At 36.3% G+C, this 57671-nt stretch carries 52 protein-coding genes and 3 pseudogenes (1 of these 55 running past the window's edge); 38 read left to right on the top strand and 17 right to left on the bottom strand.

Going from position 1 to position 57671, the window contains the following annotated elements; translation table 11 throughout:
• A protein-coding gene (locus BWGOE10_RS24300) for an L-lactate dehydrogenase (protein WP_002112560.1) crosses the window boundary here: on the top strand, window positions 1-758 show its 3' portion. The gene continues 187 nt to the left of window position 1, outside the view; the window shows 758 of its 945 coding nt (coding positions 188-945); the start codon falls outside the window, past its left edge; the stop codon is at window positions 756-758.
• Between the two features lie 173 nt (window positions 759-931).
• On the opposite strand, the pseudogene BWGOE10_RS33570 reads toward BWGOE10_RS24300, so the two are convergent.
• Window positions 932-1153 (bottom strand): annotated as a pseudogene (locus tag BWGOE10_RS33570) (peptidase); the annotation flags it as partial.
• A 201-nt stretch (window positions 1154-1354) separates the two neighbouring features.
• On the opposite strand from BWGOE10_RS33570, the gene BWGOE10_RS24290 reads away from it, so the two are divergent.
• A complete protein-coding gene (locus tag BWGOE10_RS24290; protein ID WP_070145299.1) occupies window positions 1355-2467 on the top strand; it encodes an RNA-guided endonuclease TnpB family protein in 1113 nt (370 codons plus the stop codon).
• 138 nt (window positions 2468-2605) lie between these two features.
• On the opposite strand, the pseudogene BWGOE10_RS24285 reads toward BWGOE10_RS24290, so the two are convergent.
• A pseudogene (locus tag BWGOE10_RS24285) lies at window positions 2606-3010 on the bottom strand (TasA family protein); the annotation flags it as partial.
• 625 nt (window positions 3011-3635) lie between these two features.
• On the opposite strand from BWGOE10_RS24285, the gene glgB reads away from it, so the two are divergent.
• From glgB to glgP, 5 genes are all read left to right on the top strand, one after another.
• Complete coding sequence (gene glgB, locus BWGOE10_RS24280) at window positions 3636-5573, top strand: 1,4-alpha-glucan branching protein GlgB (protein ID WP_070145298.1); 1938 nt, start codon at window positions 3636-3638, stop codon at window positions 5571-5573.
• Window positions 5521-6651, top strand: coding sequence for a glucose-1-phosphate adenylyltransferase (glgC, locus tag BWGOE10_RS24275; RefSeq protein ID WP_070145297.1), 1131 nt, complete (start codon window positions 5521-5523; stop codon window positions 6649-6651). Before glgB ends, glgC begins: the two co-directional genes overlap by 53 nt.
• A gap of 18 nt (window positions 6652-6669) precedes the next feature.
• Entirely contained in the window at window positions 6670-7704 is a 1035-nt protein-coding gene (glgD, locus tag BWGOE10_RS24270) for a glucose-1-phosphate adenylyltransferase subunit GlgD (protein WP_070145296.1), read from the top strand.
• A 139-nt stretch (window positions 7705-7843) separates the two neighbouring features.
• Window positions 7844-9274, top strand: coding sequence for a glycogen synthase GlgA (gene glgA / locus BWGOE10_RS24265; protein WP_070145295.1), 1431 nt, complete (start codon window positions 7844-7846; stop codon window positions 9272-9274).
• A gap of 18 nt (window positions 9275-9292) precedes the next feature.
• Window positions 9293-11701: a glycogen phosphorylase gene (gene glgP / locus BWGOE10_RS24260; protein WP_070145294.1), complete on the top strand. Its 2409-nt coding sequence runs from the start codon at window positions 9293-9295 to the stop codon at window positions 11699-11701.
• A gap of 323 nt (window positions 11702-12024) precedes the next feature.
• Here the strand turns inward: glgP and BWGOE10_RS24255 are convergent, their stop codons facing one another.
• Window positions 12025-12747: a lipase family protein gene (locus BWGOE10_RS24255; protein WP_001260108.1), complete on the bottom strand. Its 723-nt coding sequence runs from the start codon at window positions 12745-12747 to the stop codon at window positions 12025-12027.
• 141 nt (window positions 12748-12888) lie between these two features.
• Between BWGOE10_RS24255 and BWGOE10_RS24250 the strand changes: the two genes are divergently transcribed.
• On the top strand, window positions 12889-13677 hold the full coding sequence (locus BWGOE10_RS24250; protein WP_070145293.1) for a MerR family transcriptional regulator: 789 nt from the start codon (window positions 12889-12891) through the stop codon (window positions 13675-13677).
• A gap of 24 nt (window positions 13678-13701) precedes the next feature.
• Here the strand turns inward: BWGOE10_RS24250 and BWGOE10_RS24245 are convergent, their stop codons facing one another.
• Window positions 13702-14484, bottom strand: a complete 783-nt coding sequence (locus BWGOE10_RS24245; protein WP_002160055.1) for a TIGR00266 family protein — start codon at window positions 14482-14484, stop codon at window positions 13702-13704.
• 321 nt (window positions 14485-14805) lie between these two features.
• Here BWGOE10_RS24245 and cspD point away from each other — a divergent pair, with 321 nt between their 5' ends.
• Window positions 14806-15006, top strand: a complete 201-nt coding sequence (cspD, locus tag BWGOE10_RS24240) for a cold-shock protein CspD (RefSeq protein ID WP_001193051.1) — start codon at window positions 14806-14808, stop codon at window positions 15004-15006.
• 43 nt (window positions 15007-15049) lie between these two features.
• Here cspD and BWGOE10_RS24235 read toward each other — a convergent pair whose 3' ends face one another.
• The gene (locus tag BWGOE10_RS24235; RefSeq protein WP_070145292.1) at window positions 15050-15781 is read right to left on the bottom strand and encodes a yteA family sporulation protein; all 732 of its coding nucleotides are present in this window, start codon (window positions 15779-15781) and stop codon (window positions 15050-15052) included.
• 284 nt (window positions 15782-16065) lie between these two features.
• Window positions 16066-17019: a 1,4-dihydroxy-2-naphthoate polyprenyltransferase gene (locus BWGOE10_RS24230; protein ID WP_070145291.1), complete on the bottom strand. Its 954-nt coding sequence runs from the start codon at window positions 17017-17019 to the stop codon at window positions 16066-16068.
• Window positions 17020-17212: 193 nt separating this feature from the next.
• On the opposite strand from BWGOE10_RS24230, the gene BWGOE10_RS24225 reads away from it, so the two are divergent.
• The 17 genes from BWGOE10_RS24225 to BWGOE10_RS24150 all read left to right on the top strand — a co-directional run bounded on the left by BWGOE10_RS24225 (window position 17213) and on the right by BWGOE10_RS24150 (window position 34545).
• Window positions 17213-18607 (top strand): isochorismate synthase MenF, encoded by a 1395-nt coding sequence (locus BWGOE10_RS24225; protein WP_070145290.1) that lies wholly within the window; start codon window positions 17213-17215, stop codon window positions 18605-18607.
• Window positions 18604-20358: a 2-succinyl-5-enolpyruvyl-6-hydroxy-3-cyclohexene-1-carboxylic-acid synthase gene (gene menD / locus BWGOE10_RS24220; protein ID WP_070145289.1), complete on the top strand. Its 1755-nt coding sequence runs from the start codon at window positions 18604-18606 to the stop codon at window positions 20356-20358. The genes BWGOE10_RS24225 and menD overlap by 4 nt, the downstream gene beginning before the upstream one ends.
• The gene (menH, locus tag BWGOE10_RS24215; protein WP_070145288.1) at window positions 20355-21167 is read left to right on the top strand and encodes a 2-succinyl-6-hydroxy-2,4-cyclohexadiene-1-carboxylate synthase; all 813 of its coding nucleotides are present in this window, start codon (window positions 20355-20357) and stop codon (window positions 21165-21167) included. Before menD ends, menH begins: the two co-directional genes overlap by 4 nt.
• 68 nt (window positions 21168-21235) lie before the next feature.
• Window positions 21236-22054 (top strand): 1,4-dihydroxy-2-naphthoyl-CoA synthase, encoded by an 819-nt coding sequence (menB, locus tag BWGOE10_RS24210; RefSeq protein ID WP_070145287.1) that lies wholly within the window; start codon window positions 21236-21238, stop codon window positions 22052-22054.
• Between the two features lie 121 nt (window positions 22055-22175).
• Window positions 22176-22301: a hypothetical protein gene (locus BWGOE10_RS33755; protein WP_257209039.1), complete on the top strand. Its 126-nt coding sequence runs from the start codon at window positions 22176-22178 to the stop codon at window positions 22299-22301.
• Window positions 22302-22378: 77 nt separating this feature from the next.
• A complete protein-coding gene (locus BWGOE10_RS24205) occupies window positions 22379-23824 on the top strand; it encodes an o-succinylbenzoate--CoA ligase (protein WP_070145286.1) in 1446 nt (481 codons plus the stop codon).
• On the top strand, window positions 23825-24931 hold the full coding sequence (gene menC / locus BWGOE10_RS24200; RefSeq protein ID WP_070145285.1) for an o-succinylbenzoate synthase: 1107 nt from the start codon (window positions 23825-23827) through the stop codon (window positions 24929-24931).
• Between the two features lie 184 nt (window positions 24932-25115).
• Complete coding sequence (locus BWGOE10_RS24195; protein ID WP_070145284.1) at window positions 25116-25814, top strand: response regulator transcription factor; 699 nt, start codon at window positions 25116-25118, stop codon at window positions 25812-25814.
• Window positions 25807-26913, top strand: a complete 1107-nt coding sequence (locus BWGOE10_RS24190) for a sensor histidine kinase (protein ID WP_070145283.1) — start codon at window positions 25807-25809, stop codon at window positions 26911-26913. The genes BWGOE10_RS24195 and BWGOE10_RS24190 overlap by 8 nt, the downstream gene beginning before the upstream one ends.
• 82 nt (window positions 26914-26995) lie before the next feature.
• Entirely contained in the window at window positions 26996-27856 is an 861-nt protein-coding gene (locus BWGOE10_RS24185) for a D-alanyl-D-alanine carboxypeptidase family protein (protein ID WP_070145282.1), read from the top strand.
• Between the two features lie 278 nt (window positions 27857-28134).
• Window positions 28135-29235 carry an amidohydrolase/deacetylase family metallohydrolase gene (locus BWGOE10_RS24180; RefSeq protein ID WP_070145281.1) on the top strand — a complete coding sequence of 367 codons (1101 nt, stop codon included), beginning with the start codon at window positions 28135-28137 and terminating at the stop codon, window positions 29233-29235.
• Window positions 29213-30316 carry a DgaE family pyridoxal phosphate-dependent ammonia lyase gene (locus tag BWGOE10_RS24175; protein ID WP_070145280.1) on the top strand — a complete coding sequence of 368 codons (1104 nt, stop codon included), beginning with the start codon at window positions 29213-29215 and terminating at the stop codon, window positions 30314-30316. The genes BWGOE10_RS24180 and BWGOE10_RS24175 overlap by 23 nt, the downstream gene beginning before the upstream one ends.
• 1 nt (window position 30317) lies before the next feature.
• Complete coding sequence (dagF, locus tag BWGOE10_RS24170; RefSeq protein ID WP_070145279.1) at window positions 30318-31073, top strand: 2-dehydro-3-deoxy-phosphogluconate aldolase; 756 nt, start codon at window positions 30318-30320, stop codon at window positions 31071-31073.
• Window positions 31066-32082 carry a sugar kinase gene (locus BWGOE10_RS24165; protein ID WP_070145278.1) on the top strand — a complete coding sequence of 339 codons (1017 nt, stop codon included), beginning with the start codon at window positions 31066-31068 and terminating at the stop codon, window positions 32080-32082. The genes dagF and BWGOE10_RS24165 overlap by 8 nt, the downstream gene beginning before the upstream one ends.
• The gene (locus BWGOE10_RS24160) at window positions 32082-32807 is read left to right on the top strand and encodes a GntR family transcriptional regulator (RefSeq protein ID WP_070145277.1); all 726 of its coding nucleotides are present in this window, start codon (window positions 32082-32084) and stop codon (window positions 32805-32807) included. The genes BWGOE10_RS24165 and BWGOE10_RS24160 overlap by 1 nt, the downstream gene beginning before the upstream one ends.
• Before the next feature lie 49 nt (window positions 32808-32856).
• Window positions 32857-34182, top strand: coding sequence for a gluconate permease GntP (gene gntP, locus BWGOE10_RS24155; protein ID WP_070145276.1), 1326 nt, complete (start codon window positions 32857-32859; stop codon window positions 34180-34182).
• 168 nt (window positions 34183-34350) lie between these two features.
• Window positions 34351-34545, top strand: coding sequence for a YjcZ family sporulation protein (locus BWGOE10_RS24150; RefSeq protein WP_070145275.1), 195 nt, complete (start codon window positions 34351-34353; stop codon window positions 34543-34545).
• A gap of 54 nt (window positions 34546-34599) precedes the next feature.
• Here the strand turns inward: BWGOE10_RS24150 and BWGOE10_RS24145 are convergent, their stop codons facing one another.
• The 6 genes from BWGOE10_RS24145 to BWGOE10_RS24120 all read right to left on the bottom strand — a co-directional run bounded on the left by BWGOE10_RS24145 (window position 34600) and on the right by BWGOE10_RS24120 (window position 43163).
• On the bottom strand, window positions 34600-36573 hold the full coding sequence (locus BWGOE10_RS24145) for an FtsX-like permease family protein (protein ID WP_070145274.1): 1974 nt from the start codon (window positions 36571-36573) through the stop codon (window positions 34600-34602).
• Complete coding sequence (locus BWGOE10_RS24140) at window positions 36570-37322, bottom strand: ABC transporter ATP-binding protein (RefSeq protein WP_070145273.1); 753 nt, start codon at window positions 37320-37322, stop codon at window positions 36570-36572. The genes BWGOE10_RS24145 and BWGOE10_RS24140 overlap by 4 nt, the downstream gene beginning before the upstream one ends.
• 20 nt (window positions 37323-37342) lie before the next feature.
• Window positions 37343-39298 carry an FtsX-like permease family protein gene (locus tag BWGOE10_RS24135; RefSeq protein ID WP_070145272.1) on the bottom strand — a complete coding sequence of 652 codons (1956 nt, stop codon included), beginning with the start codon at window positions 39296-39298 and terminating at the stop codon, window positions 37343-37345.
• A 79-nt stretch (window positions 39299-39377) separates the two neighbouring features.
• Window positions 39378-41348, bottom strand: a complete 1971-nt coding sequence (locus BWGOE10_RS24130; protein ID WP_070145271.1) for an FtsX-like permease family protein — start codon at window positions 41346-41348, stop codon at window positions 39378-39380.
• Window positions 41349-41442: 94 nt separating this feature from the next.
• Window positions 41443-42465 (bottom strand): sensor histidine kinase, encoded by a 1023-nt coding sequence (locus BWGOE10_RS24125; RefSeq protein WP_070145270.1) that lies wholly within the window; start codon window positions 42463-42465, stop codon window positions 41443-41445.
• Window positions 42466-42467: 2 nt separating this feature from the next.
• On the bottom strand, window positions 42468-43163 hold the full coding sequence (locus tag BWGOE10_RS24120; protein WP_000276732.1) for a response regulator transcription factor: 696 nt from the start codon (window positions 43161-43163) through the stop codon (window positions 42468-42470).
• 209 nt (window positions 43164-43372) lie between these two features.
• Here BWGOE10_RS24120 and BWGOE10_RS24115 point away from each other — a divergent pair, with 209 nt between their 5' ends.
• The 4 genes from BWGOE10_RS24115 (at window position 43373) to BWGOE10_RS24100 (ending at window position 46721) form a co-directional block, all read left to right on the top strand.
• Window positions 43373-43645 (top strand): autorepressor SdpR family transcription factor, encoded by a 273-nt coding sequence (locus BWGOE10_RS24115; protein ID WP_002089211.1) that lies wholly within the window; start codon window positions 43373-43375, stop codon window positions 43643-43645.
• A complete protein-coding gene (locus tag BWGOE10_RS24110) occupies window positions 43642-44277 on the top strand; it encodes an SdpI family protein (protein ID WP_070145269.1) in 636 nt (211 codons plus the stop codon). Before BWGOE10_RS24115 ends, BWGOE10_RS24110 begins: the two co-directional genes overlap by 4 nt.
• A gap of 163 nt (window positions 44278-44440) precedes the next feature.
• Window positions 44441-45157 carry an ABC transporter ATP-binding protein gene (locus BWGOE10_RS24105; protein WP_070145268.1) on the top strand — a complete coding sequence of 239 codons (717 nt, stop codon included), beginning with the start codon at window positions 44441-44443 and terminating at the stop codon, window positions 45155-45157.
• Complete coding sequence (locus tag BWGOE10_RS24100; protein ID WP_070145267.1) at window positions 45147-46721, top strand: permease; 1575 nt, start codon at window positions 45147-45149, stop codon at window positions 46719-46721. Before BWGOE10_RS24105 ends, BWGOE10_RS24100 begins: the two co-directional genes overlap by 11 nt.
• Before the next feature lie 219 nt (window positions 46722-46940).
• Here the strand turns inward: BWGOE10_RS24100 and BWGOE10_RS24095 are convergent, their stop codons facing one another.
• Window positions 46941-47813 carry an AraC family transcriptional regulator gene (locus tag BWGOE10_RS24095; protein WP_070145266.1) on the bottom strand — a complete coding sequence of 291 codons (873 nt, stop codon included), beginning with the start codon at window positions 47811-47813 and terminating at the stop codon, window positions 46941-46943.
• A gap of 331 nt (window positions 47814-48144) precedes the next feature.
• On the opposite strand from BWGOE10_RS24095, the gene BWGOE10_RS24090 reads away from it, so the two are divergent.
• The 4 genes from BWGOE10_RS24090 to BWGOE10_RS24075 all read left to right on the top strand — a co-directional run bounded on the left by BWGOE10_RS24090 (window position 48145) and on the right by BWGOE10_RS24075 (window position 52172).
• Complete coding sequence (locus BWGOE10_RS24090) at window positions 48145-48915, top strand: ABC transporter ATP-binding protein (protein WP_070145265.1); 771 nt, start codon at window positions 48145-48147, stop codon at window positions 48913-48915.
• On the top strand, window positions 48902-50851 hold the full coding sequence (locus tag BWGOE10_RS24085) for an ABC transporter permease (RefSeq protein WP_070145264.1): 1950 nt from the start codon (window positions 48902-48904) through the stop codon (window positions 50849-50851). Before BWGOE10_RS24090 ends, BWGOE10_RS24085 begins: the two co-directional genes overlap by 14 nt.
• 143 nt (window positions 50852-50994) lie before the next feature.
• Window positions 50995-51573 carry a class I SAM-dependent methyltransferase gene (locus tag BWGOE10_RS24080; protein ID WP_070145263.1) on the top strand — a complete coding sequence of 193 codons (579 nt, stop codon included), beginning with the start codon at window positions 50995-50997 and terminating at the stop codon, window positions 51571-51573.
• On the top strand, window positions 51573-52172 hold the full coding sequence (locus BWGOE10_RS24075) for a DedA family protein (protein ID WP_070145262.1): 600 nt from the start codon (window positions 51573-51575) through the stop codon (window positions 52170-52172). Before BWGOE10_RS24080 ends, BWGOE10_RS24075 begins: the two co-directional genes overlap by 1 nt.
• A gap of 71 nt (window positions 52173-52243) precedes the next feature.
• On the opposite strand, the gene BWGOE10_RS24070 is transcribed toward BWGOE10_RS24075, so the two are convergent.
• Window positions 52244-52627, bottom strand: a complete 384-nt coding sequence (locus tag BWGOE10_RS24070) for a hypothetical protein (protein WP_070145261.1) — start codon at window positions 52625-52627, stop codon at window positions 52244-52246.
• A gap of 73 nt (window positions 52628-52700) precedes the next feature.
• Window positions 52701-53159, bottom strand: a complete 459-nt coding sequence (locus BWGOE10_RS24065; protein WP_070145260.1) for a helix-turn-helix domain-containing protein — start codon at window positions 53157-53159, stop codon at window positions 52701-52703.
• 280 nt (window positions 53160-53439) lie between these two features.
• Between BWGOE10_RS24065 and BWGOE10_RS24060 the strand changes: the two genes are divergently transcribed.
• Complete coding sequence (locus BWGOE10_RS24060) at window positions 53440-54120, top strand: DUF7003 family protein (protein WP_070145304.1); 681 nt, start codon at window positions 53440-53442, stop codon at window positions 54118-54120.
• A gap of 79 nt (window positions 54121-54199) precedes the next feature.
• Here BWGOE10_RS24060 and BWGOE10_RS24055 read toward each other — a convergent pair whose 3' ends face one another.
• Together BWGOE10_RS24055 and hpt are read right to left on the bottom strand one after the other, a co-directional pair.
• Entirely contained in the window at window positions 54200-55102 is a 903-nt protein-coding gene (locus BWGOE10_RS24055) for a diacylglycerol/lipid kinase family protein (RefSeq protein ID WP_070145303.1), read from the bottom strand.
• 235 nt (window positions 55103-55337) lie between these two features.
• A complete protein-coding gene (gene hpt, locus BWGOE10_RS24050; protein WP_000687586.1) occupies window positions 55338-55865 on the bottom strand; it encodes a hypoxanthine phosphoribosyltransferase in 528 nt (175 codons plus the stop codon).
• Between the two features lie 161 nt (window positions 55866-56026).
• On the opposite strand from hpt, the gene BWGOE10_RS24045 reads away from it, so the two are divergent.
• The 3 genes and pseudogenes from BWGOE10_RS24045 to BWGOE10_RS33000 form a co-directional block, all read left to right on the top strand.
• The gene (locus BWGOE10_RS24045; protein ID WP_070145259.1) at window positions 56027-56242 is read left to right on the top strand and encodes a hypothetical protein; all 216 of its coding nucleotides are present in this window, start codon (window positions 56027-56029) and stop codon (window positions 56240-56242) included.
• A gap of 183 nt (window positions 56243-56425) precedes the next feature.
• Window positions 56426-56758 carry a hypothetical protein gene (locus BWGOE10_RS24040; RefSeq protein ID WP_070145258.1) on the top strand — a complete coding sequence of 111 codons (333 nt, stop codon included), beginning with the start codon at window positions 56426-56428 and terminating at the stop codon, window positions 56756-56758.
• A gap of 159 nt (window positions 56759-56917) precedes the next feature.
• Window positions 56918-57671, top strand: a pseudogene (locus BWGOE10_RS33000) (S-layer protein); the annotation flags it as partial.

Below are 57671 nucleotides of genomic sequence, written 5' to 3'. Positions count from 1 at the left end.
TTTGGAGCGGTAGCTATGCAGATTGTAAAGATGCAGATCTAGTTGTTATCACTGCTGGATTACCACAAAAGCCAGGCGAAACTCGTTTAGACTTAGTTGAGAAAAATACAAAGATCTTTAAACAAATCGTTCGCGGTATTATGGATAGCGGATTCGATGGAATCTTCTTAATCGCAACAAACCCAGTTGATATTTTAACTTACGTAACTTGGAAAGAATCTGGATTACCAAAAGAGCGCGTAATTGGTTCTGGTACAACTTTAGACTCTGCTCGTTTCCGTTACATGTTAGGTGACTACTTAGATGTAGATCCACGTAACGTTCATGCTTACATCGTTGGTGAGCACGGTGACACTGAACTTCCAGTATGGAGCCACGCTACTGTAGGTGTACAAAAACTAGAAACAATCTTAGCGAACAACGAACAGTATAACCAAGAAGATTTAGATAAAATCTTCGAAAATGTACGTGATGCAGCTTACCACATTATCGAGCGTAAAGGCGCAACTTACTATGGAATCGGTATGTCACTACTTCGTGTAACTAAAGCAATCTTAAGCAACGAGAACAGCGTATTAACTGTATCTGCATACCTTGAAGGTCAATATGGTGAGAAAGATGCTTACGTAGGTGTTCCAGCTGTTATTAACCGCGAAGGTGTACGTGAAATCGTAGAACTTGAATTAAACGAAGAAGAAAAAGCGAAATTCGCTCATTCTGTAAAAGTATTAAAAGAAACAATGGCACCAGTACTATAATAATTGCTAAATAATTCAGAGGCGGGAAACTGCTTCCTACCTCTGAATTTTTATATAATTTAATATAAATTCCTTTTCCGGTTTCCCTTGTATATCCCCAATATACCCCTTTTGCTGGATAAGGGTCGTTTATAGAAAAGAGCACTCTATTTTATATAGAGTGCTCTTTATTATTATTTTTTAGGCGCTAATCCTAATTTCTTTAAAATATCTGCAAGAGTACCACTCTTTGATTTTTCAACAGGTGTTTGTGATTTAGATGCATCTGGACCTTTTTTCAAGAAGTTCTTTTCAACGAAACGAATATCTTTTTCGTCGACAATACCATCTTTGTTAAGATCGCCGTCTTTTACAGATACTCCTTTTTTACCATAGTTGCTAGCGATAATTTCGGTTTGATTTAGTCCGAAAAATTTAGTTTTCCTATTTATTTTGCCGCTGATATAATCAGTCTTATAAGAGGGGAATTTTGATATAACCATGAAATTAAATAATATTAACTCAGTGTTCATGTTGTGTTATCACCTTTGGTGGTTCGCCGTAGATAAAGTAAAACAGTTTATGGGAAATCAAGGCGAAAAGTGAGATGAATTAATATGACAAAGCATAATAAAGCGTACAAATTTCGTCTGTATCCAACAGAAGAACAAGCAAATCTGATACGTAAAACTTTTGGGTGTGTACGCTTTGTATATAACAAAATGCTAGCTGAACGGAAAAAAGTATACGAAAAATACAAAGAGAACAAGGAAGAACTAAAGAAACAAAAATTCCCTACTCCTGCGAAATACAAGGTGAAGTATGAATGGTTGAAAGAAGTCGATTCATTAGCATTGGCTAACGCTCAATTAAACTTGCAAACTGCGTATAAGAATTTTTTTAGTGGTCAAAGTGATTTTCCTACATTCAAAAGTAAAAAGAGTAGAAAATCCTATACAACAAATCGAGTAAACGGAAATATTATGTTATTTCATGGTTATATCAAATTACCGAAATTGAAAATGGTGAAACTGAAGCAACATAGAGAGATCCCGCCAAACCATGTCATCAAATCATGTACGATTTCGATGACAACCTCTGGTAAATACTATATGTCCATCTTGACTGAATATGAAAAAGAGATTGTACAAAAAGAAGTAGAAAGTGTAGTTGGATTAGACTTTGCAATGGCTGAATTGTACGTGAGTAGCGAAGATGAGAAAGCCAATTATCCTCGCTTTTATCGTCAGATGTTAGACAGATTAGCAAAGGCACAACGAGTATTAGCAAGACGTGTGAAAGGCTCAGTGCGCTGGAATAAACAACGCATTTGTGTAGCGAAGTTGCATGAAAAGGTCGCCAATCAACGTAAAAATTTCCTTCATCACAAGTCTAAAGAATTAGCTACGAACTTTGACGTTGTAGCAATCGAAGACTTACATATGAAAGTAATGTCACGAGCACTTCGCTTTGGTAAGAGTGTAGCAGATAACGGTTGGAGGATGTTCACGACATTTTTAGCATATAAGCTACAAGAACAAGGAAAACAGCTTGTAAAAGTAGATAAGTGGTTTCCTTCTACAAAGATGTGTAGTAATTGTGGAAACAGAAAAGATATGCTACTATCTGAACGCACGTATGAGTGTTCTTGTGGACTAACAATAAGTCGCGACTATAACGCAGCTATTAATATCAAAAGAGAAGCCATACGCCTATTGGCGCTAGCATAAATAGCACAAAATAACCTTTGGAACAAGGGCGTTAGCTCGGCTGTCCTAGGACAAATTCGTTAGCTATCAAAAGTAGCGACTAACCGAGAAGCCCCCACTTCAAGTAAGCTCGTAAGAGATGCTAAGTGGTGGGTAGTTCACTTCTGATAGTTTTGTTTCCCACAAAATTTCATGATCATCATTAGGATTAGATGGCTTACCATCGTTAACTAGAAACTTTACGACGATATGGTCACCTAAATCTTCACCAGCATTATTTTGTTTTGCATCTGTAACTTCATAGGATGTTTCAAGAGCTACTTTTGCAATGTCCAATGAACCTTTATTTTCAAGTTTGAAGTTTCTTTCAATAAAATCACCTGGTTTTAAATCTTTCACATCAACGATGACACTTGGGTTAATAGAAAGGTCTAACGTACCAGCTTGAAATGAATTACTCGATGTTTCGGAGTCGCTGAAATAGGCGAATACACCACCAAATGTAAGTGATAAGCCTAGTGATGCAGTGACAACTCCCATTCCTACTTTTTGTTTCAATGACATAAGAAAGCCCCCTAGTTTGATTTTTATCCCGCTATTTGCGGGCAGTAAAACTCCCACCTCAAAATTCGGCTGGAGCAAAGAGTTTAGGTGGGAGATCAACTGCCCGTAAACGCCCGATTGGTGAAGGCTAATAATCAGTGGGGGATGAACAAAACCCCACTGATTAAAGTTTCACTTTATAGCAAACAGTCGCAACGAGTATGAAAAAAGTAAACATAGCATTTCAGTATGAATTGTAGTTGCAAAAGTTCGATGTTCGTTATTGAGAATAAGTGTATGCTTATGAATTTTACATTTCAATAAACTTTGTGACAAAAAATGTTGAGAAACATTATTTTATGACAGATTATTTTGTTTGAATTTTACGTGGAAAATAGTGTGAAAAACAGGGAGAAATCAATAAAGTAAATATTGAGCAATAATGAAAGGTGAAAATAGTAAGGGGAAATGAAGCGTTTGCAATGAATATTCGTCAAAATTCGATATTTTACACAGTAAATTTGAATATTTTAAGCCAAATTGAAGAAAAAAACGTATATTTTTAAAAAAATAACAAGGATATTTCAGTTTTTCGCAGAAATGATAAAGAGTAAAAAATTTCTGTCATCTTAGTGAGGTGAACATATTGGATGTAATAAATTGTGAAGAAGTGAAACGAGATGAGTTTCATACAGAAAAGTACTATGACAGTTATAACATCTTTGGGGCACATATTGTGACGGAAGATGGCATGCGAGGTGTACGATTCACAGTATGGGCTCCTCATGCGAAAGCAATGAGTGTTGTTGGAGATTTTAATGAATGGGATTATGAGCAACATAAGATGCTACAAGTGACAGAAGATGGGATTTGGTCCTTGTTTGTACCGCATATTGTAGAGAATGAGATATACAAGTATGCGATTGAAACGATGGACGGTGCCGTTATTTTAAAAGCAGATCCTTACGCAGTATATGCAGAAGTAAGACCAAATACGGCATCTGTAGTTTTTGATATAGAGGGATATGAATGGGATGATAAAAACTGGATTCGTAAGAGAAAGAAAAAATCGATTTATAAAGAAGCGATGACAGTTTATGAATTACATTTCGGTTCTTGGAAAAAGAAAGAAGATGGTGCTCTGTATTCTTACAGAGAAATGGCCGAGGAGCTCATTCCGTATGTGGTGGAACATCAATTTACACATATTGAAATTATGCCGCTTGTTGAGCATCCATATGATCGTTCTTGGGGATATCAAGGAACAGGATATTATGCAGCGACAAGTAGATTCGGCACGCCACATGATTTGATGTATTTTGTCGATGAATGTCATAAATATGGAATCGGTGTCATTTTAGATTGGGTGCCGGGGCATTTTTGTAAAGATGCTCACGGTTTATATTTGTTTGATGGGACACCGACTTATGAATATAAAGATATAGATGTACAAGAAAACCAGGTATGGGGAACTGTTAATTTTGATTTAGGAAAGAGGGAAGTACGTAATTTCTTAATTTCAAATGCGTTATTTTGGATGAGGTATTTCCATATTGATGGGTTCAGAGTAGATGCAGTTGCGAATATGCTGTATTGGAATAAAGAAGGAAAAGAGCAAAGTAATGAACACGCTGTTTCTTTCTTACGAGAGTTAAATGAAGCGGTGTTTGCAGAAGATGAAGATTTTCTTATGACAGCAGAAGATTCAACAGCTTGGCCACTTGTAACAGCTCCAACATACGAGGGTGGACTTGGATTCAATTACAAATGGAATATGGGCTGGATGAATGACGTGCTGAAATATATGGAATGTGCACCTGAGTACCGGAAATACATTCATGAGAAGATGACATTCTCTTTACTATATGCTCACTCTGAAAACTTCATATTGCCGCTTTCTCATGATGAAGTCGTTCATGGGAAAAAGTCGTTATTAAATAAAATGCCGGGAGATTACTGGGATAAGTTCGCCCAACTTCGTTTATTATATGGATATTTCTTTACTCATCCAGGTAAAAAATTACTCTTTATGGGTGGAGAATTTGGCCAATTTGATGAGTGGAAAGATCTTGAAGATTTAGATTGGAATTTACATGATTTTGAAATGCATCGTAATATGCATGATTACTTTAAAGAGCTCATAGCATTGTATAAGCGCTCAAAACCACTTTGGCAGTTAGATCACTCGCCTGAAGGATTTCAGTGGATTGATGCTAATAATAATGAGCAAAGTATTTTCTCGTTTATCCGCCAAGGGGATAAGCAGGAAGATGCGTTAGTTGTCGTATGTAATTTTACGAAAGCTACATATGAAAACTATAAAGTAGGTGTACCAGATTTCGAGTATTATAACGAGATTTTAAACAGTGACTCGGCGCAATATGGCGGATCGGGGCAAGTTAATAAGAAACGTCTCAAGACGATTCTAGAACCATATCATAATCAAGCGGCACATGTAGAAATTACAATTCCACCATTTGGCGTATCCATATTACGACCAGTGAAGACGAGAAAGGGGAGCAAAAAACAAGATGGCTCAAAAACAAAAGTGCGTAGCAATGTTACTAGCAGGGGGAAAAGGTAGTCGTTTAAGTGCATTAACAAAAAATTTAGCCAAGCCAGCTGTTCCATTTGGTGGTAAATATCGCATTATTGATTTTACGTTAAGTAACTGTGCAAACTCCGGTATTGAAACGGTGGGGATTTTAACACAATATCAACCGCTAGAACTTCATAATTATATTGGAATCGGAAATGCTTGGGATCTTGATCGTGTAAACGGTGGAGTCACTGTGTTACCTCCTTATGCGGAGTCTTCAGGTGTGAAGTGGTATACAGGTACGGCAAGTGCTATTTATCAAAATTTAAACTATTTAAGTCAGTACGAACCAGAATATGTCCTTATTTTATCAGGCGATCATATTTATAAAATGGATTACAGTAAAATGCTAGATTACCATGTTGAGAAAGAAGCAGATGTTTCAATTTCTGTTATTGAAGTGCCTTGGGATGAAGCAAGTCGCTTTGGCATCATGAATACAAATGAAGAGATGGAAGTTGTTGAATTTGAGGAGAAACCGCAATTTCCAAGAAGTAATCTTGCATCAATGGGAATTTATATTTTTAACTGGGCTATTTTAAAAGAATATTTAGAGATGGATGCAAGAAATCCTGAATCTAGTAATGACTTCGGAAAAGATGTACTTCCGCTTTTATTAGATGAAGGGAAGAAGTTGATGGCGTATCCGTTTGAAGGATATTGGAAAGATGTTGGAACGGTGAAAAGCTTATGGGAAGCGAATATGGATTTACTTCGTGATGAAACATCGTTGAACTTGAACGATCGTAATTGGCGCATTTATTCTGTGAACCCAAATGAGCCACCTCAATATATTGCAGAACAGGCAAAAGTAGAAGAATCACTTATTAATGAAGGATGCGTCATTGAAGGGGACGTGAAGCATTCTGTTTTATTCCAAGGAGTAACGGTAGAAGAAGGTAGTATGGTAATCGATTCTGTCGTTATGCCTGGGGCAAAGATTGGTAAAAACGTTGTGATTGAAAGAGCGATTGTTGGATCAGAAATGGTTATTGAAGATGGGACAATAATTCGCCCAGAAAAAAATGTTGACGATGTAGTACTAATTGCTGAAGGAAAATAGAAAAGGGGGATGAAATGAATGGGAGAAAAAATGTTAGGAATTATTAATGCAACGGGAAGTTTTCCTTCCTTAAAGAAAGTAACAGGGCATCGTTCATTAGCGGCGTTACCGTTTGGAGGCCGTTACCGACTCATTGATTTCATGCTTTCAAATATGGTGAATTCTAATATTCATAGCGTGGCAGTTTTTACAAGTCATAAAAATCGTTCTTTAATGGATCATGTCGGTTCAGGAAAACAGTGGGATTTAGATAGAAAGCGTGATGGCCTGTTTTTATTCCCACCGAATTGCCAGTGTGATCATGACGAATTTGGATCTTTTGCACATTTTAGAAGACATATTGATTATTTTCTAAGAAGCAGAGAAGAGTATGTTGTTATTACGAATAGCCATCTTGTAACAGCGTTAAACTTTCAAGCGGTGTTAGAGCGACATATACATACGTCTGCAGATATTACTGAAGTTTGTCATGAAGGGGTTTCGCTTCAAACATATGTGTTAAAGAAACAATTATTGCTAGACTTATTTGAGACATATAAAGATGTGGAGCAATACAGTTTATTTGATGTAGTGAGAGAAAAGAGCGGTAAATCACTGCATATTGCTACGTATGAACATACAGGATATGTAGCTATTATTGATTCGATTGAAAGTTACTATAAACATAGTATAGAAATTTTGCAGCCTTCTATTTGGAAGCAATTATTTAAGAAAGAAGCACCAATCTTTACGAAAGTAAAAGATGAGCCACCAACTCGTTATATGAAGGGTGCAGTAGTGAAAAATACGATGATTGCAAATGGCAGTATTATTGAAGGTGAAGTAGAAAATAGTGTTGTCTCCCGTTCTGTTAAAATTGGAAAAGGTTCAATTATTCGTAATAGCATTATTATGCAAAAGAGCCAAATTGGAGATAACTGTATAATAGATGGTGTTATTATCGATAAAGACGTAAAAATTGGTGACGGTGTCGTTTTAAAAGGAAACGCCGATGAGCCATACGTTGTAGAAAAAGGAAGCGTTCAAAACAGTACGATTAATAGTTATTCTTAAATAGCAGGTGCATAATTAGTGGGGGGATTTAGAAACCCCCCCACTAATTAAGGTTTTACTCTATATGAAAACTTGAAGGGAGGAAGCTGTAAGAAGAGCGATTTATGATGTATACGCTTTTCGTGCAGTGGAACAACAGGTGAATATTTTATTTGCAGTATCAGAATGTGTACCGTTTATTAAATCCGGAGGTCTAGCTGATGTAGCAGGAGCGCTCCCAAAAGAATTAAAAAAATTAGGAGTGAATGTTCGCATTATACTTCCAAACTACAGTCTTATCCCGAAAGAGCTAAGAGAAGGATGTACGCTTCATAAAGTAATTAACGTTCCTCTTGGATGGAGAAACCAATATTGCGGGATTTTAAAAGGTGAGCAGGATGGGATTACGTATTACTTAATAGATAATGAATATTATTTTAAGAGAGATTCTCTATATGGCCATTATGATGATGGGGAGCGTTTTTCTTATTTTTCAAAAGCAGTTTTAGAGTGTATCCCGCATCTTGATTTCGAAGTAGATGTTCTTCATAGTCATGATTGGCATACAGCTATGGTTAATTTCTTACTTCGTGAAAAGTATCAAGATAACCCGTTATATGAGCATATTAAAACGGTATATACGATTCATAATTTGCAGTTCCAAGGTGTATTTCCTCCTGAAGTGATGTACGACTTACTGGAGCTTGGTCATGAATATTTTCATAATGAACAGCTTGAGTTTTATGGAAACGTGAACTTTATGAAAGGCGGTATTATCGCATCTGACCAAATTACAGCGGTTAGCCCAACATATAAAGAAGAGATTCAATATGAGTTTTTCGGTGAGAAGTTAGATGGATTGCTACGAGAGCATAACGATAAGCTTAGTGGTATTGTAAATGGAATTGATACGATCGTATATAATCCAGAAACAGATCCATATATTACGGCTCAGTATAGTGCAGAGTCGCTAGATGAAAAGAATGAAAATAAACGCGCATTGCAGCGTTATTTTGGTTTACCAGAAAAAGAAGATACACCAGTTATTTCGATGGTAACACGATTAACGAAGCAAAAGGGGCTTGATCTAGTACGTACTGTATTCCGTGAAATAATGGAAGAAGATGTACAATGTATTATTTTAGGATCAGGCGATTCTGAATACGAGCAGTTCTTTGAATGGATGGCATACGAGTATCCAGAAAAGGTAAAAGTATATATCGGATTTAATGAAGCGTTAGCGCACCGAGTGTACGCGGGAAGCGATTTGTTTTTAATGCCATCGCTGTTTGAACCGTGTGGACTTGGACAACTTATTGCGCTAGCATATGGCACGATTCCAATTGTAAGAGAAACAGGCGGATTAAATGATACTGTACATTCTTACGATGAGGAAACTGGAATTGGGAATGGCTTTAGCTTTACGAATTTTAATGCGCATGACATGTTACATACGATTCTTCGTGCAATTGAGTTTTATCAAGATAAACCGGTATGGGATAAGCTTGTAAAACAAGCGATGACTGAAGATTATAGCTGGGGGAAATCAGCTCTTGCATACAAGGAATTGTATAAAAGTCTCATGGAATAACATTGAGGTGGTGAAAAAATGTTTACTCATGTTGAAAGCTTCAAATCCGCTTTTCTAGAAAAATTAGAAACGATGTATGGGAAAAGTTTCAAAGATTCTACAACTCGTGATCAGTATAATACGCTCGGTCATATGGTACGTGAGTATATGAATAGTCAATGGATTGCAACGAATGAAAGTTATCGTTCTGGAGATCAAAAACAAATGTATTATTTATCCATTGAGTTTTTACTTGGGCGTTTGCTTGGCAGTAACATATTAAATTTAGGTATCAGGGATGTATGTGAAAAAGGACTTTTTGAACTTGGAATTTCTTTGCACGAGTTAGAAGAGATTGAAGCAGATGCAGGACTTGGAAATGGTGGACTTGGACGTTTAGCAGCCTGTTTCCTCGACTCGCTTGCTTCTTTAAACTTACCAGGACATGGCTGTGGTATTCGTTATAAGCATGGTCTGTTTGATCAAAAAATTGTTGATGGATATCAAGTAGAATTTCCAGAACAGTGGCTTCTTCATGAAAACGTTTGGGAAGTAAGAAGGCATGACCAAGCCGTAGAAGTAAGTTATTTTGGAAACGTTGAACCACTAGAAATCGATGGACGTTTAGAGTTCAGGCATACAAATGCAGAAGTTATTATGGCGGTACCATACGACGTTCCAGTTGTAGGGTATGAAACAAGTACTGTAAATACGCTTCGGCTTTGGAATGCGGAGCCAGTTCCTTTCCCGCAAAATTGTAAGGATATTTTGAAATATAAGCGTGAAACAGAGGCCGTATCGGAGTTTTTATATCCAGATGATACGCATGATGAGGGGAAAATACTTCGTTTGAAACAACAGTATTTCCTCGTATCATCAAGTTTGCAAAATATCGTTCGTATGCATAGGGATAGACACGGTAGTCTTCGTCAGTTACATGAAAAAATCGCGATTCATATAAACGATACACATCCGGTTCTAGCAATTCCAGAACTTATGCGTATTTTATTAGACGAAGAAAAATTGACATGGGAAGAAGCTTGGCACATAACAACGCAGACGATTTCCTATACGAATCATACGACGTTATCAGAAGCGCTTGAGAAATGGCCAATTCGCATTTTCAAACCGTTATTACCGAGAATTTATATGATTATTGAAGAAATTAATGAACGTTTCTGTCATGAGCTTTGGGACCGTTATTCGTACGATTGGAAGCGTATTGAGGACATGGCCATTATTGCGCATGACCTTGTGAAAATGGCTCATTTAGCGATTGTTGGTAGCCATAGCGTTAACGGTGTGGCGAAAATTCATACAGAAATTTTAAAGCAGCGTGAAATGCGATTGTTCTATGAATTTTATCCAGATAAGTTTAATAATAAAACGAATGGAATTGCTCATAGGCGCTGGCTAATGAAGGCGAACCCGCAGCTGACGAATCTTATTTCGGAAGCGATTGGGGAAGAGTGGAAGAAAGAGCCGATTAAGCTGCAAGCGTTGCAAAACTTCATACATGATACTAGTTTTCAAGAAAAGCTTGCAGGGGTAAAACATGAGCGTAAGATTATTTTAGCGGAGCGCATTCATAATAAAATGGGGATTACGATTGATCCAAATTCTATTTTTGATGTGCAAGTGAAAAGGCTACATGCCTATAAACGACAGTTATTAAATGTTCTTCATATTTTGTACTTGTATAACCGTTTAAAAGAGGATACTAGTTTTTCATTTTACCCGCGTACTTTTATTTTTGGAGCGAAAGCATCACCTGGCTATTATTATGCGAAGAAAATTATTAAATTAATAAATGAGCTTGCAAGAAAAGTAAATACCGATCCGTACGTAAGTCAATTTATGAAAGTTATCTTTCTAGAAAACTACCGAGTTTCTTTAGCGGAAGATATATTCCCGGCGGCAGATGTAAGTGAACAAATTTCAACTGCGAGTAAAGAAGCATCGGGAACAGGTAACATGAAATTCATGATGAATGGTGCAATTACACTCGGAACGTTAGATGGAGCCAATATTGAAATAAAAGACCGGGTCGGTGATGATGCCTGCTTCATTTTCGGCTTAACAGCGGATGAGGTCCTTCATTACTACCAAAATGGTGGATATCGTGCAAGTGACTATTATCACCACAATATGCACATTAAAAAAGTAGTAGATCAGTTAACGAATGGTTTCTTTGCACAGTCGGGAGCTGAATTTGAAGCGATTTATGATTCTCTCGTTATTCAAAATGATGAATACTTCGTTCTTCGAGATTTTAGCCCATATGCTGAAAGACAAGAAGCTGTCGGAAGGGCCTATGAAAATAGGAAGAAATGGCTGGAAATGTCGATTTTGAACATTGCACAATCTGGGCATTTTGCAAGTGATCGAACAATTTTGCAGTACAGTAATGAAATTTGGGGTATTGGTAATACTGTTAAACTTTTTTAGATGAAAGCCCCTTTTGAAGGGGCTTTTATTTATTCACTTTTAAAGCAGAGATACGCTTGCTTAGAAAAATAAAACGAGCTTAAGGATATTAAGCTCGTTTTACTTATGTTGCTTAAGAAAGGTAAGGCATGAATGTATATATTATACCTGTTCCGCCATACTCCCCTGTCGCAAAGTATGAAAATGTAAAGAAACCTGTAAACGAAAAAATTATTATAAGAAAAAGTGCAAAGAAAAATTTTAGCATGTAAGGTCCCCTCATCCGAAAGTAATTTCATAGATTATTATAGTATACAAATATTTAATTTCCAATTGTTTACTGGCTAAAAATGAGAAGTCAGACATGTTTTGTAAGTTGTAATGGAATGATTATTTATAATGGATTTTGTATTTTTCGTAAATGTCATGTTGTGATGAACGTGTGCATATTCCCAATCACGATCATTAAAATTTATGTTTCGGGGAGGGAGAAGTGGAACGACATCGAATAAGTTGACAAAACGAAAGCTACTAGCTACTTGCAGTTTATAATAATTTCGAAAGGCAATATCTCCAACTTTTGGAGAGGCAAATGTATAAAGGCCGTACTGTGAGAAGGCAGTATTTATACGTGCATCTAGTATGTGTAATGTAGCGAGTGCCCCTCCTAAGCTATGACCTGTTGCAAGAAGTTTTTTATGGGCTGGTAATGATACGAGCATATCCATAATAGAATCTCGGCAAGATTCATAAATGGAAAGGAAACCGTTATGGACATTTCCACTATTTAAAGCGTATGGGTATGGTCTTTGGTTGACGAGTGAATCGATAATCCAGTCTGTATCTGTTTGTGTACCCCTAAAAGCTACAATAATTGTATCTTCAGATTCTAATATGAATCCAAACCATTCCATCGTTTGAATCGCTTTTCCTTGAAAGCCTTGTACATATTGGAATCCATCAGGTATTTCAAAAATCCCATTTTGTTTATATTGTTCATACGTTAGATCGCAGCAAGATGCTAACAATATGGCAGTATCTTTATCAAAGGATAAAGGAGTACGCATCAAGAAAGCCCTCCTTAAGAAAAGGTATAGTTCAATATATGCAGTGAGGGACTTGATTCATTCTTTTTGAAAAAAGGCTTGAACCTACAGTTACGTGAGGGAGTATGATTTTTGTAAACATATTGTTAGGAGGAGTGTAGGATGAGCAAAAAGGAAGGCTATTCAATTGGTGAGTTTTCAAAGAGAACAGGCACATCAATACGGACACTACAATATTACGATGAAATTGGATTGCTTAAACCTGAAAAAAATATGAGTTCAGGACACCGTGTATATAAAGATAGAGATATATTAGCACTCCAAAAAATAGTGAGTCTTAAAGTATTAGGATATAGTTTAGAAGAAATTCGTGTCATGCTCAATGTGAAAAGTTTGAATATAAGCTTAAAAGAAACATTACAAAATCAAAGAGTAGCTTTTGAAGAAAAGAAAAAACAAATTGAAGTTTCGATAACAGCAATTGAAAGAACGATAATATGTCTTGAAGAAGAAGAGCAGGTAGATAGTGACATATTAATGAGTCTAATTAACAGTATTCAAAAAGAAAACGAACAACGCTTATGGCTGGAAGAATATATACCGAAGGAAATGGTTGATGGATTATATAATAAGCCTGAAGAAGAGATGATAGAACTAGATAAAGAGTTTGTACGCTTATCAAAAGAAGTAAAAAGGCTATTTGGAAAACATGTTGATGATCCAGAAGTACAAAAGCTTGCCAATCAGCATATGAAGGCAACCCTTAAGTATGTCGGAGAAGAAACGATGTATTCTTTAAGTGAAGAAATAGAGGATATAGAAGAACAATATAATAAGATAATGCCCTCTCCTTATACAGTGGAGGAAGAGTTATGGCTTAATGAAGTGATGGAATATTATATGATTAAAAATGATCTATACAGTCCAAAAGAAACAGATAGTTCCCTATGAAGGGGACTATCTGTTTTTAGTGTTTTACTCTTTCCCATCCAAAAGGCGACCAAGTCCGCCTAAAACGCTGCCTTCACCGCTATTTTGAGCTGCTGGGCTTGTAAGGCGTGCTGCTAAGCGGCTAAGTGTTAAGGACTGAATCCAAACGGTTCCAGGACCTTCTAACGTTGCGAAGAATAAACCTTCGCCGCCAAATAGAGCTGTTTTTACTTTTCCAACGAATTGAACATCGTAGTTAACATCTTTTGTCATTGCAACGAGACAACCTGTATCAATGCGAAGTTTTTCACCAGGTTTCAATTCACGCTTATATACTGTTCCACCTGCGTGCATGAAAGCGAGTCCGTCACCTTCAAGTTTCTGCATGATGAAACCTTCACCACCGAAGAAACCAGTTCCTATTTTTTTAGTAAACTCAATTCCGATAGAAACACCTTTTGCGGCACAAAGAAATGCATCTTTTTGGCAGACTACTTTTCCTTGATATTCTGTTAAATCAACAGGAATAATTTTTCCCGGATAAGGAGCGGCGAATGATACGTGTCGTTTGCCATGACCTGTATTTGTAAATACAGTCATAAACATACTTTCACCTGTAACGAGACGTTTACCTGCGCCCATTAATTTACCGAATAGACCACTAGATGGTCCAGAACCATCACCGAAAATCGTTTCCATTTCGATATGATCTTCCATCATCATCATTGCGCCAGCCTCTGCGATAACGCTTTCTTCTGGATCCAATTCAATTTCAACAAACTGCATATCATCGCCATATAATTTATACTCGATTTCATGTGCTTGCATTTTTTCACCTCATCATATGTAGTAATTATATTGTACAGAAATTAAAGAAATTAGAATACTGTAGTTTTGTTAATTTTTGAATAAAAATAGAATAAAAATTTATGATTATACTAGGCTTATAAAAAACGATGGGACGAAAGTGTTCTCATTTGACGTTTTTGATATAGCATGATATAGTGAAAACACTATTGAGCTACATAATGTGGTACGGAAATAAAGCACGTTGTATTAAAGGCTGTAAGCTTGTTATACATTCATGTCCTTTATATCCACCTTTTCATGTGGATTCATAGTTTCATTTTTATTTAGGAGGTACATGACATGCAAACAGGTAAAGTTAAATGGTTTAACGGCGAAAAAGGTTTTGGCTTCATCGAAGTTGAAGGCGGAGAAGACGTATTCGTACATTTCTCAGCTATTCAAGGCGACGGCTTCAAAACTTTAGAAGAAGGTCAAGAAGTTTCTTTCGAAATCGTTGATGGAAACCGCGGACCACAAGCAGCTAACGTTACAAAAAACTAATTAGCTAGCGAAAAAAAGCATTCCGAATTTCGGAATGCTTTTTTTATGCTTTAGAACCAGACTCATCTGAAGATAATTCACCTTTAAAGGTGCGTTCTTCAAAGTCATCAAGCAATTGTTCATATTCTTCATGTTCTTCTGTTGCAAAAACTTGCGGGTTTTTCCCATACATATCAGTTCCAATAAAATTTTCGAAATCCTCTACATACCCAACATTTTCTTCACTATTTACGTACATTCCATTATAGTTTTTTGAATCCTGTCTTTCTAAATCGGATGGTGTTTCTGATGTTCCGTAATTTGCGACGTCTTGCCAAGCATCTTCAGCATCGTACTCTACAGAATGATCTTCGTCGTGCTTGTGAAAAGAAGGATTTAGCACTTCTTCTTCAACTGGGCGCGTCTTCATATCTAATTTATTTGTAGTGTGCTGAATACACGTTGTAGCAGTTGGCATTGCTTCTAATCTTTCAAATGGAATTTCCTCACCAGACACTTCGCAAATCCCGTACGTTCCAGCTTCAATTTTTTGCAGGGCATGTTTCGTATCTTCTAGCTGTTTATGCCAAAATTCGATGAGCCCGAAATCTTTCTCACGTTCGTACAATTCTGTTGCCATATCACCTGGATGGTTGTCATAGCTAGATAATTCTCCTACTGAATCACGTTGAGATGCACGGTCTTCATTTTCATGAGTTTGTATCGTTTGTTCAATTTCTTGCTGTTGTTTTTCTAAACTCGATTTAAATTGATTTATTTGTTGTGGAGTTAACATAGGTCGTCCACCTTCCTACAATTCAGTTTCTTTACATAGTATGAGCGTTGAGAGTAGGAATTATGAGATGAATTTCAGTCGGGAAGGCCGGTATATGAAAAAAGGAGCTGCGTAAGCAGCTCCTTTTTTCATATACCGCTATTTGCCGGGCAGTAAAACTCCCACCTTAAAATTTGGCTGGAGCAAAGAAGTTAGGTGGGAGACCAACGGCCCGTAAACGCCCGATTGGTGCGGGCTAATAATCAGTGGGGATGAACAAAATCCCCACTGATTAAAGTTTCACTTTATAGGAAGTATCCAAGCAATAATCCGATTCCCATTAGGAAACCAAAAATTGTATTTGTTTTGGCTGTTGAAATCATCGCAGGTACCATTTCCATTGGAATACTTTTGCCGATAAAGCCTTTCGTCGCTTTAAATGCTTTCGGTGCACTTAAGAATACGATAAGCATCCATGGTGATACGATGTTAACGATAATTAAAGCGATTGTCCAAATGTAGGAAACGATGAACATAGAAGCGAGCACACCAACTGCCCTTTCGCGTCCAACGAGAATTGCTAATGTTTTACGACCATTTTCTTTATCACCGTCTAAGTCGCGAATATTGTTAGCAAGTAAAATCGCACCAATTAAAATGGAGCTTGGAATAGATAATAAAATCACTTCTGATGTTACTGCTCCTGTTTGGATAAAGAATGAAATACCAATAATAATGACACCCATAAATAATCCTGCTGTTAGTTCTCCAAATGGTGTATACGCAATTGGAATTGGGCCACCTGTATAAAGGTAAGCAACGGCCATACAAACAAGACCGATCGCAGCAAGCCACCAGCTAGAGTTCATACAAATATAAACACCTAATAGTATTGCGATGCCGAAAAATCCGAATGCTAAGTTAAGCACTGTTTTTGGTTTAATGCCATCGCGGACGATAGCGCCGCCAATTCCAACGGAACCTTCATGATCGAGTCCTCTTTTATAATCAAAGTATTCATTAAACATGTTCGTTGCTGCTTGAATGAGAAGGCAAGCAAGAAGCATCATAAAGAAAAGAGGAAGATGTATTTGATTTATACCTCCGACCTGCATTGCAAAAGCTGTTCCGATGAAAACTGGAACGAAAGCTGCTGTTAATGTATGGGGACGTAATAAACTCCACCAAATGCGCCAGCCTGTTTGTTTACTTGGCTTTGGCGCCGTAGGAGAGGAATTCGTTTCGACGTTCATTTCCATGTTGAATCCTCCTTGGTCACATATTGTACACAATTAAGTGTAGAAAAAGCAGCATTTAGTGTCAACGTTTATTTTCTAGGAAGAGAAGGTGAATTTCTCAGAAATGCTAAACGTTGACAGGCCTTTCCTTTGAGGTGTATCTTAAAATCAAGCGTAATTATGACTATTTTTCGCCCATAGGGGGGAGACAATTGTGATTCAAACGAAACAAAAAGGCTTACAAGAAGTTCTTGTTACAGCTATTAAGCGTGCGACTGATGAAAAAACATTGGTTAGTTTTGTAAAACAAATAGATTGGGTGGATCCACTTCTGTTTTATGCAGCAGGAAAAAGGATCTCATTCGAAAATAGATGTTATTTTGCAGACCCAGCTCAGCATGTAATATTTGCTGGAATTGGCTCTGTTTTCACTATAGCAAATTCTTCTCACAAACGCTTTCAAAGTGCTCGTGATGAATGGCATCAATTGCAGGAAAAAGCGATTGTTCAAAAAGAAGGATATGAATTTGGAACAGGACCTCTTTTATTTGGCGGATTTTCATTTGACCAGGAAAAAGAGAAAACGGACCTTTGGAAGGAATTTAAAGATACAACATTTTTACTACCAGCATTTTTATTAACTGTAAAAAATGAAAAAACATGGTTAACCATTAATAAGTTTGTTTCAGCTGAAGATTGTACAGAAACTCTTTATAACGAAATTGTTTCTTTAGAAGAGAGAATTTTACAAGAAAGTAAATGTGCACTAGAAGGAGAAAAACTAACAGTTACTTCTAAAGTAGAAGTTGATCCGAAGGGCTGGATGAATGCGATTGGAAAAGTGCAAGATGAAATGAAGCAAGGGAACGTGCAGAAGGTTGTATTAGCGAGGGAGCTAAAATTAACGATGGATCAGCATATTGATTCCGCTCTTGTTTTAGAAGCGCTTCGCATTGGGCAACCGGATTGTTACGTATTTTCTTTTGATTATAAAGGAGCATGCTTCTTAGGAGCGACACCTGAGCGATTGATTCGAAAAGAAGGCGAGAAGTTTACATCGATGTGCCTTGCTGGTTCAATTGGTCATGGTAATTCTATAGAAGAAAGTAAACAAAATGGTGAGACGCTTCTTCATGATGAAAAGAATTTGGCTGAACACGGTTATGTAGTTAACATGATTCGAGGTGTACTGAAGGGGCGTTGCGAATCTGTTAATATTCCGGAGAGCCCAGGCTTATTAACGACGAAAAACTTAATCCATTTATATACACCAGTAGAAGCAAAAGGTGATGCGAGTCTTTTAGCGATGGTAGAGGAATTACATCCAACGCCAGCTCTAGGTGGTACTCCTCGTCTTGAGGCATTGAAATTGATTCGTGATGTGGAGCTTTTAGATAGAGGTTTGTACGGCGCACCAATTGGCTGGATAGATGATGAAGGAAACGGTGAATTTGCGGTTGCTTTGCGCTGCGGATTATTAAATGGCGAGAGAGCATCCTTATTTGCTGGTTGCGGTATTGTAATTGATTCAGTAGCGCAGCTTGAATATGAAGAAACAAGTTTGAAGTTTAGACCGATGCTTGGTGCTTTGGAGGAATTAATGAAATGAACAATCATATAGAAGCATTATCATATTATTTAGGCGCGTTCGTAGACGAACTGAAGCGTCTAAATGTATGTGATGTTGTCATTAGTCCAGGCTCACGGTCAACGCCGATCGCCTTACTAATGCAACAACATGAAGGAATGAAAACATATTTACATGTAGACGAAAGATCAGCAGGATTTTTTGCGCTCGGTATTGCGAAAGCAAAAAAACGTCCTGTTGCACTATTATGTACGTCAGGAACGGCAGCAGCGAACTATTATCCAGCTGTATGTGAAGCTTTTCATTCACGAGTGCCGCTTATCGTATTAACAGCGGATAGACCACATGAATTAAGAGATGTGGGTGCACCGCAGGCGATGAATCAATTTAATTTATACGGTACTTTCGTGAAGCAATTTATGGAGATGGCGCTTCCGGAGGCGAGCGAAACGATGTATCATTACGCTCGTATGACGACTCAGCGTGCGATAGCAAGCGCACTCTTAGCGCCGCAAGGACCTGTTCATCTCAATTTTCCGCTTCGCGAGCCACTAATCCCTGATTTCTTATTAGAAAACTTATGGGATAAAGGTCGTGGTGAATATACAGGAGTAGTTCAGCAAGGGAACGTGACGATGCCGAGTGAATATGTAAATTCTCTTGTAGGGCGCCTTTCAAATATGGAAAAGGGGCTTATTATTTGTGGAGACGACAGTCATCCAGAAATCGCAGCAGTTGTTACGAAAGTAGCTGAGAAAACAGGGTATCCAATTTTAGCAGATCCACTTTCTAACCTACGTAGTGGTAATCATGATAAAACGATGGTTATAGATTGTTACGATACATTTTTACGAAATGAACTGTTAAAAGAAACATGGAAACCAGAAGTTATTATTCGCTTTGGTGGCATGCCTGTCTCTAAATCATTAACGCAGTTCATAAAAAAACAAACGAAGGCTGTTCATATCGTTGTTGATGAATCCGGACAATGGAGAGATCCAGTTCTTGTTGCGACAGAAGTAGTATGCGCGGGTGATGTTGATTTTTGCAAGGCATTAACAGAGAACATGCCAGTTATGAAAAAGAATGATTGGTTCGGAATGTGGAAACATATAAACGAGAAAACGAGAGAAACACTCCGTGAGATGGAAACATATGAAACGGCATTTGAAGGAAAAGTAATTACGGATATTGTACGTGTATTACCAGAAGGGGCAACGTTATTTGCGAGTAATAGTATGCCAATTCGCGATACCGATTCATTTTTCTTCACATCGGATAAAAACATTCAAGTAATGGCGAACCGCGGTGTAAATGGTATTGATGGAATCATTTCAACAGCTTTAGGAGCGAGTATTATTTGTGACCCGCTCGTATTAGTAATCGGTGATTTATCATTTTATCACGATTTAAACGGATTATTAGCCGCAAAATTACATGAATTAAATATAACGATTGTTGTTGTAAATAATGATGGTGGAGGTATTTTCTCATTCTTACCACAATATGAGAAAAAGGAACATTTCGAATCATTATTTGGAACACCAATTGGGCTTGATTACGAGCATGTTGTCAAAATGTATGGTGGTTCATTTAGCCGAGTGAATGGATGGGAAAACCTCCGAGAAGAAGTACAAACTGGAACGAATACGAATGGATTACACGTTGTGGAAATTTGTACGAATCGCGAAGAAAACTTGAAATTACATCGTGAATTATGGGCGAAAACAATGGACGTTATTACTACATCTTTGCAAGGTGAATCAAAATGAAAGTAACATTGCAAGGTGTATCGTATGAATATGAAGTAGTCGGAAGCGGGGAACCACTTCTACTTCTTCATGGTTTTACGGGAAGTATGGAAACGTGGCGTTCCTTTATTCCTTCTTGGAGCGAGCAGTTTCAAGTCATTCTAGTAGACATTGTTGGACACGGGAAAACGGAAAGTCCTGAAGATGTGCCGCATTATGATATTCAAAATGTGGCGCTGCAAATGAAAGAACTACTGGATCATCTTCATATTGAAAATGCACATGTACTTGGCTATTCAATGGGTGGTAGACTTGCGATTACGATGGCATGCTTATATCCAGAATATGTGCATTCTATTCTTTTAGAAAACTGTACAGCTGGACTTGAGAGTGAGGAAGAGCGAAAAGAACGCAGGGAAAAAGATGAACGACTTGCCGATAAAATCGAGCAAGAAGGCATCCGAAGTTTTGTATCGATGTGGGAAAATATTCCGCTATTTGAAACACAAAAACGTTTAGCGCAAAAAGTAAAAGAAGCGGTGCGAAAAGAACGACTTGCTAATAATCCAAAAGGACTTGCAAATAGTCTTCGCGGCATGGGAACAGGGGCTCAGCCTTCATGGTGGAACGAATTGCAAAACTTAAAAATGCCTGTCCTTTTACTGAATGGAGAAGGCGATGAAAAGTTCTTTCGCCTATTAAAAAACATAGAAAAATGCATCCCTCGCGCGAATTTTGTCAAAATTGATGGTGCTGGCCATGCAATTCATGTGGAACAACCGGAAAAGTTTGATACAATAGTAAAGGGATTTCTAAAAACTATGCAGTGATGCTTTTTTCAGCAAGAAGGAAGTTGCACTTATAGCGGAGATCAGAAATATAAAAGGAGGTAATAGTAATGACTATTGAATGGGTAAAAGAAGGCAATTACGAAGATATTATTTATTCAACATACAATGGCATCGCAAAGATTTCGATTAACCGCCCTGAAGTACATAATGCATTCCGTCCTAAAACGGTAATGGAGTTAATCAATGCTTTTGCACACGCTCGTGATGATGCAAATATTGGCGTTATCATTTTAACAGGTGAAGGTGGACGTGCATTCTGTTCTGGCGGCGATCAAAAAGTTCGCGGTCATGGTGGCTATGTAGGTGACGACCAAATCCCACGTTTAAACGTATTAGACTTACAACGTCTAATTCGCGCAATCCCTAAACCAGTTATCGCAATGGTAGCAGGTTATGCAATCGGTGGTGGACACGTACTTCATATCGTATGTGACTTAACAATCGCTGCAGACAACGCTGTATTCGGACAAACAGGTCCTAAAGTAGGTAGCTTTGATGGTGGATACGGAGCTGGTTATTTAGCTCGTATGGTAGGCCATAAGAAAGCTCGTGAAATTTGGTACCTATGCCGTCAATACAACGCACAAGAAGCGCTTGATATGGGCTTAGTAAACACAGTTGTACCATTAGAAGAACTTGAAGCAGAAACAGTACAATGGTCACAAGAAATTTTAGCAAACAGCCCAATGGCACTTCGTTTCCTAAAAGCTGCATTCAACGCAGACACAGACGGTTTAGCTGGTATTCAACAACTAGCTGGAGATGCAACGTTATTGTACTACACAACTGACGAAGCAAAAGAAGGCCGCGATGCGTTCAAAGAAAAACGCAGTCCCGACTTCGGTCAATTCCCTCGTTTCCCGTGATCAAACCAAAAGCGGAAGCGGCTCGCTTAGAATGTGAGGGGGATGGAGCTTCTGACAAAGAGGCGCTTTTTGCCTCGTAGGAAGAAGTGAAGCCACCGAACATTCTAGCCGCTGTAGCTAGATGGAACCAAAAGCGGAAGCGGCTTGCTCAGAACAAGAGGGCGTTGGAACTCCTGACGAAGAGGCGCTTTTTGCCTCGCAGGAAGGCGTGAAACGACCGACTGTTCTAGCCGCTGTAGCTGGATGAGATCAAACCGGAAACAAAACAACTAAGAGACTTGATTTCATATCAAGTCTCTTTCTTTCATGAAAGGAGAATGGATGATGGAGACGATGCCGAATTGGTTAATGCAACGTGCATTTTTAACACCAGATCGCACTGCAATTGAAATAGAGGACGAAAAGGTTACTTTTATGCAGCTGCATGAAAAAGTAGTATCTGTTTGTGAACACCTTTCACATGTAGGAGTGAAGCGGGCGCAAAAGGTGGCTGTTCTGATGAAAAATGGTATGGAGATGATTACAGTTATTCACGCCTTATCTTATGTAGGTGCAGTAGCTGTGCTTTTAAATACACGTCTTTCAAGAGAAGAGCTACTTTGGCAAATGGATGATGCTGAAGTTGTTTGTTTAGTGACGGATCAAGAGTTTGAGGCTAAAGATGTTCCTGTATATTCATTCGCTGAAGTGATGAATGGACCGAAGGCGGAAGCATCTATACAAGAAGAATTCTCTTTAGAAGAAGCGATGACAATTATTTATACGTCTGGGACGACAGGGAAGCCGAAAGGTGTTATTTTAACGTACGGTAACCACTGGGCAAGCGCAGTCGGTTCTTCGCTTAATTTAGGGCTTCGTGATGATGATTGCTGGTTAGCTTGTATGCCGATGTTCCACGTTGGCGGGTTATCTCTTTTAATGAAAAATATTATGTACGGTATGCGTATTTTACTCGTTCCGAAATACGATGCTAATTTTATTCATGAAGCACTTCAAACGAGAGGCGTTACAATTATTTCTGTCGTTTCTAAAATGTTAACAGATCTTTTAGAGCGACTTGGAGAAGGGACATATCCCTCTTCTTTACGATGCATGTTACTAGGCGGAGGGCCAGCGCCGAAACCGTTATTAGAAACGTGTGTGGAAAAAGGAATTCCTGTGTATCAAACGTACGGTATGACAGAAACGTCTTCGCAAATTTGTACGTTATCAGCAGATTACATGTTAACGAAAGTAGGATCAGCTGGAAAACCACTATTCCAATGCCAGCTTCGTATTGAAAAAGACGGCGTAGTAGTGCCTCCACATGCTGAAGGAGAGATTGTTGTAAAAGGACCGAACGTAACAGGTGGCTATTTTAACCGTGAAGATGCGACGTGTGAGACGATTAGAAATGGATGGCTTCATACTGGTGACTTAGGTTATTTAGACGAGGAAGGTTTTTTATACGTATTAGATCGCCGCAGTGATTTAATTATTTCTGGCGGGGAAAATATATATCCAGCTCAAATTGAAGAAGTATTGCTCTCTCATCCGGCGGTAGTGGAAGCGGGTGTTGTCGGTATGAAGGACGAAAGTTGGGGACAAGTACCGGCTGCTTTTGTTGTAAAAAGTGGAGAGGTAACAGAAGAAGAAATTCTTCGCTTTTGCGAAGAGAAATTAGCGAAATATAAAGTGCCGAAGAAAGCGTGTTTCTTAGAGGAATTACCACGAAATGCTTCGAAGAAATTGTTAAGACGAGAGTTAAGACAATTAGTGGAGGAGATGTAGGTGGAGATAAAAAAAGCGACACTTTATATGACGGAAATGCCGCTCGTTATCCCATTTGCGGCAAGTTACGGGACTTATGAAAAGCGTGAGAGTATCGTCGTTGAATTAGAAGATACAGATGGATATGTTGGTTTTGGTGAAGTCGTTGCATTTTCCGAGCCTTGGTATACGGAAGAAACGGTGAAGACAGCGCTACATGTACTTCAGGATTTTTTATTACCAGATTTATTGAAAGCTGAAATCTCTCATCCGAATGAAGTACCGTCTTTGTTCAAACATATAAAGAGAAACCGAATGGCAAAGGCCGGAATTGAAGGTGCCGTTTGGGATTTATATGCGAAGCGTGAAAAGCAGTCATTAGCGACATTACTTGGTGGAACTAGGACTGAAATTGAAGTCGGAGTTGTGATTGGGATAAATACGATTCCTACTATGTTAAAACAAATAGAGAAGTACGCGGAAGAAGGGTACGAGCGCTTTAAAGTGAAAATAAAGCCAGAACATGATTACGAATTACTGAAAGAAATTCGTAAAGAGTTTCCGCACATTCCGTTAATGGCTGATGCCAATTCAGCGTACACATTAGCGGATACAGAGAAATTGAAACGACTAGATGAATTTCAATTGATGATGATTGAACAACCGTTAGCGGATTACGATTTTCTTGATCATGCACAGCTGCAAAAGAAAATTGAAACACCGATTTGTTTAGACGAAAGCATCCATAGTTTAGAAGATGCACGTGTGGCGATTACGCTCGGTAGTTGCCAAATCGTTAATATTAAACCAGGGCGAGTGGGTGGATTAGCAGAATCCATTCAAATCCATAATTATTGTATGGAGCATAATATCCCAGTTTGGTGCGGCGGTATGGTGGAAATGGGGATTTCACGAGCGCAAAACGTTGCTCTCGCTTCGTTGCCAAACTTTACGATTCCTGGAGATATATCAGCTTCTAATAGACATTGGGAGAAGGATATTATTTCACCAGAAGTGACGCTTAAAGATGGGAAAGTGATTGTACCGCAAAGCATTGATACTGAGTATGAAGTAGACCGCGGGAGACTAGAAGAAATCACGAAGCAGCGGATTGTTTTGGAGAGGTAGCTTTGTCGCTTAGTGTTAATAAGTTGATATTTTTTGTTGAAATATCGATATAATTAAAGTTGTGTTCGATATAATTATATTTAAGAAGGTTACTCCCGTGAGTAGCCTTTTCGTATTGTACAAATTGGATAGACTAGTTTACAATCGAGCGTATGAAAATGGAAAGAAAAAAAGGGGGAGTAAAATGAAGCACATTTCAATTTTAATAGCTGATGATGAGGCAGAAATTGCTGACTTAATTGAGATACATTTAGAAAAAGAGGGTTACCACGTCGTTAAAGCAGCTGATGGAGAAGAAGCCATGCATATTATTCAAACGCAGCCAATCGACTTAGTGGTTTTAGATATTATGATGCCGAAAATGGATGGGTATGAAGTGACGCGTCAAATTCGCGCGAAACATCATATGCCAATCATTTTCTTAAGTGCGAAAACATCTGATTTTGATAAAGTGACAGGTCTTGTACTAGGTGCAGATGATTATATGACGAAACCTTTTACGCCGATTGAATTAGTCGCACGTGTAAATGCACAACTACGCCGCTTTCTTACGTTAAATCAGCCGAAAGTAGCGGAGAGTAAATCTGCTTTAGAAATTGGCGGAGTTGTTATTGATCCTGAGCGCCGAATGGTAAATGTGTACGATGAGAAAATTGAATTAACCCCAAAAGAGTTTGATATTTTATATTTATTAGCGAGTCATCCGAAGAAAGTGTACAGTGTGGAAAATATTTTTCAGCAAGTATGGGCTGAAGGGTATTACGAAAGTGGAAATACAGTTATGGTACATATTCGTACACTGCGGAAAAAGCTTGGAGAAGATAAAAGAAAGAATAAGTTAATAAAAACGGTATGGGGAGTAGGCTATACTTTCAATGGCTAAAAAAATGAGAAGCTTTCGCTCAAAGATGGTTATGCTATTTGCGCTAAGTATGATATTTGCTGCTGGCATAACGTATTTACTTTATGAAGGATTACGGATTTATTATAAGCTAGTAGTTCGTTATGAGGATCCTTTAGCCCAATTTCGTTCAATGGTAAGAAAAATTGGGGATATTAATTTCTTTTTAATTATCTTCATCCCTCTATCCATTATGTTTTTCTTCTTCCTTACTAGACCATACTTAAAATATTTTGATGAGATTTCGAACGGGATTCATCATTTGGCGAACGGTGATTTTACAAATCAAGTTCGCGTTTCATCAAATGACGAGTTTGGATATATTGCTCGTGAAATAAATGTAGCGAGTGAGAAATTAAAAGAAGCAGTTGAACGAGGAGACTTTGCGGAAAGTAGTAAGGATCAGCTCATTGTTAACTTAGCTCATGATTTAAGAACTCCATTAACATCAGTGTTAGGATATTTAGATTTAATTCTTAAAGATGAGAATTTAACAAAAGAACAAATTAAACATTTTTCTACGATTGCTTTTACGAAATCGGAAAGGCTTGAAAGCTTAATTGATGAATTATTTGAAATAACGAGAATGAATTATGGCATGTTACAGCTTGATAAAAGAGCGATTGATATAAGTGAATTACTTATACAGTTAGATGAAGAATTATATCCGTTATTAGAAAAAAAGAATTTAGAAGCAAGATTGAATATGGATCCGCATTTACCTATTAACGGTGACGGGAAATTGTTAGCTCGAGTATTTGAAAATCTTTTAACGAATGCGATTCGCTATGGGTATGATGGGAAATTTGTTGATGTGAACGGATATATTGATCGTGAAGAGGTAGTTGTACAAATTATTAATTACGGAGATAGTATTCCAGAAGAAGATTTACCGTATCTTTTCGATATGTTTTATACAGGTGATAAAGCAAGATCAGAGCAGCAAGGTGGAACAGGTCTTGGATTATTTATCGCGAAAAATATTATCGAACAGCATAACGGGACAATCTCTGCTGAAAGTAATGTAATTAGAACGATATTTGAAGTGAGATTACCAAAAGAGGATAATCTGGAAATTTAATAAAAATTTTAACTTTACCCCACTTTTTATTTTAATAGTTTTTTCTATTCTATACGTAAGTTACGTTAAGGAGGAACTAGAAATGAAAAAGTGGGTATTTATTTCTCTTTTTATATTATGTACAGTCTGTGTAGGCTTTTATATATCATCATTATTTCAAAAGGAGATCGATGTTAAAATTGCAGAAAAAGATAATAAGGTAAAAGCTGCGAATACTGAAAAGGTAGAGGTTACAAAAGAACAAATTTATAAAGGGGATCTATTATTAGTTAATAGAGATTACCCGGTTCAAAAAGATAGTATTAGGTCCGATATTATAAATGTAAATCACAATAGTGAATTAGTAAGAGGCTATGTAATATTTGATAGAAATCTTCGTTTATCAAAGGACATTGTGAAAAAGTTTTTGAACGTTGTCGATGCAGCTGGAAAAGATGGAGTACAGCATTTCCTAATGAGTAGCGGTTACCGAGATTTTCAAGAACAAAGTAAATTATATAAAGAAATGGGATCTGATTATGCACTTCCAGCAGGATATAGTGAACATAATTTAGGATTATCACTCGACGTTGGTTCTACTCAAAAGAAAATGGAGAAAGCTCCTGAAGGAAAATGGATTGAAGAGAACGTATGGAAGCACGGATTTGTTTTACGTTATCCGAAAAATAAAAGTGATATTACGGGCATTCAATATGAGCCATGGCACATTCGTTATGTCGGCTTACCACATAGCGCAATTATGCAAAAGAAGAATTTGACTCTAGAAGAATATTTAGACTTTCTAAAAGAGAAGAAGGAAATTTCAACTGATGTTGAAGGGAAGAAATATACGGTTTCTTATTATAAAGTTTCAGAGCGTATGAACGTCAATGTTCCAGCGAATAAGCAGTATGAAATTTCGGGGAACAATATGGACGGGGTTATTTTGACGGTTCAGGAATAGAGAAAAAGGCTGGTCCGTTTTGGGGCAGTCTTTTAGCATATAAGAAAGGGATTGACGTTTTTGGTCGGTAAATCGATATTCTTTGTCGAATCGTTGATATATTTTCTTGTACTATCGAAATTTTAGGGAGTACGCTTTTATATAACTTTAAACATTATAACGTTATATTTACTTTTCGTTTTTTTCGTGATACTCTAAATATGTGAAAGAGATATAAAAAATGAAACTTTAATGTAAGCGTATTCTTATGGCTTCTTATAGAAAAGGGTGGAAATACAATGACAGAACGATTCGTACTACGTAATGTGAAACGTGTGAACGGGGAAGAGATTGACATTGTAATTGAAAATAATAAAATCGCACAGGTGACGAAAGCTGGTGCTGGCGAAGGTGGAAAGGTTCTTGATTACTCAGGTACTTACGTATCGAGTGGCTGGATTGATTTGCACGTTCACGCTTTTCCAGAGTTTGATCCGTATGGCGATGAGGTGGATGAAATTGGCGTTAAGCAAGGGGTAACGACAATTGTTGATGCGGGAAGCTGCGGAGCTGATCGCATCGCAGATTTAGTACAAAGTAGAAAGCAGGCAAAAACAAATTTATTTGCCTTTTTAAATATTTCTCGCATCGGTTTGAAACGAATTGATGAATTATCCAATATGGAATGGATAGATAAAGAGAAAGTAATAGAAGCAGTAGAAAAGTATAAAGATGTAATCGTTGGGTTAAAGGCGAGAATGAGTAAAAGTGTCGTTTGTGATAGCGGAATTGAACCGCTTCATGTTGCACGCTCTTTATCTCGTGAAACATCATTGCCGATTATGGTACATATCGGTTCAGCGCCTCCTCGCATAGAGGAAGTTGTGCCACTTTTAGAAAAAGATGATGTCATTACACATTACTTAAACGGGAAAGAAAATAACTTATTTGATGAAGAAGGCAAACCGCTACCTGTGTTGTTAGATGCAGTGAAACGCGGTGTTCATTTAGATGTTGGGCATGGTAATGCTAGTTTTTCTTTTAAAGTAGCAGAGGCAGCGAAGCGTTACAGTATTGCCTTTAATACAATTAGTACAGATATTTACCGGAAGAATCGTATACACGGTCCAGTTTACAGTATGGCTAACGTTCTTTCGAAATTCCTTTACTTAGGGTATCCGCTAGAAGAAGTAATTGATGCAGTTACGAAAAATGCGGCAGAGTGGCTGAAAAAACCAGAGCTTGGCCGTATTGAAGAAGGGGATATTGCAAACTTAACTTTATTTACGGTGAAAGATGAACCGATTACGTTAATTGATTCAGAAGGGGATCAGCGCGTTGCTGAAAGAAGAATTGATACGAGAGGGGTTGTAATCAATGGGTCATTCATTGAATGCTAAGTACGGATTAAAAAGAGTTATTAATGCGAGCGGTAGAATGAGTATTTTAGGTGTATCCGCTCCGACAGATACAGTGATGGATGCGATGAAGCATGGTGGACAAAATTATGTGGAAATTGCCGATTTAGTAGATAAAGCAGGAGACCATATTACAAGAATTCTAGATTCAGAGGCGGCAGTTGTTGTGAACTCAGCATCGAGTGGAATTGCGCTTTCTATCGCTGGTATCGTTACAGAAGGAAATCGCCGTAAAAGTGAAAGACTTCATCAAGAAGTAATCGCGAAAAACGAAGTGATTATGTTAAAAGGTCATAACGTTCAATACGGTGCTCCTGTTGAAACGATGATTTATTTAGGCGGCGGTAAGCTCGTTGAAGTAGGTTATGCAAATGAAGGGAAAGCAGAGCATATTGAAGATGCGATCTGCGAAAATACAGCTGCGATTCTGTATGTAAAATCACATCATGCAGTGCAAAAAAATATGATTTCTGTTGAAGAAGCGTGGGAAGTAGCACAGCGAAATAATGTACCACTTATCGTTGATGCAGCAGCCGAAGAAGACATTCAAAAATACGTGAAGTATTCAGACCTAGCCATTTATAGCGGTTCAAAGGCAATTGAAGGACCTACTTCCGGTATTGTCGGCGGTAAACGAAAATATATCGAATGGCTAAAAGTGCAATTACATTGCATCGGAAGAAGTATGAAAGTTGGGAAAGAGACGACTTTCGGCTTACTTCAAGCGCTTGATGAGTACGGAGTAAAAGAAGATAAGAGTGAGCAAGAAAAAGAGCTGTTGCAAGTACTTATGCCGCTGAAAGAGTTAAACGGTGTAAATGTAACAATCGTTCAAGATGAAGCAGGAAGAGCGATCTTTAGAGCACGTATTCATATTAACGAGAAAGAATTAAATAAGTCGGCAAAAGATGTTGTGACCGCGTTACGCGAAGGGGAAATCGCAATTTACACACGTGATTATGGAGTAAGACAAGGGTTCTTTGATATCGATCCACGTCCACTTCAAGGCAATGATATACATGTGATTGAAGAAAAAATGAGAGAAATTGTAGGGGGAAACTAAAATGACAAACATTCAAAAACGTTTTTATAAAGGCCGCGTAGCATTAAATGTATTAGCGAACAATACCCGAAATGCGAAAGACATTTTTGAAGCAGCAGAAGGTTATGTAGTAGTCGGCGTTTTATCAAAAGATTATCCAACAGTAGAAGAAGCAGTTACAGCGATGAAAGCATACGGAAAAGAAGTTGATGACGCTGTATCAATTGGACTTGGAGCTGGAGATAATCGCCAAGCGGCAGTTGTAGCTGAAATTGCGAAGCATTATCCTGGTAGTCATATTAATCAAGTGTTCCCTTCAGTTGGAGCGACACGTGCAAACCTTGGCGCAAAAGATAGCTGGATTAATAGTTTAGTATCGCCAACAGGAAAAGTAGGTTACGTGAATATTTCTACTGGCCCAATTAGTGCAGCTGGAGAAGAAAAAGCAATCGTTCCAATTAAAACAGCGATCGCACTTGTACGTGATATGGGTGGAAATTCATTAAAATACTTCCCAATGAAAGGCTTAGCTCATGAAGAAGAATATCGCGCAGTTGCGAAGGCTTGTGCGGAAGAAGGATTTGCATTAGAGCCAACAGGCGGAATTGATAAAGAGAACCTTGAAACAATTGTACGTATTGCGTTAGAGGCAAATGTAGAGCAAGTTATTCCGCATGTGTATTCTTCTATTATTGATAAAGAAACTGGCAATACGAAAGTAGAAGATGTTCGTGAATTACTAGCAGTAGTGAAGAAGTTAGTTGATCAATATGCGTAAGAAAATTGCAGCATTCGGTGAAGTAATGATGCGCCTGCAAGTACCAGGATATGAATTGTTGTCGCAAGCTAACACGCTAAATTATTCTTTTTCAGGTACAGGCGTGAACGTTGCAGCAGCGCTTTCACATCTAGGTCATGAAGGGTTTCTTGTTTCAACTTTACCAGAAAACTCGATTGGAGATGCTGCGGTATCGCATATTCAAAAATTAGGCATTCAGGCACCGTTTATTTCAAGAGGCGGTAAATATGTTGGCATGTACTTTTTAGAAAATGGATTTGGAGCACGCGCAAGCCGCGTTACATATTCGAATCGATTAGAAAGTAGTTTCAATACGGCATGTAAAGAGATGTATCAATTTGAAGAAATCGCAAAGGAAATTGATATCATCCATTTTTGCGGAATCACACTTGCAATGAATGATGCCGTGCGTCATCATATGAAATCTTTAGCGAAAGCAGTTAAAGAAAACAGGGGTACTGTCGTTTTTGATTGCAACTATCGTCCGTCGCTTTGGGGAGAAGATGGGTATGAACAGGCGAAACCGCATTATGAAGAAATGCTAGGCCTTGCCGATATTGTAATGATGAATGAAAAAGATGCGATGTTTGTTCTCGGAATGAAAACAGAAGAGACAGAGCGAGAAGCTCAGCTGATAGATCTCATTCCAAAAGTGGCTGAAACATATAATATCGCCACAATTGCTGGTACACATCGCTCTATTAACGGTGATAATACACACTTGCTTCGCGGATTCATATGTAAAGATGGTGCGTTCACTTTTGCAAAAACACTTACGTTTTCTGTATATGATAGAATAGGTGCTGGAGATGCTTATACGAGCGGAATTATTCATGGCGAGATAGAAGAGTTTGCACCAGAGAAAGCTGTTTCATTTGCGTCAGCAGCTGGAATGCTTGCACATACAATCGTCGGTGATACGCCAATGTCATCAGAGAAAGATATACTTCGGGCAATGACGGCATCAGTAGGTGATGTAGAAAGGTAGTGGGTGTAACGGTGAACGTAACGAGAAAAAGAGGACCATTATATTTACAAATTAAAAATATTATTCGTGATCGAATATTGCATGGTGTTTATGCCATCCATACGAATATTCCTTCTGAACCGCAATTAGAAGAAGAGTTCAAAGTTAGTAAAATTACAGTGCGAAACGCTATTAAAGAACTCGTTCAAGAAGGGTATTTAGAAAAGAAAAGTGGTAAAGGAACGAAAGTCATTCGTAATACTTCTGCGACAAAGCTTTCAAAGGGAAAGAAATTCACAGAAGTATTAGTGGAAGAAGGATATAAAGTACAAAAGAAATTGTTAAAGGCAGAAATAGTTCACAATGAAGAAGGAACAGTGCCGTTTCGATTATTCGGTAAAGAAAGTTTTCGTATTGAGCGTCTATATGCTTTAAATGATACTCCGTACATTCATTATACGCACTATTTCTCAGCACAAATGGCAAGTACAGATTTATCGGACTTTGATTTACAATCGCTGTACGATTTAGTAGAAGACCGAGGTATACATTTAGAAAACTTCAGAGATGAATTCGCAGTTGGATTTGCGCCTAATTTCGTTGCAGAAGCGTTAGGTGAAAAAGAGGGGACAGCGCTATTAAAACGTATGCGCTATTCTTTCGATGAAGTTGGCGAAGTAATTGAATATAGTGAAGGCTACTACAATACAGAAATGCAGCATTATGTAGTTAATTATGACGTATAAAAAAGAGGGGATATTCCCTCTTTTTTTATAAAAGTAAGGGGAATGAGAGATGAATATATACTTATTAATCGTCACGTTAATTGCGATCGCAATTGTTATTTTAGGGGTATCATGGTGGAAATGGCATGCATTTATTAGTTTAACAGTTGCTAGTCTATTTTTAGCTATTATGTCTGGACTGAACTTAACGAAAATAGTGACTGCCTATGAAACTGGTGTTGGTAGTGTACTAGGGCATTTAGTTGGTATTTTGGCTCTCGGAACAATTTTAGGGAAAATGATGTCCGATTCAGGGGCTGGCATGCAAGTAGCAGATTTCTTCATTCGATTCTTCGGGGTGAAAAAATTACCTTGGGCAATGTTATTCGCCGGATTTGTTATAGGGATTCCAGTTTTTTTTGAAGTGGGAATCGTCATTTTATTACCACTTGTTATTTCAATTCGAAAAACAACGAAACAAAATATATTGTTAATTGCGTTACCTGTTATTGCCGGATTATCGATTGTACATGGGCTAGTGCCTCCCCATCCAGGTGCGATGACAGCAATCGGAATTTATAATGCAAACTTAGGAAAAGTGCTTTTATATTCATTAATTATCGCGTTACCAACAGCTATTATCGCAGGACCGTTATTTGCAAAGTGGGTACATAAGAGAGTTATACCTGAAAATGAACCAGAGCTTGTTCGGGTTACAACTGTATCAACTGATTTACCGAGTCGTAAAGTTTCATTTTTTATTATTTTACTGCCAGTAGTTTTAATGATTTTATCAGTAGTCGCACCATATATTTCATTACCGGAAAAAATAACTGAATTTTTTGTATTTATCGGAAGTCCAGTAATCGCTTTACTTATTTCATGTTTCGCAGCGTTTTATTTACTAGGGATAAGACAAGGCATTAATAAAAAGATGATTAAAAAATTAACAGATGAAAGTTTACTACCTGTCGGTTCCATTATTTTAATAATCGGTGCAGGCGGTGGATTTAAACAAATATTAATTGAAAGCGGCGTTGGAACAGCCATCGCTCAAATGGCAGAACATATTTCATTATCACCAATCGTCTTAGCTTTCATGGTAGCTGGCTTAATTCGAATAGCGACCGGATCAGCAACAGTCGCTTTAACGACAGCAGCAGGAATTGTTTCACCGGTTATTCAGCACATGTCTGGTGTAAATTTAGAATTACTTGTTATAGCGACGGGTGCAGGGTCATTAATGTTTTCACATGTAAACGATGCAGGATTTTGGCTTGTAAAAGAGTATCTAGGGTTAACTGTGAAGGAAACGTTTAAAACGTGGACTGTACTTGAGACTTTATTATCATTTATTGCATTTGGTTTTGCTCTTTTATTGAATATGTTTATTTAGAAGATACCTTAACTGGTATCTTTTTTTGATGAAGCCCATTTCCAAAAACAAGCCCGTTTTTAGGAATGCCAAGCTTCCGATTTGCCCTGAAAACATAATATAAATGGAATCCCCTCATTTAGAGCAAGTTGAACTTGTTATGAATGATACTAAAGGAGGAATAGAGCAATGAGCGAAAAGTGTGAACACAGACATGATGATTGTAACCGCAGACATGGGTGCGGCGGCGGTTTTGCGCTTCTAATCGTATTGTTTATTTTATTAATCATTATCGGTGCTAGCTGCTTCGGCGGAGGCGGCGGTTCTTGTGGTTACGGCGGTTATGGTGGCTATGGCGGCGGCTATGGTGGATACTGCTGCTAATTATTTAAAAACTATTGAAAATAGCCTTGTGCATATTGCACAAGGCTATTTTATTCACGTTTTAATATGCTGTGATAATTTATTGATGTACAGAGAACGGATTAAGAAGAAGAAAATAATCTCGATAATCCCGAATAAAGTGAGTACGATAAATGTCTCTTTAAGTAACGAGAAAGAAAACATGCTTTGTAAAAACTTAATCGCAAATATTGTATGAATACCAGCGACGATATAAGGAACGAAAAATAAAATTCCTAATTGAATCGTTGCAGAACGAAACATTTCTGATTCTGTTAAACCGAGTTTTGTAATCGTAATATACTTTTGTCTTTCAGTTGTTAAGTCGTTATACATACGGAAGTATAACACACTAGCTGCACCAATAAAGAAAATAAAGCCGAGAAACGCCCAAATAAAGAAGTGAGCAATTGAATTTCCTTTACTGTAGTTTAGCTCATCAGTAGCTGTATGAATGTAAAAAGGAGTTTGAGCATTTTCTTCTTTATGTTTTTCAAAAAAATCACTTGCATCATTACTAATCGTACGTAAAATATTTTTCGTCGGAACAATCGCATTTTCCCAGTTCTCCACGAAATAATTATAAACTATGGTCGTTTCAATATGAGGAATCATATTATCAAATACATAATCTTGTATAACAATTAAATAGGGGAATGCGAAGGATGGTTCAATCCCTTTATTAATAAACCCTTTAATATGAAATTCTTTTTTATTAGATCCGAGTGTAATTGTGTCTTGTTTTGCAAATGGATTTGAGACAAGGTTTAAAAGCTCTGGTGAATGACGAGAAATAATATAAACTTGTGTAGAATCAAGAGTGATTTCCGGTCTCTTCAATTGTTTAGCAATTGCGTTATAATCACTCATCTTCATAAGCATAATGTCTTCTTTTGAAGCTGTATCTTTTAATACTGTAAACTTATATCTTCTGTACTGAAAATTACTATTTGTAAGCTCATTTTCAATTGTAGTAATATGCTTTTGTTCAAGGGAATTTTCACCTTCTGATGTATAAGTGAAGGGGACAGGATATCGCTCTAGTACCGATGCCTTCGTATTGTTATTAGCAGCGAATAATCCAATAATAATTGTAAATGCAAGTGCAGATAGCATAGAAACGATAAAGAGTACATTAATATTACTACGGGTACGAGAAACTAAATCTGAAATCCATAACATATTTATTTGTTTCAAATAAAACTTTCTGCGCTTCTTTAAAATAAAGATAAAAAGAAGAAATGTTTGTGAAAAGAAAAAATACGTCCCAATTATTACGAGCGGTAAAATAGATAACATAATTAAGAAGACAGATCCATTTTGTACATTTTTTTCTGTTACGTATCCTTGTGGATAAACGGCAATATAATAGCATAGCCCTAAACAAATTAAAGCGAATAAAGAGATGAGTATAGATGGCTTTTTTTCGGCTGTCACTTTTTTGTTACCTTTAATAAGCTGTGTTGTTTTACGAGTACGAATAAACATAGGTGTAAACGTAGAAACGATTAAAAATAAAATGATAAACGTTACGGTTGTAACGATAATTGCTTCTGTTGGCCAATATAAATAGAGGCCTTTCGCACTTGTTAATTTCGAAGTGACTAATAAGAAGAAATTAGAAAACACAAGGCCACCTTGAATGCCGATAAAGATAGATAATATCCCGATTATCATGTTTTCGGTAAATAAAAGTCTTTTTAATTGTCTCTGTGAGATACCAAGAATAGTGAGTATCCCAAATTGCTGCTTTCGCACATTTAAAAATGTTCCGACTGAATATAAGAGAAAGAAGAACGAGAACAAAACGATAATAAACTGTGCAGTACTAGCTAAGTTCATGAGAGGATCCCGTTCTTGAAATTTTTGTAAATTTTGCAAGCGTGGATGATACGCATATGCAGTAAATGAAAAGAAAACCATTATAGAAAAAGCACTACTTACAAAATAAGCAAAATATGCTTTAGAATTACGTGAGACATTTTTAAATGCAAATTGCCAAAACGTCATCCACGTCTTCCTCCTAATAATGCTAAAACATCTAATATTTCTTGATAAAATTTCTCACGATATAGTCCGCGGTGTAATTCATTGTAAAGCCCACCATCTTTAATGAAAATAACGCGGTTACAATAACTTGCTGCAAACGGATCGTGAGTAACCATTAAAATTGTTGCATCTTCTTCTTTGTTTAACTTCGTAAATAACTCCATTACGTCAATCGCTGACTTAGAATCCAAGTTTCCTGTCGGTTCATCAGCGAGTAAAAGAGACGGATGATGAATAACAGCGCGTGCTACTGCGGTACGCTGTGCTTGCCCTCCAGAAACTTCAAAAATACGTTTGTCCAAAATATGATCAATTCCAAGTTTCTTTGAAATGTTATCGAGTTTTTCGTCCATCTCTTTTAAAGGAACATTATCTAACGTTAAAGGCAGTACGATATTTTCACCGATTGTTAGTGTATCTAATAGGTTAAAGTTTTGGAAAACAAACCCTAACTCTTGGCGACGGAAAATAGCTAGTTTCTCTCTACGGAATGTGTGCGGTTGTTTTCCGTTAATAACGACATCACCAGAAGTAGGGGAATCAATTGTAGAAATAACGTTTAAAAACGTAGATTTACCGCTACCAGATGGCCCCATAATCGCAACAAATTCACCTTTATCTACGTGTAAATTTATATTTTTTAAAGCGGTATGAGGTACTTTTCCCTCATACACTTTTGAGACGTTTTTTATGTGTAATACTTCTTCCATAATAATCACCTTTCTATCCTCTAAAACTTAATGTGTTGTGATAATTTTTGCATATAGAAGGAACGAATTAAAAGGAAAAATAGAATTTCAACCGTTCCAAAAATCATAAGTACGACTGTAATCTCAGCGAAAAACGAGAGATGTAATATTTCTTGTAGCATCTTTGTCGCAAACATCGTATGGATCGATGCCATAATGTAAGGCACGAAGAAAAGAATCGCAAGCTGAATTGTCGCTGAACGTTTCATTTCAGTCTCAGTTAAGCCAATTTTCGTAATCGTTATATATTTTTCTTGCTCATTTGTTAAATCTGTATACATTCGGAAGTAAAGAACACTGCCAGCACCGATAAAGAAAATAACTCCTAGGAAAGTACCAATTAAGAAGAACGAAGCGACATTTAGTTTTGTCTTATATAGAGAATCGCTCGCTTCACTTGCATGGAACGGTGGATGCTCTGCTTGAATCGCTGCATTGTCGTTATGGATTTTTGTTATAAACGATGAACCGATATTATGTGCTTTCTCCCAATCTGTAACTTTGAAGTTATATACACTCATTTGTTTGGAAACGGTGGATAAGGCTTCTACATTTTCATCAGATAGTATGAGTAATTGGTATATTAAGCTGTTTGGGAATGGGCTATAACTTTTATATTCTTTCACTTGTAGTTGTAAATTGTTTTGAGTAAGTGTAAGAGTATTTTTCTTTTCTTTATTGTGAATCGTTCCAATAACTTGATCATCTAAGTCTTTCATAAGAATATAAGATTCATTCTTATTCACCGTGAGTTTTTCCCAATTTAACGCTTTAGCAAGTACATTATAGTCACTTTGTTTAATTGCGTAATAGAGCTGCGTGTTATCTTCAGCTGAAGATACTTCATATATATCTGTTTTAAATTTTGTATAAGTAAAGTGCTCTTCATTAAATTTCTGCTCTAACCAGTTTAAATGTTCATCAGCTAATGTATTTTCAGTATGTGATAAATAAGTAAACGGGAAAGGGTTTTGTCTAATCGCATCAAACTTTGTAAATTTCCCGAATCCATATAAGAATGTAATCATTGTAAAAGCGAGCGTCGATAGCATCGCTACTATAAAGAGCATATTAATATTCGTACGAATGCGCGATGCTAGGTCAGAGATCCAAAGCATATTAATTCGTTTCATATAAAACTTTCTTCGCATTTTTAAAATACGAATAAGTAAAAAACTAATTTGTGAAAAGAAAAAGTATGTTCCAGCTGCAATAAGCGATGGGATGACAAATATACTAGAGACGGCATATAAAAGCCCAATGATGTCACCTAGCGACATAAAATACAGCGGATTTGCGGCTAACGCATATCCAGATATTAAACATGTTGCACCAAATAGAGAGATGAGAACGGATGCTTTTCTTTCTTTTTGTTTTGTTCCTTCTTTTAAAAGACGTACGGCTTTTCTCGTACGAATGAGCATCGGTGTAAAAGATGATACGAGAATGAAGAGCCCAAGAAAGATGATGATAGTTAAAACGATAGCACTTGTGGGCCCATATAAATATAAACCAGGTACGTGTGTAATTTTGGCGGTAACTAATAAAAAGAACTGTGAAAAGACAACTCCAAGTTGAATACCAAAAAATATAGAAAGAACACCAATTAACATATTTTCTATAAATATGAGTCGTTTTAATTGTTTTTGAGATATGCCAAGTACTGTTAAAATCCCAAATTGTTTTTTACGAACCTTTAAAAATGTACCAATTGAATAGAGTAAAAAGAAAAATGAAAAGAACACAATGACAACTTCTGAAATTGTCATTAATATGTTCAGAGCATAATTCACGTCTGTCATATGCAATTTAGGATGAAATAAATAAACTGCAAATGAGAAAAAAATAGCAATGGAAAACGCACTGCTTACAAAATAGGCGAAATAAGCTCTGGCGTTTCTTGTTACATTTTTAAAGGCAAACTGCCAAAAAGTCATTCACCTAAACCTCCTAATAGAGTGAAGAGGAAAAGGATATAAGAGGTATCCTTTTCCTGTACTAATATATTTATAAAACTTAACCATTCGTATACTCTGATAACTTTTGCATGCAAAAGGAGCGAATGAATAAGAAAAAGATGAATTCAACTACTCCAAAAATAATAAGAACGGCTGAAATTTCTTTGAATAGTGATAAAGCAATTACGTCTTGAAGCATTTTTGTTGCGAACATTGTATGAATGGACGCCATAACGTACGGAACGAAAAATAAAATGCTAAGTTGAATGGTTGCAGATCTTTTCATCTCTGCATCTGTTACACCAATTTTTGAAATTGCTACATATTTTTCTTGTTCGTTCGTTAAATCTGTATACATTCTGAAGTAAAGAACGCTACCAGCTCCAATAAAGAAAATGACACCTAAGAATGTCCCGATTAGGAAGTATGCGGCACTTCCTGATGTGATTCTATATAATGAGCCTGCTGATTCATAGGAGCGTATAAGTGGTCCTTCGTATTGGAATTCCTGTCGATCTCTTTGTATTTTCTTCATAAAATCAGCAGCAATTTCATACGTCTTTTCCCAGTTTTGTACGTTATAATTGTACGCTGCTACATGCTTTGTTGTATTTGGTAAGTTGTTTACAACAGCGTCAGGTAAAATTAAAGTTTGATATGAAAAGTCAGAGGGAATGGCCCCTACTTGTTCATAGCCCTTTACTTGTAATATCGTATTTGTGCTAGAAAGTGTAATGGATTTTCTATTGAAGCTTGGCTCAAATTGGCTGAATAAGGTGAAATAAGCGCCACCGCTTAAGACATATGCTTCGTTATCGCTCATGAATAGTTGTTTCATTCGCAGGGAAGCTGCAAGTTTGTTATAGTCACTTTGTTTCATGGCATAGATGTCATTGTAAGTTGTTATACCTTCATCTTCTTTCAATGGTGTTTCATATAAATCAGCTTTGATCCTTTTATAAGAGAAATTTTCTTTTTGTAACTGCTGTTCAAGCCAAGTTAAATGCTCGTTAGCAAAAGGATTTGCGTCATATGAAAAATAAGAAAATGGAAAAGGTGAAGTTCTCGCAACATCTAGCTTTGTAAACTTTCCGACTCCATATAGGAACGTAATCATTGTGAAAGCAATTGTAGAAAGCATCGCTACAATAAAAAGCATATTGATATTCGTTCGAATACGACTTGCTAAATCCGAAATCCAAAGCATATTAATTCGTTTCATATAAAACTTTCTTCTTTTCTTTAAAATATAAATAAGTAAGAAACTAATTTGAGAAAAGAAAAAATAGGTCCCAATTGTAACAAGTGCTGGAATCACAAAAACACTTGACACCATATAGATAACGCCTACTTGCGTGTTTATTGAGAAGAAATATTTAGGGTTTGCAGCTAAAATATAACCACCTAATAAACAGATAGCACCAAATAGAGAGATAAATATGGATGGTTTTCTTTCCTTTTGTTTCCTACCATTCATTTTTAATAGGTTTACCGTCTTTTTCGTACGAATTAGCATGGGTGTAAATGAAGATACAGCGATAAAGAGACCAAGAAACACAATCGTTGTTAAAATGAAAGCATTCGTAGGGGGATATAAATATATCCCTGGTAGATGTGTAATTTTCGCTGTTACTAATAAGAAAAACTGCGAAAAGACAAGTCCAAACTGCATACCGAAAAAGATAGATAAAATACCAATTAACATATTTTCAGTGAAAACGAGTCGATGTAATTGTTTTTTTGATATACCTAAAATAGTTAAAATACCAAATTGCTTTTTACGAACTTTTAAAAACGATCCGATTGAATAGAGTAGAAAAAAGAACGAGAACAAAACAATAACAACTTCTGAAAAAATCATTAATCCTGAAATTTCAGAGATCATAGTGGGATTTTGTAATTTCGGATGAAACAAATAAACAGCGAACGAAAAGAAAACAGCAATGGAAAAGGCACTGCTTATAAAGTAAGCAAAATAAGCTCTTGAGTTGCGCGTTACATTTTTAAATGCAAATTGCCAAAATGTCATAATACGTGCCTCCCGTTAGCAGGGAAATATGTAGTTTTATTGCAAAAAATGTATGAGAGTGAGTTCTCATACATTTTGCTAGCATATGTTCTGATCATGCTTTAGTCACCTTCTCTACATTCTCTGCTTGATTATTCGCAGCATTGTGGAAGATGATTTTAATCGTCGTTCCTTTACCAACTTCAGAATCTAGTTTGACAGAGTGACCTAAATAATCACAAATTTTACTTACAATATAAAGCCCCATACCGGTAGATTCTCCGAATGTACGACCGTTTTTCCCAGTGTAAAATGGTTCAAATACTCTTCGAATATCTTCTTGCGGAATACCAACGCCTTCATCGCGAACTTCTAAAATAATGTCTTTTCCATTTCGATAAGCGGATAAGAACACTTTCTTTCCACGCTCACCAGAGTAACGGACTGCATTTGTCATTAACTGATAGATAATAAATTTTAGCCATTTCGCATCAGAAGCAACCTTTAGATCAGAATGTACTTCTAAAACAGGGAAGACGCCATTACGAATGAATAATTCTTTTAATCCATTAATATTTTTTGTTACCGTATCTTTTAATGAAATCGTCTCAACATGGAAATCTTCATGGAAGTTATTTAACCTAGCCATGTATAAAGCCATATCAAGTCCTTGGTTTAGACGCTCTAACTCTTTTTTGAATTTCGGAATTAAATGTTCATCTTCCATTTCCAGTACCATAAGCTGCATAACAGAAACAGGTGTCTTCATTTGGTGCACCCAATGGTTAATGAACAATTGATGTTCCTGTTGTTTTACTTCATACGATTGTAGTTCTTTTTGGAAGAGACGGTATTGCGTACGCACGAGTTCATTTACACCGTGAGGCATCGGAGCGGTTGCTCTTTCAATAAACGCATCCTCCATTTTTTCTGGCTGCTCACTTAATCTATGATACATTCTACGGTTACGAACGTAACGATAAGCAAGGAAACAAATAAATAAGTATAAGCTTAAAACGATGAAGTAAAATTTATTATTTTGAAATCCATCTACTGCATCATAGAGAACGAAAATGATACCGAAGTTTAATACGTACAGTAGAAAAAATGCAAAATGATCACGTAAAAATAACTTCATGCTTATTCACTCCAAGTTGCGTTAAAACGATACCCAAGTCCACGTACTGTTTCAATAGCATTTTCAATACCAAGCTCATTGAACTTTTTACGAAGACGCGTGATGTTTACGTTTAATGTATTTTCTTCAACGAAGCTCTCATCATCCCAAAGAGCAGCTAATAAATCTTCACGGCTCGCTGTACGAGGGAATTTAGATAATAACATTTCGGCTAAAATTGCTTCTTTCTTCGTTAAAAGAACTTGTTCAGATCCGAAGTGAATTTCTGGACGTTCAGGGAATAGTTTTAAACCTTCTACTTCAACGATACGTTCAGAAATATTTGGTGCATAGTCACCGTAAATACGGCGCAATTGACCTTTAATTTTAGCCATTACAACGTCGTAGTGGAACGGTTTCGTAATATAATCATCCGCACCGCTTTCAATCGCCATAATTTGTTCCATCTCACCAGCACGCGCTGAAATGAAAATAATTGGACAAGTAGATTCATGACGAATTTGACGGCACCAGTAGAATCCATCGAATTTCGGTAAGTTCACATCAAGTAAAACAAGATGTGGTTTCACTGCGTTAAACGATTCCATAATATCATCGAAATTCTCCGTAACAACAGCATCATAGCCATATTTTTGAATGTGAGATTGTAGTAATGATGAAATATTTGGATCGTCTTCAACGATTAAAATTTTATACATATGTATATTCCTCCTCAAAAAAACAATTGTAGCTATAGTGTACCATGTGTTTCACGTCTTTTCATTATGTTGAAATATAAGCTAGTAAACAGTATAGGTCAAAAGCGTGAAAAGTAAAAAGGGCTATGGATACGATTGACAATTTATAGTTTTTATTTTAACATTTAGATAAATATCTAAATGTCTAATTATCGAAGGGAAGAAAGACATTGAATCAAGCATTCAAAGCATTAGCAGACCCAACAAGGCGAAAAATTTTAGATTTATTAAAAGAAGGCGATTTAACAGCTGGCGAAATTGCTGAACAGTTCAATATGACAAAGCCAAGTATTTCTCATCACCTAAATGCGCTCAAAAATGCTGAACTTATCCAGGATGAAAAAAGAGGACAATTCGTTATGTACTCTTTAAACACAACTGTATTTCAAGATTTATTGACTTGGGTGTTTACGTTTACGAATAAGGGGGAAGAGGGGAAATGAAAAAACATCTTTTTGCAATTATATTAGTTCTTATAACTTGTATCGCATGGGCGTTTGCTTGGCCACATTTGCCGGATACAATCGCGACACATTGGAGTGGTGGTAAGGTAGATGGCTATTCTTCTAAACTTTACGGAATGATTTCTATGGTTGGAATTATGATTGCGTTATATGTATTTCTAAATGTGATACCAAAGATTGATCCAAGGAAAGCAAATTACGAGAAATTTTCTAAAGCTTTTATGATGATGAATAACGGGATACTCCTGCTACTATTTGTAGGAAATATAGATATTATTACAAGTGGACTAGGATATAATTTATTCATTAATCGAGTTCCAGAATTATTAGTTGGTGTTTTATTTTTAGTGATGGGTAATTATTTACCACAGTGTAAGCCTAACTTTTTCGTTGGGATGCGTAATCCTTGGACGTTAAGTAATGAAGAAGTATGGCGGAAAACACATCGATTTAGTGGAAAAGTATTTGTAGCTTTAGGACTCATTATGATTATAAGTGTTTTCGCTCCAGCTGATTGGAGATCTTATATGATGCTTGGGATTATAGTATTTGCTGTCCTCATAACGAATTTATATTCTTACGTTTTATATAAAAAAGAAATGCAATTGTGAGCAATAAGCGATTGAACTATACTATTCAAATTTTATATTTATAGTTTCTATGTGTTAAGAGATTTTAATACTCAGTGGGGATAACGAAAAAGCTCACTGAGTAAATTTTTTGTTCTTTGATCTGAAAATTCAGTTAACAAATAGATGGTTTGGGGGAAATCACATGTTAGAAATTATAAATTTTAGCAAGACATACAAAGGTGGCAAGAAAGCAGTAGATCATTTAAATATTACTGTTCAAGCAGGAGATATCTTTGGATTTATCGGGCATAACGGTGCGGGGAAAAGTACAACGATTAAGTCATTAGTAGGAGTTATAGATTTTGAAGAGGGTGAAATTTTTGTTGATGGCCACTCAGTAAAAAAAGATCCGATTGCATGTAAGAGAGTAATGGCGTATATTCCCGATAATCCAGATTTATATGAGCAATTAACAGGAATTCAATATTTGAACTTTGTTGCTGACGTGTTTAAAGTGTCTGCGAAGGATCGGGAAGAACAGATAAAGAAGTATGGGGATGCCTTTGAGATTACACCTTACTTAGGAGACTTAATTTCTTCTTATTCACACGGTATGAAACAAAAAGTAGCGATTATATCAGCGGTTTTGCATAAACCGAAATTATTAGTTTTAGATGAACCCTTCGTTGGTCTTGATCCAAAGGCTGCTGTAGTATTGAAAGGTATTATGAAGGAGCTTTGTGAAAAAGGAAGTGCGATTTTCTTTTCTACGCACGTTTTAGATGTGGCGGAGAAGTTATGTAATAAAATAGCGATGATTAATGGAGGGAAATTAGCACTTTCAGGAGAAGTGAATTCTTTAATAAAGGAAGGCTCATTGGAAGAGCTCTTTATGAAGGAGCTTGCTAATGAATATTAGTAGTCTAGATCTTTTAAAAATCCGCTTGATAACACAGCTTGGTTTAAATACTTTTAAATACGAAAAAGATAAAAAGAAGAAGCAGAATAAGATTTTACTTTCAGCATCTATTGCCTTAGTTGGTGTCATGTTAATGTTATATTGCGGAACCTCGGCATATGGATTGGTGAAACTAGGAATGAGCGAAATTATTCCAGTTTATGCACTAGTTATTAGCAGTGTATTAACGTTGTTTTTCACTATATTTAAGGCAAATGGAGAAATTTTTGCTTTTAAGGACTACGACTTTTTAATGTCATTACCGATTCGTGTAAGTACTGTTATTACAAGTAGATTTTTGTATTTATACTTGCTGAATACGATCTTTTCAATCATAATCATGCTACCAATGGGAGTTGTGTATTGCATACATGAGAATCCATCAGTTTCTTTTTACCTTATGTGGTTCATCAGTATGTTTATAGCATCATTAATTCCAACAACAATAGCAGCGATTTTTGGAGCTGTGATTACGGCAATCGCTTCTAAATTTAAAAATGCGAATAAAATAACTACGATTTTAAGTTTTATAGTAATTATTACATTCGGTTTCTTTATGCTAAAAAACGGAAATGCTCAATATAGCCTTAATGATATGAACGGAATTGGTGCAATTGTTTCGGAGCAATTAACTAAAGTGTATCCATTAGCTAACATGTTTCAAAAAGCAATTGTTAATGCTGATATTATAGCTTTCATCCTATTCGTTGGGATATCAGTTATTTGGTACTATCTTTTTGTAAAAATACTTTCGTTAAAATATAAGCAAATAAACACAGGGATTTCCACTTATCATATGCTTTCAAATTATGAGATTAATAGTATGAGAAAAGAAAGCGTATTGGTCGCATTGTATAAAAAAGAACTGAAACGTTTCTTCTCTTCTACAGTGTATGTCATAAATAGTGGAATGGGAGTCGTGATGGCGATAGCTTTCTCGCTGGCTATAGTTGTAGTAGGACCAAGTCAATTAATAGCGTACCCTGGAATTGAGCCCCTGTTGCAAAAGATTGCTCCATTTGCTATTGCAGCAGCGATTTCGATGACGTGTACAACATGTGTGTCATTGTCTTTAGAAGGAAAAAATGTATGGATTATTAAGTCATTGCCTATAGCGCCAAAGATGATTTATGACAGTAAAATTCTTATGAATCTTTCATTGAGCATACCTGCATCACTTATTAGTGCTGTATTACTGATAATAGGGTTAAAACTAGATGTTTGGAGTTCTCTTTTCATCGTAATAACACCGATAACATATTCATTATTTTCGGCAGTATGGGGGATTTTTATTAATAATCGATTTGGTTATTATGATTGGGTATCAGAAACTCAAGTAGTAAAACAAAGTATAGGGGCGTTTGTTGGTATGTTTGGTGGCTTAATTGTGGCTGTTATACCTGCCTTGTTAATTGGTACCGCTACTATCTCGAACTACAAAGTATTTACTTTTGTAGTTGTTATAGTGCTTACGATAATTACTATTTTCTTGTATAAGAACGAGTCGAGAAGAAGTATAAAGTGAAACTTTAATCAGTGGGGGTTTTGTTCATCCACCACTGATTATTAGCCCTCACCAATCGGGCGTTTACGGGCAGTTGATCTCCCACCTAACTTCTTTGCTCCACCTGAATTTTGAGGTGGGAGTTTTACTGCCCACAAATAGCGGGATAAAATAAGAAGCTGCTTTTCCTTTAAAGAGGAAGAGCAGCTTTTTTATTTTGAAAAAGTTTAGACCCTTATATTACTTTTTCAAAACAGGTACCCATATCTCGCTTCTGAAATTCGGCGAGGATACATCTTTACTTTCATTCCACAATATTTCCGGACCTTCCGCTAGTTCATAGTTTGAAGAAGGGAACCATTCGGAATAAATACGTCCCCACACATTTTGTAATGCATCAGGAAATGGACCGACAGCTTCAAATATAGCCCATGTTGAAGCAGCAGCTTCAAGTTGTTTGAAGTGCTCTGGACAATCTTTCGTTGTGGCTACTCCAATATAGTGATCGAGTTCGCCTTTTTCTTCCATTCTTCCTTCAGAAAAGTTAGTAGATGCACTAATGATTCCATTTGGTTCCACATTTGAAAGCATCTTTAATGTTTGAATGGACTGTGGGGTTAAACTTTTCCACATAGAAGCAATTTCTTCATTTACACCATTGAAAACAATTGGTACTCGTTTTGTAATACCTATAATTCGAAATGAGTCTTTTTCTTCAATTCGATAGTTCATTGCATTTCCTCCTTGAATGGATAGTTGGAAGGTCATTGGTGAATAAGCTTTCAAAGAACGACTACTATTTCGGGCCTCTGAAGGTGTTATACCGTGCAAATTTTGAAATGCACGTGTAAAAGAATCTGGTGAGTTGTAGCCATATTTTATAGCGACATCAATGACTTTTGTATCGCTATTTTTTAGTTCAAAGGCAGCAAGAGTAAGGCGTCTACAGCGAATATATTCTGATAGTGATATGCCAGCTAAAAAAGAAAACATTCTTTTGAAATGATATTCGGAGCAGAAAGCTATTTTTGCGACTTCTTTAAAATCAATTTCGTGTGTAAGGTTGTCTTCAATATACTGCATTGCCGCATTCATATTTTTAAGTGAATCCATTATATGACCTCCTCTATAAATAGAATATCAGGAACAAAATAGCTCCATCCGACATTTCATGCACAACTTTGTAGGGGACATTTTTAACCTTACAGGAACATTACATTTTTAACCTTACAAAAATGTAATGTTCCTGTAAGGAGAATGAATGGATGGCATGATATCCCAATGTTATAGTAACAAAGTACTTTAGTACATTAGGTTAAATTTTGATGTCTTTACTTATGCGCCTTACATAACTGTCATGTTTGTGTAAGAAACATCGATAGTGGCAAGAGTAGAGAGTGTATATAGTTGAAAATAGAGAATAGAAGAAATGAGGGATGTCGAGATGAAAACAGTGTTAGAAGCAAAAAATATTGAAAAAGTATATGATACAGGTGGGAATAAATTTGCAGCTTTAAAAGGTATTAACTTACAAGTAAAAGAAGGTGAGTTCGTTGGAATTATGGGACCTTCTGGTTCTGGTAAGACGACTCTTTTAAACGTTCTTTCTACAATTGATAATGCGACGAACGGTGAAATTTTAATTGATGGAAAAGATATCGTGAAGATGAACGATGATAAGCTAGCGTTATTCCGCCGCGATCATTTAGGGTTCATTTTCCAAGATTATAACTTATTAGATACGTTAACGGTGAAAGAGAATATCGCGTTACCTCTTGCATTATCGAAGGTGAAGGCAAATGAAATTGATCGCCGTGTTCTTGAAATCTCCAAGAAATTTGGTATTGATCATATTTTAAGTCAGTTCCCATATCAAGTGTCTGGTGGACAGAAGCAGCGCTGTGCGGCATCGCGTGCTATCGTTACAAATCCTAGTATGATTTTTGGAGACGAGCCGACAGGAGCACTTGATTCAAAATCGGCAACAGACTTACTAGAAAGTATGAAGTCGTTAAATGAATATGATAATTCTACAATTTTAATGGTAACGCATGATGCGTTTGCAGCGAGTTATTGTAAACGAGTTATTTTCATTAAAGATGGTGAGTTATATAAAGAATTGCACCGCGGTGAATTAACACGTAAACAGTTCTTCCAAAAAGTCGTTGACGTAATGTCTTCCATTTCTGGAGGTATGGCTGATGACCTTATCTAGCATTGCCCTCCGCAACATACAGCGGAACTTTAAAGACTACTTTGTATATTTTGCATCTATGATATTTAGCATCGTCATTTATTTTACATTTAAGGCGTTGCAGTATAATTCACAAATGGAAAAAGCTGCGGAAGGTTCAAAAAAAATTAGCGGTGCGTTTCAAGTTTCAAGTGTCATGCTAATCATCTTCGTAGCGGTGTTCATTATATATTCGAACGGTTTCTTTACAAGGAAGCGTAAAAAAGAAGTTGGACTGTATTCCTTACTCGGTATTCGTAAAAAACAAATCGGTAAAATGCTCTTTTATGAAAATATGTTAATGGGATTAATGTCTTTAATTATCGGGATTGCGATCGGTAGTGTCCTTTCAAAACTATTCCTTGAGTTATTAGTAAGTATGATGGGATTAAATTTAAATGTTCATTTTGAAGTACCGATGGCTGCAATTGTTGATACAGCAATTATTTTCTTTGTGATTATATTGTATACATCACTTCAAGGATATCGTTTAATTTATCGTTTCAAGTTAATTGAGCTTTTCCGTGCAGAACGTGAAGGGGAAGCAATGCCAAAAGGATCTGTAATTATGGCGTTAATTTCAATTTTCTTAATTGGTTCAGGTTATTTCTTAGCATTAATGTTTATGAAGGCAGTTAAGTATGCAGACTTTATGGCAGTTGCACTTTATATTTTACTTGCGACAGTATTAGGTACGTACTTACTATTTATGTTCTTTACAGTATTCGTATTAAAACGTTCAAGAAATAATAAATCATCGTTTTATAACGGTATGAATATGGTAACGACGTCACAGCTACTATATCGTATTAAAGGGAATGCAAAGTCACTTGCGACAATTTCTATTTTAAGTGCGGTAACATTAACCGCAGTTGGTACGTCAGTTACGATGTATTACAACACATTTACACAATCAAAAGCATTTACACCATACAGCTATTCTTATGAGAAAAAAGATGCAGAACTAGATAAGAAAGTAAATACGATTCTTGCGGAAGAGAAGCAGGATCACCCTGTTAAAGATCAATTTGAAATTGAAACGGTTCCTGTCAAAGGGAAGTTCGAAGGGGACAAAGTTGATTTCATTCTTAACATGAACTATACGATTTCAGAGAAATATCAGTTTATGTCTCAGTCTGAATTTAATAAACTTGCTAAAAAAATCGATGCAGAAACAGTGAATGTAGCTACTGGCGAAGCATTTATATATGATAGTTCTTATATGGAAGGACATGAGTTTAGTCCTCAATATAAAGGCAATAAAGCGGTATTCCAAATTGGAAATGAAACGAAGACATTAACAATCCAAGGTGCAAACGATAATGCAATTACAAACTTAGGTGAACTAGTTGTTGTCGTTTCAGATGAAATGTATGAACAAGCGAAGCAAGCATTTGGAACACGTGTTGTAAAAAATATTGATGTAAAAGATGAAAGAAACAGTAAAGTGTTAACAGAAAAACTAACAAAAGTGATGCCAGCTGGTGAATCAGAAATGGTACCACCATTTAGAGACTTCTACACTGGTTTCCATATGGGGCTTGAAGGAACGGGACTAATGATGTTCATCGGAATGTTCTTAGGACTTGTATTCTTACTAGCAACAGGTTCTATCATTTACTTTAAACAATTAACAGAAGCAAATGCGGATCGTGAGCGTTATGTTGTACTTCACAAAGTAGGGGTCACAAAACAAGAAATGAAAAAAGCTATTGCAAAACAAGTAAGCTTTATCTTTGCGATTCCGTTAGTAATCGGAATCCTGCACAGCTTGTTTGCATTAAAAGGTCTAGGGAACATACTACCATTTGAAATTATGATTCCGCTCCTAATTAGTATCGGGGTATACGGTGTCATTTATATCGGATATTACTTCTTAACAGTTCGTTCTTATTATAAGATTGTGAGCGCGAAGTAATAAATGAGCAGCTATCGCTATAAGCGGTAGCTGTTTTTTTATTCTTCATAAAATCTTAAGAAATCTCCTCAATTTTTATTAAGAAACGATAGTTATACTTAGAAACAAGTTAAAAACTATTGAACGAATGGGGAGAGGTTTACATGCAGCTCATAACATTCTTATATGAATTTATTAAACATCCGAAACATACTGGGGCAATTGCGCCAAGTTCAAAAATATTAGCAAAGAAAATGGTAGATGTAATTGATTTTCATAGAGCGAAATGCATCGTAGAGTTGGGGCCTGGTACAGGGGTTTTCACGAAAGAAATTATGAAGAGAAAGAAGAAGGAAACAATATTTCTTCTTATTGAAATTAATGAAGTGTTTTGCAAAGAGTTAAAGAGAAAGTTTAAAAATGAGCAGAACGTCATTGTTGTACACGGTTCAGCTGAAAATATAAAGAAGTATATGGAAGAGTTACAGATAGAATGCATTGATTACGTCTTATCGGGATTACCTTTTACTTCTTTACCAGAAGAAGTTTCAAAGTGCATTTTAAACAATGTAATGGAAGCGATACATGAGAATGGTGAATTTATTACATTTCAATATTCACTTGTGAAAAAAGGATTTATACAGCATTTCTTTCCGGAAATTACACTAGAAAAAGTGTGGCTCAATTTCCCGCCAGCTTACGTCTTTAGCTGTAAAAAAGAGCTAAGGAGAGCGTATGCATAATGGAATTACATGAATTATTATCATATATTGAGCAGTACGGTTATTGGGCATTATTTTTCTGCTTATGGTTAGGCATTATCGGCATGCCGATTCCAGATGAAATGATTGTAATGAGCGGTGGTTTTGTATCTTCACTAGGCGTATTAAGTGTTATTCCTGCGTTTTTATTAACATATTTAGGTGTTGTATCCGGGCTATCCTTAGGTTATATATTAGGGAAAATATTTGGTATAAAAGTACTTGATAAGCTAATGAAAAAGAAAAAGGCGAAATATCTTTTGAAATCTCAACAAATGGTAGAGAAATATGGTCATTATGCTTTAGTTACAAGTTACTTCATACCAGTTGTAAGACATATCGTACCGTATTTAGTTGGGATGAATAACATGTCATTTAAGACGTATGCTTTATATTCCTATACGACAGGATTTGTTTGGACACTCGTTTATTTTGTGCTCGGTTCTTTATTTGGACAACACATTGAAAGTATTGTAGCAGTTGCGATAAAGTATGGCGTGTATTTTGGCGGGATCGTTTTTGTTGTTGCGAGTGGTGCTTATTTGTATAAGCAAAGAAGAAGTACGGTGATGAGTAAATAAATAGAATAAAGGTTTATGCTTATTGAGAGTAGTATAAAAGGGAGAGTTATTTTGTAGAATAACTCTCCCTTTTACTGTAATAGCTTCTCATTACTTACATTAGGTGTTGTTTGAAATACAATTATATAAATTGTTAATATGATTGTATTGATTAGATTAGCTAATATAGTCATAAAATCACTTGATGGAATTAGGAGAACAAAGATTGAAAGTATGGCCGAAACAAGTGGAATGAACTTTTGTAGCGTAGTTAACTTTCCATCTTTATGAAGCTTCGAAGATTTAAAGAAGCAAAGTAAGAAAATAAAGGATGTAAATAATAATCCTAAATATCCCCAACCATCTTCAATATACCAAGGTAAAAAGCTCATTCGTGATGTGAAAATAAATAAATTTAATACTAACGTGCTAATGATTAACGTATTTAAAATCGTGATATTTGTCTGTTTTTTCATTTGAATTATACTCCGAAATTTATTTTATCCCGTATTAACGGGCAGTAAAACCCCCACTGATTAAAGTTTTACTTTATTGAGATATTTTTGCCATTTCCATAAATCGCTTTTCAATTTCATCCAATTCGAATGAATGGCATATTCTGCGGTCTTCTGTATCTAAAATTCTATAATGTTGAGATAAAATGTTTTGTTGTATTTGATAACCGTTTAATTCTTTTATTTGTCGCCACCACACTTTTCCTCCTAACGTCCTCGGGAAGTTCGTATTGTAATGTGTAAAAGCGATTGTTTTTATAATTTCATTCACATCATCCCCGAATGTCATCTGGACTGTATCGCTCTGTTCGAAGAGTGTTACGACACACACTGCACCTGACCATGTTAGCGTGCGTCTTCTTTTTTCAATTTCCACTAATGTTTTCTTCGATAAACCAATAATTTCTGACATTTTATCTTGTGATAAATCATTTTCAACACGGATGAGTTTTAATTTTGAATTAACGAGTTCAATAAATTCTTTTTTATCCATAATGCAGCTCCTTTTTTCTTGTAGTGTAAAATTACACTAAAGGTGTGATTTTGTCAATTGTAGTGTAAAGAGTTCCTTTTTTGTTTTTTGAGCTTACTAATTAATATTTCACTTTTGTTTTAAGAAAATGTTAAGAAACCGTACGAGTTTTTATTAAGAAATACGCTCTATACTTAGAAACATCTTAAAGAAAACAGAATGAAAGGCAAGTATGTCTATGTTATACTCTAGTAAAATTGAAAAAATTATTTTTGTTTATATAGAGGTGAAGATGATACATATGCAAAAAGATATTTTGAAGCTATTAGATAGAAAGCAAAGTAACTATGAATTTCCTACCTTTGATAATGAATATATGGATATTTCGCAAGTGAAATTCTCTCTTTTCTTTAAAGATACTAAGGATTGGTTAATGGTGTTTCAAATTGTCGGTGTAGGTTCATTAGGTGTATTTAATGATATTCAAGTATATGGCGATAGAATGAATCATTCAATTGGTGATGACGGTATTTTGCAAGTAAATGATGGAGATTATGAATTATTTGATGATGAAGGTGATTTTATACCGGATATTTATAAGGGCAGTTTAAGAATTCGTGATCATCATTTTGAATATCAATTTACAGAAGAAGATTATGTGAATAATGGAATAGAAGTGAAAACGAAAGAGTCTTATCCAACATATTTCATGCGTATGCTTGCTACTAATGACGAAGCTAGAAAGTTATTATGGTGGGATAAAGAAGAAATTTTAGAAGAGTTCGGTTTAAAAGGTGATTGGGAAGTAGCTTATGAAACGGAAGAGTGGCAACATGTTGAAGAAGAGAAAGTAAGTGAAAATGAATTCTTCCAATCAGTAGCTGCAGCGATAGAGAAGCAAGATTCAAGTGTTATTGTAGATAAGGATGCTAATACGCACTGGAAAAATTGGGTGGAGTTTGATTACGAAAACTTATATTAAAAATTAAAGAGTAGATCAAAATGCCTTGCTAATAAAAAAGACGAGCCAAAGTGTTGAAACTTTAGCTCGTCTTTTTGCATTACACAACCGCAGGATTATAAATCATCGTAAAGTGCCCTTGTAATAATTCAATATGACACGGTGTATGTAGAGAGCTTTCACCATCTGTATCTACTTCTTTTTCTTCTTCTGTTTCAATATGAATGGATTTAGCTTTGACGTGGAAGATGTCATTTTCATTTGAGTCTTCAAATAGTTTCTTTCCGATATAATCTTTAAAGGCTTGAATGCCTGTTGATTTGACTACGAAAATATCAAGTGTTCCGTCATCACATTTCACGTTCGGAATAAAGGACGGGATACCGCCAAGATATTCACCGTTTCCAACCATAACAAGGACAGCTTCGTCTTCATATACTTGTCCGTCGTAAGTAATTTTTACTGGGAATGTTTCAGCGTTTTTAACAGTTCGAATGGTACTTAAGTAGTAACCGATTTTACCAAGCTTTGCTTTCTCTTCTGCATCAATATTGTTTGATACTTCAGAGACGAGTCCAATACCCCAGAAGTTTAAGAAGTGTTGTCCATTTGCTTTTGCGACATCAATTGGTTTTACATGTCCTTTTGTAATGAGTTTTGCTGCTTCTGCAATATTTTGCGGAACACCAAGTGTGCGAGAGAAGTCGTTGCAAGTTCCGCCTGGAATGATTGCAAGTGTAGGTCTAGTTTCAAGAGGGGCTAAGCCATTTGTGCATTCAAATACAGTTCCATCACCACCGAAGACGATAATTAAATCTACTTTACTAGCAAACTTCTGACAATATTTTGTTGCATCACCTTGCTTTTTCGTATGAAGGATATGTAGGTCAGGAAAAGCTGCGGCAAGAGGTGGTACGATTTTCGTTAAATTTGTATGTAAGTCGCCTTGACCGGCTTTCGGATTTACGATGAGGAGTACTTTTTCAAATTTTGTCTTTGTCATTTTTATTCTCTCCCTTTGTCTTTTACGAATTGTGATAGAAAATAAACTTCCATCAATAATTGATGGAAGTTTACCCCGCATTAACGGGCAGTAAGACTCCCACCTCAAATTTCGAAGAATACGAGGAAGTTAGGTGGGAGATCAACTGCCCGTAAAAGCCCGATTGGTTCAACTAATAATCAGTGGGGGATAGACAAAACCCCCACTGATTAAAGTTTCACTTTATTTTTTTATATTATTCCGTTACAACTGAAGCGATAAATGGTAAGTTACGATATTTTTCTGCGCAGTCGATACCGTAGCCAACGATAAATTCGTCTGGAATTTGGAAGCCAACATATTCAGCTTTTAAGTCCACTTTACGGCGTTCAGGTTTATCAAGTAACGTACAGAATTTCAATGCTTTTGGTTTATGCATAAAGAAGTGATCTTTTAAGAAGTGAAGTGTTAAACCAGAATCGATAATGTCTTCTACGACAATTACGTTTTTTCCAGTAATGTTTACATCGATATCTTTTAATAGTTTTACTTTTCCAGTTGTTTCTGTTTGATTTCCGTAGCTAGATGCAGAGATAAAGTCGATAGTTACTTCGTTTTTAATATGACGAATTAAATCAGCAGCGAATACGAAAGATCCTTTTAATACAGCGATTACAACGATTTCTTCTCCTTCAAAATCACGTTCGATTTGAAGCGCTAGTTCTTTTACTTTTTCTTGTAATTGTTCTTCAGAAATTAAAGTGTCTTTTATTTCAATTTTCATTTGAATCCTCCTACAGTGTAAAACTTGTGAACATTTCGACTGTAAAGGATAGAAAGAAAAAAGTCAAAGAAGATATTAGGTTTTTACAGAAATCCCCACAAAATAGTCAGATGATATGATATACTGATTACATTAAGAAAGCGCTTCCATGAAGGGTGATTATGATGAAAAGGAAAGAGTATACAAGTGCAACATTTATAAAAGCATTACTTTTAACAATTGTTCTTGGTAGTTTGGCTTACATAATTGATGTACCAGCGATTCGGATTTCACTAATTGGAATGACTTTAGTATTAGGCGCAATTTCCCACGGTATGATGTCACAGCTACAAGAAGCTGGAGTCGATCATATGAAAGATCATATAGATGAGAAATGAGAAACCTTCACGTATAGAGAGTGAAGGTTTTTTGTTTCTTACAAAAATGTAAGGTAGTTGTAAGGCAAATCGATAGTTGCATAGTAGTGTTTTGGATAAACTATAAGTGTAAGGTAAAAGGCAAGCATATTTTAGGTAAATTAAGTTTTAGGCACTCTATATGTGAAAAAGGAGTAGGAGGGCATGGAGAAACGTTGGACGACCTTTTCTTTTTTAGCAACTAGCAACACCGTAATGCTAGCTGGCGAAATGGATTTTTTGCACTTGTTTGATCGAGAAGACGATCATTCTTCTTCTAAACTTACAATGAAATGGAATAAATGGAGCGAAAGTTGTAAATTGGAAGAAGAGGCCCCTAACGAAGAGCAAAAGATTATTTTGACAAATCCTATTAAAGCGTGGGTTGTTCAACGTCGTAAGTGTAACGTCAAAAATCACTTAAAGAAAACTGAGCCGAGACAATTAGTTATCACTCCGGCCCTTTCTACTTCTCAATCACGCGAAAGTAACAAATAAATATCGAGACACATCAAAAAAAGCATTGTATTATACGATGCTTTTTTTATTTTTACGAAAAGTCCCTTAGCGTAGAAAAGATTTGCTATGATTATGGAGGAATCTTACATTTTACATATGGTAGGAAATAGAATTGAAGTGAAATTAGAAAAGGTGTGTATGATGAAAAAATATAGTGTAATTGCAGTAGCCAGTTTATTGACAACAAATCTATTAGCGTTTCCTTCTAGTTCGCTAGCGGAAATTGAAAATAATACAAGAAATAATATAGAAGCTTTACAGAGTATACATAGTGATAGACAGAGTGAATTGCAAAAACAATTTGATGCTATAAAAGAGCAACAAATGGAATTAGAAAAAAGAAAAGATATTTTGAAACAGCAGGAAGAGTTATTTGATAAAGTTGACGAATTAAAACAGAAAAAAGAAGAATTACTAAAACAAGATAGTGAAGATAAAGAAAGATTAGAAGAAGTTCAGCAAAAATTAGATGAATTAAAGAAACAACAAGAAGAACTTGAAAAGAAGAATCCGTTAGAAGTACAAGAAAAGAATAACCAAGAAGGGACAAACTTGAATGAATTAGAGGAACAAAAAAGGAAGAAAGAGCTTGAAGAGAAGAGTCGATTAGAAGAAAACGAAAAGAATAATCAAGAAGAAACAAATCCTGAATTAAAAGAGAAACAAAAGAGAGAGGAATTAAAGAAACAGCAAGACGAATTACGAATAAATCAGCAACAATTGGAGCAGGAACAAATAGAGTTAAAGCAGAAAGAAGAGCGAGAAAAACAAGAACTTGAATTAAAGCAAAAAGAAGAACAAGAAAAACAAGAACTTGAATTAAAGCAAAAAGAAGAACAAGAAAAACAAGAACTTGAATTAAAGCAAAAAGAAGAACAAGAAAAACAAGAAC

Source organism: Bacillus mycoides (assembly GCF_001757995.1).
GTDB lineage: Bacteria > Bacillota > Bacilli > Bacillales > Bacillaceae_G > Bacillus_A > Bacillus_A mycoides_B.
The sequence above is the reverse complement of the archived record's forward strand: the minus strand, read 5'-3'. Positions and strand labels throughout refer to the sequence as shown.

Bases quoted from the DNA above. Each gene is read 5' to 3' on its own strand.
- BWGOE10_RS24290 (WP_070145299.1), top strand. From the start codon at position 1,355: ATGACAAAGCATAATAAAGCGTACAAATTTCGTCTGTATCCAACAGAA.
- glgC (WP_070145297.1), top strand. From the start codon at position 5,521: ATGGCTCAAAAACAAAAGTGCGTAGCAATGTTACTAGCAGGGGGAAAA.
- glgD (WP_070145296.1), top strand. From the start codon at position 6,670: ATGGGAGAAAAAATGTTAGGAATTATTAATGCAACGGGAAGTTTTCCT.
- glgP (WP_070145294.1), top strand. From the start codon at position 9,293: ATGTTTACTCATGTTGAAAGCTTCAAATCCGCTTTTCTAGAAAAATTA.
- BWGOE10_RS24255 (WP_001260108.1), bottom strand. From the start codon at position 12,747: ATGCGTACTCCTTTATCCTTTGATAAAGATACTGCCATATTGTTAGCA.
- BWGOE10_RS24250 (WP_070145293.1), top strand. From the start codon at position 12,889: ATGAGCAAAAAGGAAGGCTATTCAATTGGTGAGTTTTCAAAGAGAACA.
- BWGOE10_RS24245 (WP_002160055.1), bottom strand. From the start codon at position 14,484: ATGCAAGCACATGAAATCGAGTATAAATTATATGGCGATGATATGCAG.
- cspD (WP_001193051.1), top strand. From the start codon at position 14,806: ATGCAAACAGGTAAAGTTAAATGGTTTAACGGCGAAAAAGGTTTTGGC.
- BWGOE10_RS24235 (WP_070145292.1), bottom strand. From the start codon at position 15,781: ATGTTAACTCCACAACAAATAAATCAATTTAAATCGAGTTTAGAAAAA.
- BWGOE10_RS24230 (WP_070145291.1), bottom strand. From the start codon at position 17,019: ATGGAAATGAACGTCGAAACGAATTCCTCTCCTACGGCGCCAAAGCCA.
- menD (WP_070145289.1), top strand. From the start codon at position 18,604: ATGAACAATCATATAGAAGCATTATCATATTATTTAGGCGCGTTCGTA.
- menH (WP_070145288.1), top strand. From the start codon at position 20,355: ATGAAAGTAACATTGCAAGGTGTATCGTATGAATATGAAGTAGTCGGA.
- menB (WP_070145287.1), top strand. From the start codon at position 21,236: ATGACTATTGAATGGGTAAAAGAAGGCAATTACGAAGATATTATTTAT.
- BWGOE10_RS33755 (WP_257209039.1), top strand. From the start codon at position 22,176: ATGGAACCAAAAGCGGAAGCGGCTTGCTCAGAACAAGAGGGCGTTGGA.
- BWGOE10_RS24205 (WP_070145286.1), top strand. From the start codon at position 22,379: ATGGAGACGATGCCGAATTGGTTAATGCAACGTGCATTTTTAACACCA.
- BWGOE10_RS24195 (WP_070145284.1), top strand. From the start codon at position 25,116: ATGAAGCACATTTCAATTTTAATAGCTGATGATGAGGCAGAAATTGCT.
- BWGOE10_RS24190 (WP_070145283.1), top strand. From the start codon at position 25,807: ATGGCTAAAAAAATGAGAAGCTTTCGCTCAAAGATGGTTATGCTATTT.
- BWGOE10_RS24185 (WP_070145282.1), top strand. From the start codon at position 26,996: ATGAAAAAGTGGGTATTTATTTCTCTTTTTATATTATGTACAGTCTGT.
- BWGOE10_RS24180 (WP_070145281.1), top strand. From the start codon at position 28,135: ATGACAGAACGATTCGTACTACGTAATGTGAAACGTGTGAACGGGGAA.
- BWGOE10_RS24175 (WP_070145280.1), top strand. From the start codon at position 29,213: ATGGGTCATTCATTGAATGCTAAGTACGGATTAAAAAGAGTTATTAAT.
- dagF (WP_070145279.1), top strand. From the start codon at position 30,318: ATGACAAACATTCAAAAACGTTTTTATAAAGGCCGCGTAGCATTAAAT.
- BWGOE10_RS24165 (WP_070145278.1), top strand. From the start codon at position 31,066: ATGCGTAAGAAAATTGCAGCATTCGGTGAAGTAATGATGCGCCTGCAA.
- gntP (WP_070145276.1), top strand. From the start codon at position 32,857: ATGAATATATACTTATTAATCGTCACGTTAATTGCGATCGCAATTGTT.
- BWGOE10_RS24150 (WP_070145275.1), top strand. From the start codon at position 34,351: ATGAGCGAAAAGTGTGAACACAGACATGATGATTGTAACCGCAGACAT.
- BWGOE10_RS24145 (WP_070145274.1), bottom strand. From the start codon at position 36,573: ATGACGTTTTGGCAATTTGCATTTAAAAATGTCTCACGTAATTCTAAA.
- BWGOE10_RS24140 (WP_070145273.1), bottom strand. From the start codon at position 37,322: ATGGAAGAAGTATTACACATAAAAAACGTCTCAAAAGTGTATGAGGGA.
- BWGOE10_RS24135 (WP_070145272.1), bottom strand. From the start codon at position 39,298: ATGACTTTTTGGCAGTTTGCCTTTAAAAATGTAACAAGAAACGCCAGA.
- BWGOE10_RS24130 (WP_070145271.1), bottom strand. From the start codon at position 41,348: ATGACATTTTGGCAATTTGCATTTAAAAATGTAACGCGCAACTCAAGA.
- BWGOE10_RS24125 (WP_070145270.1), bottom strand. From the start codon at position 42,465: ATGAAGTTATTTTTACGTGATCATTTTGCATTTTTTCTACTGTACGTA.
- BWGOE10_RS24120 (WP_000276732.1), bottom strand. From the start codon at position 43,163: ATGTATAAAATTTTAATCGTTGAAGACGATCCAAATATTTCATCATTA.
- BWGOE10_RS24110 (WP_070145269.1), top strand. From the start codon at position 43,642: ATGAAAAAACATCTTTTTGCAATTATATTAGTTCTTATAACTTGTATC.
- BWGOE10_RS24105 (WP_070145268.1), top strand. From the start codon at position 44,441: ATGTTAGAAATTATAAATTTTAGCAAGACATACAAAGGTGGCAAGAAA.
- BWGOE10_RS24100 (WP_070145267.1), top strand. From the start codon at position 45,147: ATGAATATTAGTAGTCTAGATCTTTTAAAAATCCGCTTGATAACACAG.
- BWGOE10_RS24095 (WP_070145266.1), bottom strand. From the start codon at position 47,813: ATGGATTCACTTAAAAATATGAATGCGGCAATGCAGTATATTGAAGAC.
- BWGOE10_RS24090 (WP_070145265.1), top strand. From the start codon at position 48,145: ATGAAAACAGTGTTAGAAGCAAAAAATATTGAAAAAGTATATGATACA.
- BWGOE10_RS24085 (WP_070145264.1), top strand. From the start codon at position 48,902: ATGACCTTATCTAGCATTGCCCTCCGCAACATACAGCGGAACTTTAAA.
- BWGOE10_RS24080 (WP_070145263.1), top strand. From the start codon at position 50,995: ATGCAGCTCATAACATTCTTATATGAATTTATTAAACATCCGAAACAT.
- BWGOE10_RS24075 (WP_070145262.1), top strand. From the start codon at position 51,573: ATGGAATTACATGAATTATTATCATATATTGAGCAGTACGGTTATTGG.
- BWGOE10_RS24070 (WP_070145261.1), bottom strand. From the start codon at position 52,627: ATGAAAAAACAGACAAATATCACGATTTTAAATACGTTAATCATTAGC.
- BWGOE10_RS24065 (WP_070145260.1), bottom strand. From the start codon at position 53,159: ATGGATAAAAAAGAATTTATTGAACTCGTTAATTCAAAATTAAAACTC.
- BWGOE10_RS24060 (WP_070145304.1), top strand. From the start codon at position 53,440: ATGCAAAAAGATATTTTGAAGCTATTAGATAGAAAGCAAAGTAACTAT.
- BWGOE10_RS24055 (WP_070145303.1), bottom strand. From the start codon at position 55,102: ATGACAAAGACAAAATTTGAAAAAGTACTCCTCATCGTAAATCCGAAA.
- hpt (WP_000687586.1), bottom strand. From the start codon at position 55,865: ATGAAAATTGAAATAAAAGACACTTTAATTTCTGAAGAACAATTACAA.
- BWGOE10_RS24045 (WP_070145259.1), top strand. From the start codon at position 56,027: ATGATGAAAAGGAAAGAGTATACAAGTGCAACATTTATAAAAGCATTA.
- BWGOE10_RS24040 (WP_070145258.1), top strand. From the start codon at position 56,426: ATGGAGAAACGTTGGACGACCTTTTCTTTTTTAGCAACTAGCAACACC.